General features: G+C 59.8%; 56 protein-coding genes and 1 pseudogene (2 of these 57 only partly in view). 31 read left to right on the top strand and 26 right to left on the bottom strand.

Annotation, left to right across the window (positions count from 1 at the left end; all coding sequences use genetic code 11):
• A protein-coding gene (locus FHT85_RS00855; protein ID WP_112398373.1) for a SixA phosphatase family protein crosses the window boundary here: on the bottom strand, window positions 1-216 show its beginning. It extends 276 nt beyond the left edge of the window; only the first 216 of its 492 coding nucleotides appear in the window; it begins with the start codon at window positions 214-216; its stop codon lies off the left edge, out of view.
• 281 nt (window positions 217-497) lie between these two features.
• Here FHT85_RS00855 and dksA point away from each other — a divergent pair, with 281 nt between their 5' ends.
• A complete protein-coding gene (gene dksA / locus FHT85_RS00850) occupies window positions 498-917 on the top strand; it encodes an RNA polymerase-binding protein DksA (protein ID WP_015340076.1) in 420 nt (139 codons plus the stop codon).
• A 97-nt stretch (window positions 918-1014) separates the two neighbouring features.
• On the opposite strand, the gene FHT85_RS00845 is transcribed toward dksA, so the two are convergent.
• The gene (locus FHT85_RS00845) at window positions 1015-1944 is read right to left on the bottom strand and encodes a flagellar biosynthetic protein FliO (RefSeq protein ID WP_112411909.1); all 930 of its coding nucleotides are present in this window, start codon (window positions 1942-1944) and stop codon (window positions 1015-1017) included.
• 393 nt (window positions 1945-2337) lie between these two features.
• Between FHT85_RS00845 and cckA the strand changes: the two genes are divergently transcribed.
• Complete coding sequence (gene cckA / locus FHT85_RS00840; RefSeq protein WP_112411910.1) at window positions 2338-4956, top strand: cell cycle histidine kinase CckA; 2619 nt, start codon at window positions 2338-2340, stop codon at window positions 4954-4956.
• 227 nt (window positions 4957-5183) lie between these two features.
• Window positions 5184-6203: a tryptophan--tRNA ligase gene (gene trpS / locus FHT85_RS00835; RefSeq protein WP_112411911.1), complete on the top strand. Its 1020-nt coding sequence runs from the start codon at window positions 5184-5186 to the stop codon at window positions 6201-6203.
• 58 nt (window positions 6204-6261) lie between these two features.
• On the opposite strand, the gene FHT85_RS00830 is transcribed toward trpS, so the two are convergent.
• Window positions 6262-7188: a pseudouridine-5'-phosphate glycosidase gene (locus FHT85_RS00830; RefSeq protein WP_112411912.1), complete on the bottom strand. Its 927-nt coding sequence runs from the start codon at window positions 7186-7188 to the stop codon at window positions 6262-6264.
• Window positions 7189-7234: 46 nt separating this feature from the next.
• Entirely contained in the window at window positions 7235-8179 is a 945-nt protein-coding gene (locus tag FHT85_RS00825; protein WP_112411913.1) for a carbohydrate kinase family protein, read from the bottom strand.
• A 239-nt stretch (window positions 8180-8418) separates the two neighbouring features.
• On the opposite strand from FHT85_RS00825, the gene recA reads away from it, so the two are divergent.
• The 3 genes from recA to FHT85_RS00810 all read left to right on the top strand — a co-directional run bounded on the left by recA (window position 8419) and on the right by FHT85_RS00810 (window position 13327).
• A complete protein-coding gene (gene recA, locus FHT85_RS00820) occupies window positions 8419-9504 on the top strand; it encodes a recombinase RecA (protein ID WP_112334727.1) in 1086 nt (361 codons plus the stop codon).
• A 174-nt stretch (window positions 9505-9678) separates the two neighbouring features.
• Window positions 9679-12339: an alanine--tRNA ligase gene (alaS, locus tag FHT85_RS00815; RefSeq protein ID WP_112411914.1), complete on the top strand. Its 2661-nt coding sequence runs from the start codon at window positions 9679-9681 to the stop codon at window positions 12337-12339.
• Between the two features lie 136 nt (window positions 12340-12475).
• The gene (locus FHT85_RS00810; RefSeq protein ID WP_112411915.1) at window positions 12476-13327 is read left to right on the top strand and encodes a GyrI-like domain-containing protein; all 852 of its coding nucleotides are present in this window, start codon (window positions 12476-12478) and stop codon (window positions 13325-13327) included.
• Between the two features lie 43 nt (window positions 13328-13370).
• On the opposite strand, the gene FHT85_RS00805 is transcribed toward FHT85_RS00810, so the two are convergent.
• Window positions 13371-14000 carry a glutathione S-transferase family protein gene (locus tag FHT85_RS00805; RefSeq protein ID WP_112334730.1) on the bottom strand — a complete coding sequence of 210 codons (630 nt, stop codon included), beginning with the start codon at window positions 13998-14000 and terminating at the stop codon, window positions 13371-13373.
• A 119-nt stretch (window positions 14001-14119) separates the two neighbouring features.
• Window positions 14120-15334, bottom strand: a complete 1215-nt coding sequence (locus FHT85_RS00800) for an NADP-dependent isocitrate dehydrogenase (RefSeq protein WP_112334731.1) — start codon at window positions 15332-15334, stop codon at window positions 14120-14122.
• Window positions 15335-15556: 222 nt separating this feature from the next.
• Here FHT85_RS00800 and FHT85_RS00795 point away from each other — a divergent pair, with 222 nt between their 5' ends.
• The 12 genes from FHT85_RS00795 to FHT85_RS00740 all read left to right on the top strand — a co-directional run bounded on the left by FHT85_RS00795 (window position 15557) and on the right by FHT85_RS00740 (window position 26794).
• Window positions 15557-16141 (top strand): hypothetical protein, encoded by a 585-nt coding sequence (locus tag FHT85_RS00795; protein ID WP_015340065.1) that lies wholly within the window; start codon window positions 15557-15559, stop codon window positions 16139-16141.
• 112 nt (window positions 16142-16253) lie between these two features.
• Window positions 16254-17096, top strand: a complete 843-nt coding sequence (locus FHT85_RS00790) for an RNA methyltransferase (RefSeq protein WP_112334732.1) — start codon at window positions 16254-16256, stop codon at window positions 17094-17096.
• Window positions 17077-17877, top strand: a complete 801-nt coding sequence (murI, locus tag FHT85_RS00785) for a glutamate racemase (protein ID WP_112411916.1) — start codon at window positions 17077-17079, stop codon at window positions 17875-17877. Before FHT85_RS00790 ends, murI begins: the two co-directional genes overlap by 20 nt.
• Before the next feature lie 2 nt (window positions 17878-17879).
• Window positions 17880-18344: a GNAT family N-acetyltransferase gene (locus tag FHT85_RS00780; RefSeq protein ID WP_112334734.1), complete on the top strand. Its 465-nt coding sequence runs from the start codon at window positions 17880-17882 to the stop codon at window positions 18342-18344.
• A gap of 73 nt (window positions 18345-18417) precedes the next feature.
• A complete protein-coding gene (locus FHT85_RS00775) occupies window positions 18418-19563 on the top strand; it encodes an alpha-hydroxy acid oxidase (RefSeq protein ID WP_112411917.1) in 1146 nt (381 codons plus the stop codon).
• 128 nt (window positions 19564-19691) lie between these two features.
• On the top strand, window positions 19692-21209 hold the full coding sequence (locus FHT85_RS00770; protein WP_112398342.1) for an ATP-binding protein: 1518 nt from the start codon (window positions 19692-19694) through the stop codon (window positions 21207-21209).
• A gap of 232 nt (window positions 21210-21441) precedes the next feature.
• Complete coding sequence (gene rpsD, locus FHT85_RS00765) at window positions 21442-22059, top strand: 30S ribosomal protein S4 (protein WP_015340058.1); 618 nt, start codon at window positions 21442-21444, stop codon at window positions 22057-22059.
• 71 nt (window positions 22060-22130) lie between these two features.
• The gene (locus FHT85_RS00760; protein ID WP_112334737.1) at window positions 22131-23060 is read left to right on the top strand and encodes a glutaminase; all 930 of its coding nucleotides are present in this window, start codon (window positions 22131-22133) and stop codon (window positions 23058-23060) included.
• Window positions 23061-23121: 61 nt separating this feature from the next.
• Entirely contained in the window at window positions 23122-24009 is an 888-nt protein-coding gene (gene ttcA, locus FHT85_RS00755) for a tRNA 2-thiocytidine(32) synthetase TtcA (RefSeq protein ID WP_112411918.1), read from the top strand.
• Between the two features lie 73 nt (window positions 24010-24082).
• Window positions 24083-24910: an inositol monophosphatase family protein gene (locus tag FHT85_RS00750; RefSeq protein ID WP_112411919.1), complete on the top strand. Its 828-nt coding sequence runs from the start codon at window positions 24083-24085 to the stop codon at window positions 24908-24910.
• A 16-nt stretch (window positions 24911-24926) separates the two neighbouring features.
• On the top strand, window positions 24927-25751 hold the full coding sequence (locus FHT85_RS00745; protein ID WP_112411920.1) for an inositol monophosphatase family protein: 825 nt from the start codon (window positions 24927-24929) through the stop codon (window positions 25749-25751).
• A gap of 113 nt (window positions 25752-25864) precedes the next feature.
• Window positions 25865-26794, top strand: a complete 930-nt coding sequence (locus tag FHT85_RS00740; RefSeq protein WP_112334741.1) for an adenylate/guanylate cyclase domain-containing protein — start codon at window positions 25865-25867, stop codon at window positions 26792-26794.
• Between the two features lie 19 nt (window positions 26795-26813).
• On the opposite strand, the gene FHT85_RS00735 is transcribed toward FHT85_RS00740, so the two are convergent.
• The 3 genes from FHT85_RS00735 to grxD form a co-directional block, all read right to left on the bottom strand.
• The gene (locus FHT85_RS00735) at window positions 26814-28109 is read right to left on the bottom strand and encodes a multidrug effflux MFS transporter (RefSeq protein WP_112411921.1); all 1296 of its coding nucleotides are present in this window, start codon (window positions 28107-28109) and stop codon (window positions 26814-26816) included.
• Window positions 28110-28122: 13 nt separating this feature from the next.
• A complete protein-coding gene (locus tag FHT85_RS00730; protein ID WP_112334743.1) occupies window positions 28123-29355 on the bottom strand; it encodes a multidrug effflux MFS transporter in 1233 nt (410 codons plus the stop codon).
• Window positions 29356-29494: 139 nt separating this feature from the next.
• Window positions 29495-29830 carry a Grx4 family monothiol glutaredoxin gene (grxD, locus tag FHT85_RS00725; RefSeq protein ID WP_112334744.1) on the bottom strand — a complete coding sequence of 112 codons (336 nt, stop codon included), beginning with the start codon at window positions 29828-29830 and terminating at the stop codon, window positions 29495-29497.
• 380 nt (window positions 29831-30210) lie between these two features.
• On the opposite strand from grxD, the gene FHT85_RS00720 reads away from it, so the two are divergent.
• Both FHT85_RS00720 and FHT85_RS00715 read left to right on the top strand, forming a co-directional pair.
• Window positions 30211-30513 (top strand): hypothetical protein, encoded by a 303-nt coding sequence (locus FHT85_RS00720; protein ID WP_112401223.1) that lies wholly within the window; start codon window positions 30211-30213, stop codon window positions 30511-30513.
• Between the two features lie 212 nt (window positions 30514-30725).
• A complete protein-coding gene (locus FHT85_RS00715; protein ID WP_112411963.1) occupies window positions 30726-31925 on the top strand; it encodes a hypothetical protein in 1200 nt (399 codons plus the stop codon).
• Here FHT85_RS00715 and FHT85_RS00710 read toward each other — a convergent pair.
• The 4 genes from FHT85_RS00710 to FHT85_RS00695 form a co-directional block, all read right to left on the bottom strand.
• Complete coding sequence (locus tag FHT85_RS00710) at window positions 31911-32144, bottom strand: BolA family protein (protein ID WP_004108912.1); 234 nt, start codon at window positions 32142-32144, stop codon at window positions 31911-31913. The two genes, FHT85_RS00715 and FHT85_RS00710, sit on opposite strands and share 15 nt — an antisense overlap.
• 14 nt (window positions 32145-32158) lie before the next feature.
• Window positions 32159-34390, bottom strand: a complete 2232-nt coding sequence (purL, locus tag FHT85_RS00705; protein WP_112411922.1) for a phosphoribosylformylglycinamidine synthase subunit PurL — start codon at window positions 34388-34390, stop codon at window positions 32159-32161.
• 171 nt (window positions 34391-34561) lie between these two features.
• Window positions 34562-35170 carry an acyloxyacyl hydrolase gene (locus FHT85_RS00700; protein WP_183773932.1) on the bottom strand — a complete coding sequence of 203 codons (609 nt, stop codon included), beginning with the start codon at window positions 35168-35170 and terminating at the stop codon, window positions 34562-34564.
• A 122-nt stretch (window positions 35171-35292) separates the two neighbouring features.
• Window positions 35293-36711 carry a PLP-dependent aminotransferase family protein gene (locus FHT85_RS00695; RefSeq protein ID WP_112411923.1) on the bottom strand — a complete coding sequence of 473 codons (1419 nt, stop codon included), beginning with the start codon at window positions 36709-36711 and terminating at the stop codon, window positions 35293-35295.
• 106 nt (window positions 36712-36817) lie between these two features.
• Between FHT85_RS00695 and FHT85_RS00690 the strand changes: the two genes are divergently transcribed.
• Complete coding sequence (locus FHT85_RS00690) at window positions 36818-37063, top strand: DUF1127 domain-containing protein (RefSeq protein ID WP_112400788.1); 246 nt, start codon at window positions 36818-36820, stop codon at window positions 37061-37063.
• A gap of 280 nt (window positions 37064-37343) precedes the next feature.
• Window positions 37344-38225 (top strand): GyrI-like domain-containing protein, encoded by an 882-nt coding sequence (locus FHT85_RS00685; protein WP_112411924.1) that lies wholly within the window; start codon window positions 37344-37346, stop codon window positions 38223-38225.
• 118 nt (window positions 38226-38343) lie between these two features.
• Here the strand turns inward: FHT85_RS00685 and FHT85_RS00680 are convergent, their stop codons facing one another.
• From FHT85_RS00680 to FHT85_RS00655, 6 genes are all read right to left on the bottom strand, one after another.
• A complete protein-coding gene (locus FHT85_RS00680) occupies window positions 38344-38877 on the bottom strand; it encodes an AAA family ATPase (protein ID WP_112411925.1) in 534 nt (177 codons plus the stop codon).
• Between the two features lie 74 nt (window positions 38878-38951).
• A complete protein-coding gene (locus FHT85_RS00675) occupies window positions 38952-39359 on the bottom strand; it encodes a hypothetical protein (protein WP_112411926.1) in 408 nt (135 codons plus the stop codon).
• A 110-nt stretch (window positions 39360-39469) separates the two neighbouring features.
• Window positions 39470-40141 (bottom strand): phosphoribosylformylglycinamidine synthase subunit PurQ, encoded by a 672-nt coding sequence (gene purQ, locus FHT85_RS00670; protein WP_112411927.1) that lies wholly within the window; start codon window positions 40139-40141, stop codon window positions 39470-39472.
• 103 nt (window positions 40142-40244) lie between these two features.
• Window positions 40245-40487, bottom strand: coding sequence for a phosphoribosylformylglycinamidine synthase subunit PurS (purS, locus tag FHT85_RS00665; protein ID WP_069613006.1), 243 nt, complete (start codon window positions 40485-40487; stop codon window positions 40245-40247).
• 17 nt (window positions 40488-40504) lie between these two features.
• Window positions 40505-41269, bottom strand: a complete 765-nt coding sequence (gene purC, locus FHT85_RS00660; protein WP_015340039.1) for a phosphoribosylaminoimidazolesuccinocarboxamide synthase — start codon at window positions 41267-41269, stop codon at window positions 40505-40507.
• Between the two features lie 266 nt (window positions 41270-41535).
• Window positions 41536-42090: an RBBP9/YdeN family alpha/beta hydrolase gene (locus tag FHT85_RS00655; protein ID WP_092716524.1), complete on the bottom strand. Its 555-nt coding sequence runs from the start codon at window positions 42088-42090 to the stop codon at window positions 41536-41538.
• Between the two features lie 168 nt (window positions 42091-42258).
• Here FHT85_RS00655 and FHT85_RS00650 point away from each other — a divergent pair, with 168 nt between their 5' ends.
• Window positions 42259-43074: a DUF2189 domain-containing protein gene (locus tag FHT85_RS00650; protein ID WP_112411928.1), complete on the top strand. Its 816-nt coding sequence runs from the start codon at window positions 42259-42261 to the stop codon at window positions 43072-43074.
• Between the two features lie 70 nt (window positions 43075-43144).
• Window positions 43145-43661: pseudogene (locus FHT85_RS00645) on the top strand (low affinity iron permease family protein).
• Here FHT85_RS00645 and purB read toward each other — a convergent pair.
• The 4 genes from purB to FHT85_RS00625 all read right to left on the bottom strand — a co-directional run bounded on the left by purB (window position 43642) and on the right by FHT85_RS00625 (window position 47402).
• Window positions 43642-44943 carry an adenylosuccinate lyase gene (gene purB, locus FHT85_RS00640; protein WP_112334840.1) on the bottom strand — a complete coding sequence of 434 codons (1302 nt, stop codon included), beginning with the start codon at window positions 44941-44943 and terminating at the stop codon, window positions 43642-43644. The pseudogene FHT85_RS00645 and the gene purB overlap by 20 nt on opposite strands.
• Before the next feature lie 102 nt (window positions 44944-45045).
• Window positions 45046-45498 carry a hypothetical protein gene (locus tag FHT85_RS00635; RefSeq protein ID WP_112411929.1) on the bottom strand — a complete coding sequence of 151 codons (453 nt, stop codon included), beginning with the start codon at window positions 45496-45498 and terminating at the stop codon, window positions 45046-45048.
• A gap of 55 nt (window positions 45499-45553) precedes the next feature.
• Window positions 45554-46240 carry a ribulose-phosphate 3-epimerase gene (gene rpe, locus FHT85_RS00630; RefSeq protein ID WP_112334753.1) on the bottom strand — a complete coding sequence of 229 codons (687 nt, stop codon included), beginning with the start codon at window positions 46238-46240 and terminating at the stop codon, window positions 45554-45556.
• 82 nt (window positions 46241-46322) lie between these two features.
• Window positions 46323-47402, bottom strand: a complete 1080-nt coding sequence (locus FHT85_RS00625; RefSeq protein ID WP_112411930.1) for an ABC transporter substrate-binding protein — start codon at window positions 47400-47402, stop codon at window positions 46323-46325.
• A gap of 187 nt (window positions 47403-47589) precedes the next feature.
• Here FHT85_RS00625 and FHT85_RS00620 point away from each other — a divergent pair, with 187 nt between their 5' ends.
• From FHT85_RS00620 to FHT85_RS00590, 7 genes are read left to right on the top strand one after another with little or no spacing between them, the layout of a single operon-like run.
• On the top strand, window positions 47590-48066 hold the full coding sequence (locus FHT85_RS00620) for a flavin reductase (RefSeq protein WP_183773981.1): 477 nt from the start codon (window positions 47590-47592) through the stop codon (window positions 48064-48066).
• Between the two features lie 19 nt (window positions 48067-48085).
• A complete protein-coding gene (locus FHT85_RS00615) occupies window positions 48086-49012 on the top strand; it encodes an AAA family ATPase (RefSeq protein WP_112411932.1) in 927 nt (308 codons plus the stop codon).
• Window positions 49013-49015: 3 nt separating this feature from the next.
• Window positions 49016-50263 carry a vWA domain-containing protein gene (locus FHT85_RS00610; protein ID WP_112411933.1) on the top strand — a complete coding sequence of 416 codons (1248 nt, stop codon included), beginning with the start codon at window positions 49016-49018 and terminating at the stop codon, window positions 50261-50263.
• A 7-nt stretch (window positions 50264-50270) separates the two neighbouring features.
• On the top strand, window positions 50271-50600 hold the full coding sequence (locus tag FHT85_RS00605; RefSeq protein WP_015340028.1) for an XdhC family protein: 330 nt from the start codon (window positions 50271-50273) through the stop codon (window positions 50598-50600).
• Window positions 50600-51307, top strand: coding sequence for an XdhC family protein (locus FHT85_RS00600; RefSeq protein ID WP_112411934.1), 708 nt, complete (start codon window positions 50600-50602; stop codon window positions 51305-51307). Before FHT85_RS00605 ends, FHT85_RS00600 begins: the two co-directional genes overlap by 1 nt.
• Window positions 51304-52938 carry an NTP transferase domain-containing protein gene (locus FHT85_RS00595; protein ID WP_112401186.1) on the top strand — a complete coding sequence of 545 codons (1635 nt, stop codon included), beginning with the start codon at window positions 51304-51306 and terminating at the stop codon, window positions 52936-52938. The genes FHT85_RS00600 and FHT85_RS00595 overlap by 4 nt, the downstream gene beginning before the upstream one ends.
• Before the next feature lie 8 nt (window positions 52939-52946).
• Window positions 52947-53267 carry a TfoX/Sxy family protein gene (locus FHT85_RS00590; protein ID WP_112334760.1) on the top strand — a complete coding sequence of 107 codons (321 nt, stop codon included), beginning with the start codon at window positions 52947-52949 and terminating at the stop codon, window positions 53265-53267.
• 3 nt (window positions 53268-53270) lie between these two features.
• Here FHT85_RS00590 and FHT85_RS00585 read toward each other — a convergent pair whose 3' ends face one another.
• The 3 genes from FHT85_RS00585 to FHT85_RS00575 form a co-directional block, all read right to left on the bottom strand.
• Window positions 53271-53693 (bottom strand): NUDIX domain-containing protein, encoded by a 423-nt coding sequence (locus tag FHT85_RS00585; RefSeq protein WP_112411935.1) that lies wholly within the window; start codon window positions 53691-53693, stop codon window positions 53271-53273.
• Window positions 53694-53760: 67 nt separating this feature from the next.
• Window positions 53761-55281, bottom strand: a complete 1521-nt coding sequence (locus FHT85_RS00580; protein ID WP_112334762.1) for a DEAD/DEAH box helicase — start codon at window positions 55279-55281, stop codon at window positions 53761-53763.
• Between the two features lie 197 nt (window positions 55282-55478).
• Window positions 55479-56198: the 3' portion of a peptidoglycan DD-metalloendopeptidase family protein gene (locus FHT85_RS00575; protein ID WP_112411936.1), read on the bottom strand. The gene runs 597 nt beyond the window's last position; only the last 720 of its 1317 coding nucleotides appear in the window; the start codon falls outside the window, past its right edge; it ends in the stop codon at window positions 55479-55481.

Here is a 56198-nt window from a genome sequence, read left to right as displayed (position 1 = left end):
AGCCTCGGCGGTCTGGCGGCAGCGCAGAGCGGTGGAGGAAATGACAAGGTCGGGCTTGTAGCCTTTATCAGCCGCCTCGTCGGCGACAATCTCGGCCGCGGCGTAGCCGTTGTCGCTCAAGGGACGGTCGAAATCTTTTTGGCCGGGTGCAGCCTGCATGGCCTCGGCGTGGCGTAGAAGATAGATCCGGGAGGGCGGCGGCGAAATGCTGATCATGGCAAGATCTCGAGGCTCGATTTCACTCATGAGGTAACGTCTCTTCATTGGTGCCGTCAACTGCTGCGCGATCTGTCAGAAGGCGAAATGCTCCATCATCACGGGAAGGTTACGAAAGACGCGAATCTGGCTCGATGAGAAGAAGTGATGAAAAAATAGACCCTTAGCTGAATTTTATGACAAATTTAAAAATCAGTTGACAGCATCTATTTGGCTTGAATCGGCACTATCGGTTGGGATATACAGCCCAGCCATATGAGATGTTCTTCAGGAGAATCGCGTTGAGTGAGAAGATCGATCTTAGCAATTATGTGCCCTCGGAAGACGAGGAGTTCATGAATCTGAATCAGCGAGCTTATTTTCGAGCGAAGCTGGTGGCATGGAAAAACGACATCCTTAGAGAAGCGCGCGAAACCCTGGATCATCTGGCGGAAGAAAGCGCAAATCATCCTGACCTGGCCGATCGTGCCTCTTCTGAAACAGATAGAGCCATCGAGCTTCGGGCTCGCGACCGCCAACGTAAACTCATTTCCAAGATCGATGCCGCATTGCAGCGCATTGAGGATGGCACATACGGCTATTGTGAAGAAACCGGCGAGCCGATCGGCCTGAAGCGTCTGGACGCTCGCCCGATCGCAACCTTGTCGATCGAGGCGCAGGAGCGTCACGAGCGCCGCGAAAAGGTTTACCGCGACGAGTAGTGACAGCATCGGTTTCGACCGGCTTAAATAAAACAAAGGCACGATGGAAATCTCCGTCGTGCCTTTTTCGATTCCGGCGTTTCCGAGAGGCCGCACCTTATTTGTCGCGGCTGACGCTCATTTCCCCAAAGATGCGAGCGACTTCCTTCTGAAGAGCGCTGTCCGCTCCGGTCAGCGGAGCGAGTTCGGGTTCGACGCGTTTTGCCGGGCTTGGGATCGTGGATGGTTCAGCATTCGGTTGCTGCTGCACCTGTCGCGGTGCCGGCGCGTTTGGAATGATCCGTTCGGCGGTCAGGTTCTTCGACATTTCCGCTTCCAAAATACGCTGGAAATCATTGCCGGGTTCGACCGATGGCGTCGGTGCGGGGGTAGGCTCGACTGTTGCCGGGCGTGGGGGAGCCGGTTGTTGCTGTGGCAGGACGACATGTCGGGCAGCGTCCAGTATGTCGGCGGCTTCCGTCTCGCTGATAGTCGGCACAGGCTGGGGCGCCGGTTGCTGCGGCTTGACGGCAGAGGGTTGCGGGTGTTCGGCCACCTGCGGTACTGGAGTTGGTTGCGCCGCAGGCTCAATGCGCGGCTCGTTGCGCAGATAGGCTTCGATCTTGTCCTCAGCGGTTTGCTGGCGCTGCGGAAGCGTTGCGGGAGGAGCTTCCACCGCAGCCGCCTTCTGCTGCTGCGACTGCCTCTCTTCAAATGCCATGGGGATATCGACCGGCGTTGCGGAGGTTCCAGCGCGTGTGGCATCGGAAATGCCCGATTCGATGACAATGTCCGTCGGGCCGCCGATCATGATCAGATGCTCGATCCCATCGCGTCGCACGAGCACGAGACGGCGGCGAGCATCGACGGCGGCGGCATCCAACACCTGCAGGCGAGGCTGACGGTTCTTGCCGCCGCGCACGAAGGGAGAAGGCGCTCGGTTGCGCATGATCCACAGAATGCCGATGAGCACGAGCAGGGCAATGCCAACTCCACCGGCTGCGAGAAAGAAACGGCTGCCATAGGCTCCGGCGATATCGTCCAACATGTCGAGATACTCCGTAATTGTCCCCGATGTTGCGGTTTACAGCGCCGCGCGTCACATGTGACGTGCAAAGGTCGTTGTAGTACTTTAAATCCACTGCATAATTTTATCCTTAAATTGAATCCTGTTTAAGGAACTATGCAGTAGACGCAACTGCCGCGGGTAATGCTTTGACCGTGACCCTTCTATACGGCGATCATATGAACAGGATTGCGCCGGAGACAAGATGCGATTGCAGGCTGTTGTCTTCTATTGCCTGTGAATTCAAGCCTTTCTGGCCCGGCAAAGCTTTTTGCCGATGACGCAACTTGATAAAGAAGATTCGAAAGGTCCGACTCCGGCGACCCCTAAACGTGTATGACATGTCGCGAGGAGAACGGCCGATACGAGGGGTTCATGACGAAGCAGCGTCCGTCCGACGAGTATAGCGTGCCGCTGGTGGATCGCGGGGTTCGTTCGGGAACCGTGCTGCGCATCATCCTGCTTGCGCTCGTTCTCGTGGCCGCGGCCGCGGCTTTCGTTGTCTTCAAGAACCAGCTGGACAACGAAGCGGTTCTCGGTGGCCTCGGCATTCTCGCCATGGTCGGCATCTTCTTCCTGGTTTCCTCGATCATCGGCTTTGTCGAGGTCATGCCGCAGCCTCAGTCCGACAGTCTGGCCCGGTCCTTCCTCAACAGTCATCCGGACGGAACGCTGATCACAGACGAGAAGGGGCGCATCGTCTATGCGAATGCCGCCTATGGCCGGCTGACCGGGGCGACGAAGGCGACGGAAGTGCAGTCGCTGGAGATGCTGCTGTCGCGAAATCGCGAATCCAACGAGGCTCTCTATCGTCTCGCCAATGGCCTGCGCGATGGCAAGGAAGGATCGGAGGAGTTCCGCCTGCTGAAGCCGCTCGGGCCTGTGGATGGAAGCGGCAATGGGGCGCATTGGTACCGGCTGAAGGCGCGCGTGCTGCCGGCCGAACAAGGCGCCAACAAGGCATTGCATATCTGGCAGATTACCGACATCACCTCCGAGCGTGACGATCAGGAACGTTTCTTCAAGGAACTGCAGAACGCGATCGACTATCTCGACCATGCGCCGGCCGGCTTCTTTTCCGCGGGGCGCAAGGGCGAGATCTTCTATCTCAATGCGACGCTCGCCGAATGGCTGGGCTTCGATCTAACGAAATTCGTGCCGGGCTCGATGACCATAGGCGATCTTGTGGCCGGCGAGGGGCTGGCGCTGATCCAATCGGTGCAGGCGGAACCGGGTCTCAAGAAGACGGTGACGCTCGATCTCGATCTGCGCCGCTCCAATGGCCAGAGCCTGCCAGTGCAGATCGTCCACAGCGTCACGTCGATGCGCGACGGCGCTCCCGGCGAGAGCCGCACCATCGTCCTGACCCGCCGGAACGGTGCGGATACCGAGCAATCTGCCTCCGCCGCCGCGATGCGCTTCAGCCGCTTCTTCAACAACACGCCTATGGCAATCGCGTCCGTTGACGGCAACGGCCGCATTCTGCGGACGAACGCGCCTTTCCTGAAGCTTTTCTCGGATCTGGTCTCGCGCGACGATATCGAGCGCGGTGCTGCCCTGGAGAGCGTCGTCAACGACAGCGACCGGCCGCAGCTGCAGCAAGCGCTGGCGGCCGCCAAGGACCGGCAGGGCGATATTCCGCCGATCGACTCCCGCAATCCGAAAGACGAAACGCGGCATTTCCGCTTCTACGTCAATGCCGTCATCGACCAGACCGACGAGGCGCCGGAAGAGGCTGCCATCGTCTATGCGGTCGAGGTGACCGAGCAGAAGGCGCTCGAGACCCAGATGGCGCAGACGCAGAAGCTCAATGCTGTCGGCACGCTCGCAGGCGGCATCGCGCATGACTTCAACAACGTTCTGACGGCGATCCTTCTGTCTTCCGACCATCTCCTGCTGCAGGCGCGGCCTTCCGATGCCAGCTTTGCGGATCTGATGGAAATCAAGCGCAATGCCAATCGTGCGGCCGTGTTGGTGCGGCAGTTGCTTGCCTTCTCGCGCAAGCAGACCATGCGGCCGACGATCCTGAACCTGACGGACGTGATCGGCGATCTGCGCATGCTGGTGGACCGGCTGCTATCGGGCACGCATGTCAAACTCGACGTCGATTACGGGCGCGATCTATGGCCCGTGAAAACCGATCTCTCACAGTTCGAGCAGGTGCTGATCAACCTCTGCGTCAATGCCCGCGATGCCATGCCGGGCGGCGGTACGCTGACGCTGCGCACCCGCAATCTGCGCGCGGCCGATGTCAGCGCCTTCAACTATCCATACCTTCCGCATGAGGACATGGTGCTCGTCGAGGTCAGCGATACCGGAACCGGTATCGCGCCTGAGATCATGGACAAGATTTTCGAGCCCTTCTTCACGACCAAGGAAGTGGGCAAGGGCACCGGCCTCGGCCTTGCCATGGTTTACGGCATCATCAAGCAATCCGGCGGCTACATCCAGCCGGAATCGGAAGTTGGCAAGGGAACGACCTTCCGCATTTTCCTGCCGCGGCACATCGTGGAAATGCCTTCGGTAACGGAAGCGAAAGTGTCGGAAAGCCGCGATATTACGGCCATGGACCAGGGTGCGGGTGTCGCCGCTTCTCCGGAAGAACCGGCCGATCTTACTGGCAAGTCCGCTGTCGTGCTGCTTGTCGAGGACGAAGAGGCGGTACGCCGCGGTGGCAAGCGCATGCTTGAGACGCGGGGTTATACCGTCCACGAGGCCGGCTCCGGCGTTGAGGCGCTCGACATCATGGAGGAGCTCGACGGACAGGTCGATGTCGTCGTTTCCGACGTCGTCATGCCCGAGATGGACGGGCCGACGCTGCTGCGCGAATTGCGCAAGAAATATCCGGATCTGAAGTTCATCTTCGTTTCGGGTTATGCCGAGGATGCCTTTGCCCGCAACCTGCCAGCGGACGCCCAATTCGGCTTCCTGCCGAAGCCATTTTCGCTGAAACAGCTTGCCGTCGTCGTGCGCGAGACGCTGGACAAGAATTAAGTGAGGGGCGTTTTTGCGCCTCTCCATGTTGCCGATTGAGGCGCAACGATGTAATCAACCGCCCATGATCGACCTCGCCAAGCCCGTTTTCCAAATGTGGTGGCGCTCCTTCTAGGAGCGGCAGTCGTCATGTCTTGAAATCGACCCTGCCGCCGTAATCCGGTAGGCATGGTCCATTTCCGTTTTTCCCTTCCCGATTGCGGCGGCTCCTTTTGCGGAGCAATGAAATGTTTTCCCCTACCGATAATCGTCCCGTCATCCTGACGGGCGACCGGACCACGGGTCCACTCCATCTCGGCCATTATGCCGGGTCGCTGAAAAGCCGCGTTGCACTTCAGCACAGCCATGAGCAATTCCTGCTCTTGGCGGATACGCAGGCACTGACGGACAATGCGCATGATCCCCAGAAAGTGCAGCGCAACGTCCTTGAAGTCGCCACGGACTATCTTGCGGTCGGCATCGATCCAGCGTTGACAACGATCTGTGTTCAATCCGCTTTACCCGCGCTCGCGGAATTGACACTACTCTATCTGAATTTCGTTACGGTCAGTCGCCTAGAGCGCAATCCGACGATCAAGACGGAGATCCAGCTGCGCGGTTTCGAACGCGATGTGCCGGCCGGCTTTCTCTGCTACCCGGTCGCGCAAGCCGCCGATATTACCGCCTTTAAGGCGACCGTCGTTCCCGTCGGCGAGGATCAGGCGCCGTTGATCGAGCAGACCAATGAGATCGTTCGCCGTTTCAACCGGCAGATCGGGCGAGACGTTCTGGTGGAGGCTACAGCGATGGTGCCGGCTATCGGCCGTCTGCCCGGCGTCGACGGCAAGGCGAAGATGAGCAAATCGCAGGGTAATGCGATCCCGCTTTCGGCATCGTCCGATGAGATCAGGGATGCGGTGCGGCGCATGTATACCGATCCGGATCACCTGCGCGTCAGCGATCCCGGCAAGGTCGAGGGAAACATCGTCTTCACCTATTTCGATGCCTTTTGCGAGGATCGGCAATTCGTCGAAGAGATGAAAGAGCATTATCGCCGCGGCGGACTTGGAGACGTCACCTTGAAGAGACATCTCGAGGATGTCCTGCAGGCGCTGCTCGCGCCGATCCGCGAACGCCGCGCGCTTTATGCCGCTGAACCGGACTATGTGATGGAAGTCTTGCGGGAGGGGACGCGAAAGGCGAGGGAGCGGACAGAGGCGACGCTTGCCGAATTAAGGTCTGCTCTGGGTCTGTTCTCTCTCACTTGAAAGAAAGAGAACGGCCGGGCGCTCGCACACCCGGCCGTTCCTGTGACGAGGGTCTTGATTAGTCCGCCAGAGCTACGGCGATTTCCGCGGCCAAACGCGCATTGTTTTCGACAAGCGCGATATTGGTCTTGAGGCTGCGGCCTTCGGTGATGTCGAAGATCGTGCTCAGCAGATAAGGCGTAACCGCCTTGCCGGTGATCTCGTCGCGCTCGGCGCTGTCGAGGGCGCGCTCGATATAGATTTCCATCTCCTCGCGCGGGATCTCGTCGGCTTCTGGAACCGGATTGGCGATCAGCATGCCGCCATCGATGCCGAGCTGCTCGCGGGTCGTCTGGAAGTTGGCGATCGCAGCCGGGCTGTTCAGCGTCAGCGGGCTCGCCAGGCCGGAGGAGCGCGACCAGAAGGCCGGGAACTCGGTGCTGTCGTAGGTGACGACCGGAACACCACGGGTTTCGAGCACTTCGAGCGTCTTCGGAATATCGAGGATCGCCTTGGCGCCGGCGCAGACAACGATGACGCCGGTGCGGGACAGCTCTTCAAGATCGGCCGAAATATCGAAACTTTCTTCGGCGCCGCGATGGACGCCGCCGATGCCGCCGGTGGCGAAAACCTTAATGCCGGCGCGGGCGGCCGCGATCATCGTGGCGGCAACGGTGGTCGCGCCTGTGCGGCGCTCGGCGATCGCAAAGGCGATGTCGGCGCGCGAAACCTTCATCGCGCCTTCCGTTTTGGCAAGGGCTTCCAGTTCTTCCGGCTCAAGGCCGATATGCAGCGTGCCGTGAATGACGGCGATAGTCGCCGGAACAGCGCCTTCCTGCCGGATGATCTCCTCGACACTACGAGCCATCTCGATATTGCCAGGATAGGGCATGCCGTGGGTGATGATCGTCGATTCCAGCGCAACGATCGGCGCACCGCGGAGCTTTGCGGCAGCGACTTCCTTCGAATAGGAGATCGGAAGCAGGGGCGAGATAGGCTGGGTCATTGTCGTTTCCAATTCACTGAAACAATATACGCGTTTTGAACAGGCTTCATGACAGAATATCGGCCTCGGGAACAAGGGCCAGCACTGTCTTTAGCAGCTCGGGAGAGAGATTTTCTGCCGTCGCATAGGGGGACTGGACGGTGATTGCCGCCGCTGCCGCGCCATGACGGACGGCTTCTGCGAGATCGTGGCCGGCCATCAGCGCCGAAAGAACGCCGGAGGCAAGCGAGTCTCCCGCACCGGTGACATCGGCGACATCTTCGACGATAGGCGGCTGTAAGCTGACCACGATATCACGCGAGAATGCGATCAGGGGGCGCTTGCCACGCGTGATCACGCCGTTGCGCAGGCCGAGCGCCCGCAAAGCGCTCACCCATTCGCGTGGGTCTTCCGGGCGCATTTCAGTCAACGCCGCGGCTTCGGCTTCGTTGAGGAACAAGTGGTCGATGCCGGCAAGGCTTGGCTTCAGCCGCACCACTTTTGCCGGCGAGATAGCGATAGCGGCGACCGGTTTGCCGCATAGGGCAGCTCTTGCCGCAATTGCGCCTAAGGTTTCGGCCGGCAGATTGGCGTCGCAGAGAATGAGGTCGGTTTCATCGAAGGCATCGCGAACGGCGCGAATCGCGAGGCGTCGCGGAACGAAGAGCTTGTAGAGCTCCATATCGGCAAGCGCGATGACCAGATTGCCGTCATTCTCGAGGATCGCGGTATAGCTCGGCGTCTTGCGATCGAGGAAGACAAAGGGCTTGTCGTCGATGCCGGCGTGGCTTGCAGCCTCGGCCACCATTTCGCCGGAGGGGTCGCCGCCGCGCGGCGAGATCAGCTTTACGTCGAAGCCGAGACGGGCGAGATTTCGCGCCGCATTGAAGCCGCCGCCGCCGGGCTCCTCGAACCATGCGCCGGGGTTGCTGGCGCCGGGCGCCGTCTCGCCGAAGATGCGGCCACGCCGGTCTATATGGGCGCCGCCGAGAACGAGAATCTTTTTCGCCATAGGGTTATCCTCAGCAGTCGAAAAGACGAATCGAGCGGGGCGGCGACATGCGTGAATTGGCCGCTCCATAACCGTAAGTATCTGGGAAGAAAGAAGAAAACAAAAGTAGAACGGAAATCATTTTATCTTTTTCTTTCAATTGCTTGTTGTGCTCTTGCGATAAGAGAACAAATAGAGTACAGAATTCTCATCGGCGGCGACATTGCTAGAGCGGCTTCAATAACCTAAAGGTGGATCGAATGTCTCAGAATTCTTTGCGGCTTGTAGAGGACAAATCGGTGGATAAAAGCAAGGCACTTGAAGCGGCACTCTCTCAAATTGAGCGGTCGTTCGGCAAGGGCTCGATCATGAAGCTCGGCTCCAACGAGAACGTGGTCGAAATCGAAACGGTTTCCACCGGCTCTCTGAGCCTCGATATCGCTCTCGGCATTGGCGGCTTGCCGAAGGGGCGCATCATCGAAATCTACGGGCCGGAAAGCTCGGGTAAGACGACTTTGGCCCTGCAGACCATTGCAGAGGCACAGAAAAAGGGTGGCATCTGCGCCTTCGTGGACGCGGAACATGCGCTCGATCCGGTCTATGCCCGCAAGCTCGGCGTCGACCTGCAGAACCTGTTGATCTCGCAGCCGGATACCGGCGAACAGGCGCTTGAAATCACCGATACACTGGTGCGCTCCGGCGCGATCGACGTCCTCGTCGTCGACTCCGTTGCGGCGTTGACGCCGCGCGCCGAAATCGAAGGCGAAATGGGCGACAGCCTGCCGGGCCTGCAGGCCCGCCTGATGAGCCAGGCGCTGCGCAAGCTCACGGCTTCCATCTCGAAGTCCAACACCATGGTGATCTTCATCAACCAGATCCGCATGAAGATCGGCGTCATGTTCGGCTCGCCGGAAACGACGACGGGCGGTAACGCGCTGAAGTTCTACGCCTCGGTTCGCCTCGATATCCGCCGCATTGGCGCTGTCAAGGAGCGCGAAGAGGTGATCGGCAACCAGACGCGCGTCAAGGTCGTCAAGAACAAGATGGCGCCTCCCTTCAAGCAGGTCGAGTTCGACATCATGTATGGCGAAGGCGTTTCCAAGACCGGCGAACTGGTCGATCTCGGCGTCAAGGCCGGCATCGTCGAAAAGTCCGGCGCCTGGTTTTCCTATAACAGCCAGCGTCTCGGCCAGGGCCGCGAGAACGCGAAAATCTTCCTGCGCGACAATCCGGATCTCTCGCGCGAAATCGAATTGTCGCTGCGCCAGAATGCCGGCCTGATCGCCGATCGCTTCCTGCAGAATGGCGGCCCCGATGCCGAGGATGGCGATACCTCTGGCGAATAAAGGCTTCGGGAAGCAATTCCCGACCTAAGATCGAGACCCAAAAGTCGAAACCGGCCGTATTGTCCAAGGGATGTGCGGCCGGTTTTGTTCGTGCGGCTGGACAGCGCCGGGAGCGGACGATAAAAGCCACTGACTTTGATGCAAGTTGCTGAGCGCAGGACTGAAGGGCCCCATATGAGCGGTGTGAATGAAATCCGGTCGACCTTCCTCGACTATTTTAAGAAAAACGGCCACGAGATCGTGCCGTCGAGCCCGCTGGTGCCGCGCAACGATCCGACATTGATGTTCACCAATGCCGGCATGGTGCAGTTCAAGAACGTGTTCACCGGCCTGGAGCAGCGTCCCTATACGACGGCGTCTACCGCGCAGAAATGCGTGCGCGCCGGCGGCAAGCATAACGACCTCGACAATGTCGGCTATACCGCCCGTCATCACACCTTCTTCGAGATGCTCGGCAATTTCTCCTTTGGCGACTATTTCAAGGAGCGCGCCATCGAGCTTGCCTGGAACCTGATCACCAAGGAATTCGGCCTCGATGCCAAGCGCCTGCTGGTCACGGTCTATCACACCGACGACGACGCGTTTAACCTGTGGAAGAAGATTGCCGGTCTTTCCGACGATCGGATCATCCGCATCGCCACCAGCGACAATTTCTGGGCGATGGGCGATACCGGTCCTTGTGGTCCCTGTTCAGAGATCTTCTACGATCACGGCGATCACATCTGGGGCGGCCCTCCCGGCTCTCCGGAAGAAGATGGCGACCGCTTCATCGAGATCTGGAATCTCGTCTTCATGCAGTTCGAGCAGATCACCAAAGAGCAGCGCGTCGACCTGCCGCGTCCGTCGATCGACACCGGCATGGGTCTCGAGCGCGTTGCCGCCGTACTGCAGGGCAAGCATGATAACTACGATATCGACCTGTTCCGCGCGCTGATCGAAGCCTCGGAAGAGGCAACGGGCGTCAAAGCCGAGGGCGAGCATCGCGCCAGCCATCGCGTCATCGCCGATCACCTGCGTTCCTCCGCCTTCCTGATCGCCGATGGCGTGCTGCCGTCGAATGAGGGCCGTGGCTACGTGCTTCGCCGCATCATGCGCCGCGCCATGCGCCACGCGCAACTGCTCGGCGCCAAGGAACCGTTGATGTGGAAGCTGCTGCCGGCGCTTATCCAGCAGATGGGTCGTGCCTATCCGGAGCTGGTGCGCGCCGAAGCGCTGACCTCCGAGACGCTGAAGCTCGAAGAAACCCGTTTCCGCAAAACGCTGGAACGCGGCCTCTCGCTGCTCAATGATGCCACTTCGGACCTTCATAAGGGCGACAGCCTGGACGGCGAGACCGCCTTCAAGCTCTACGACACATATGGCTTCCCGCTCGACCTGACGCAGGATGCGTTGCGCGCCCGCGGCATTGGTGTCGATATCTCAAGCTTTACCGATGCCATGGAGCGCCAGAAGGCCGAGGCGCGCTCGCATTGGACCGGCTCCGGCGACAAGGCGACCGAGACCATCTGGTTTGAGCTCAAGGAAAAGAACGGTGCGACCGAATTCTTGGGCTATGACACGGAATCTGCCGAAGGCGTCATCCAGGCGATCGTCAAGGACGGCGTCGCCGTCGATAGCGCTTCCGTCGGCGACAAGGTGCAGATCGTGGTCAACCAGACACCGTTTTACGGCGAGTCCGGTGGCCAGATGGGTGATACCGGCGTGATCTCCAGCGACCATGGCAAGCTTGTAGTCGGCGATACGCAGAAGAAGGGCGAGGGTCTCTTCGTTCACAGCTCCGAAGTTTCGGAAGGCAAGATCAAGGTAGGCGATGCCGTCGTCCTGACGGTCGATCACAACAGGCGCTCGCGCCTGCGCGCCAACCATTCCGCGACCCATCTGCTGCACGAGGCACTTCGCGAAGTGCTCGGCACCCATGTCGCGCAGAAGGGCTCGCTGGTCGCGCCCGAGCGGCTGCGTTTCGACGTCTCTCATCCGAAGCCGATGTCGGCTGAGGAGCTGAAGGTTGTCGAAGAGATGGCCAACGAGATCATCCTTCAGAATTCGCCCGTTACGACCCGTCTGATGAGCGTCGATGATGCCATTGCGGAAGGAGCGATGGCGCTGTTCGGTGAGAAGTATGGCGATGAAGTCCGCGTCGTGTCGATGGGGCAGGGTGTTCGCGGTGCAAAGTCCGGTAAGCCTTACTCGGTCGAGCTTTGCGGCGGTACGCATGTCTCCGCTACCGGCCAGATCGGTCTCGTGCGCATCCTCGGCGATAGTGCTGTCGGTGCTGGTGTGCGCCGTATTGAAGCTGTGACCGGCGAATCCGCGCTCAGCTATCTTGCCGAGCAGGACGAGCGCGTGAAGAACCTCGCCTCGACGCTGAAGGTACAGCCGGCCGATGTCATCTCGCGCGTCGAAGCGCTGATGGATGAACGCCGCAAGCTGGAACGTGAATTGGCTGATGCCAAGCGCAAGCTTGCCATGGGCGGCAGCCAAGGCGGCTCCGCCGATGCAGTCCGTGAAGTCAACGGCGTCAAGTTCCTCGGCAAACCGGTTTCCGGCGTCGACCCCAAGGATCTCAAGGGCATGGCGGATGAGGCTAAGGCAAGCCTCGGCTCCGGCGTCGTGACGCTGATCGGCGTTTCGGATGATGGCAAGGCCAGCGCCGTCGTCGCCGTCACAGAAGATCTGGTCGGCCGTTTCAGCGCCGTCGATCTCGTGCGCGTCGCGTCGGCAGCCCTCGGCGGCAAGGGCGGCGGCGGCCGTCCCGACATGGCCCAAGCTGGCGGTCCGGATGGTGCCAAGGCCGACGAAGCGATCGAGGCGATTGCTACGGCACTTGCTGGCTAAGACGCTGATTTCGTATTTCTAATTAAAATGGCGGATGCTTCGGTGTCCGCCATTTTTATTTGCACTTCCAACTCCGCAGGATTTGTCAAATCGGGTTATGCTCTTGTCGGGCCGATCGATTTGCAAGGGGTTTGACATGAGTGGTGGAACGGCGTGGACGCTTTATGAGACCCGGTTGCGGCGGGTTTCGGCCCATATCCATGAGCATCTGGATGACGAGCTCGATATGGAAAAGCTCGCCGAGATCGCCTGCATGTCCAGCTATCACTGGCACAGGATCTATCGGGCGATCTATGGCGAGACGGCGGCTGTAACCGTCAAGCGGCTTCGGCTGCATCGTGCCGCCGGCGATCTCGTCAACACCCGTCTATCCGTCAGCGACATTGCAAAGCGGTCGGGCTATCCCAACCTCCAGTCGTTCAACCGCATCTTCAGATCCGTCTACGGCATGCCGCCGGCGCGATATCGGAATGAGGGAAGCCATACGATTTTCGAACCCAGCACCCAAGGAAGGATCACGGTCATGTTCGACGTTACGCTTCGCACCATTTCCCCGATGTCACTGATCGGTGTCGCCCATCGCGGCTCCTATATGCAGATCGGCCAAGCTTTCGAAACACTTTTCGGTACTATCTTCGCCCGCGGCCTTGCAGGGCCGGACATGCGCATGATCGGTATCTATCTCGATGATCCGGATGTGGTGGAAGCGGACAAACTGCGCTCCTATGCCTGCGTCACCGCTGGCAAGGCCGTCGTTGCCAATGCTCCGCTGGAGCGGCGTTCGCTCGATGGCGGCGACTATGCCGTGCTGCGCCACAAAGGTCCCTATGCAAACATGCATAAGGCCTATCACTGGCTTTATGCGCAATGGCTGCCGGCTTCCGGTCGACAATTGCGCGATACCGTCATGTTCGAGGAATATATCAACAATCCGCGCGACGTGCCGCCGACGGAGCTGTTGACCGATATCCATATGCCGCTGCAATAGCGGTATATGAGCGCGATCGAGGATTTCCTCTTAATGCCTTGTATTATCGGGCATTAGCCGGCTTCGGCATGGCGGCATTATCGATCTCGTTGCCGCGGCGGTAAGCGTCGCGATCGCTGACCCGGCTCCAGTAGTCGATAAAGGCCGGCCGCTTTTCGATAGTGCCGAAGTTGAGGCCCCAGCCGACATGGGAACCGACATAGACGTCGGCGGCCGTAAAGCGGTCGCCGGCGATGAACGGCGAGGCGGTGACGGCCTGTTCCAGCGTGTCGAAGACATGGTCCAGGCTGCCGCAGCCCGCCATGCGCAGGCGCTCAGCGGGGATTTCGAAGCCGAGTGCGCGGTTGGTGACTGCCATTTCCATCGGGCCGGCAGCGAAAAACATCCAGCGGAAGTAGCGGCCACGCTCGGCCGCCGTCGGGGCAAGGCCTGCCTGTGGGAATGTTTCGGCCAGATAAGCGCAGATAGCCGCACCTTCGGTGACGACGGTGTCGCCGTGCTTGATAGCCGGCACCTTGCCCATGGGATTCACCGACAGATATTCAGGTGCCTTCATTGTCGTACCGAAATCGAGATACTCCGTGCGGTAAGGCTGACCGATCTCCTCGAGCATCCAGCGTGCGATGCGTCCGCGTGACATCGGATTGGTATAGAAAACGAGTTCTTCAGCCATCTGCCTCTCCCTTTTTGTTGCGCGCATTTTTGCCACTGCTAGGCCGCGGCGGCAAGATTCCGGGCAAAAGAAAACCCGGCATCAAGGCCGGGTTTTCCATATCCAGATGGCGGCAGGGCTTAGGCAGCCATGGCCTTCTTGAGGTTTTCGTCGATCTTGTCGAGGAAGGCGGTGGTCGAGAGCCATGGCTGGTCGGGGCCGATCAGCAGCGCCAGGTCCTTGGTCATGTAGCCGGCTTCGACGGTATCGACGCAGACCTTTTCGAGCGTGGACGCGAACTTGGCGAGTTCGGCATTGTCGTCGAGCTTGGCACGATGGGCGAGGCCGCGGGTCCAGGCGAAGATCGAAGCGATCGAGTTCGTCGAGGTTTCCTGGCCCTTCTGGTGCTGACGGTAGTGGCGGGTCACCGTGCCGTGTGCGGCTTCGGCTTCCACCGTCTTGCCGTCCGGCGTCAGGAGAACCGAGGTCATCAGGCCGAGCGAGCCGAAGCCCTGGGCAACGGTATCGGACTGGACGTCGCCGTCATAGTTCTTGCAGGCCCAGACGTAGCCGCCGGACCACTTCAGGGCCGAGGCGACCATGTCGTCGATCAGGCGGTGCTCGTAGGTGATGCCGACTTCGTCGAACTGTGCCTTGAATTCGTTCTGGTAGACTTCTTCGAAGATGTCCTTGAAGCGGCCGTCATAAGCCTTGAGGATCGTGTTCTTTGTGGAGAGGTAGACGGGCCACTTGCGCATCAGGCCGTACATCATCGAGGCGCGGGCGAATTCGCGGATCGACTCGTCGAGGTTGTACATGGCCATGGCAACACCGGCGCCCGGAGCGTTGAAGACTTCCTTTTCGATGACTTCGCCATCTTCGCCGACAAACTTGATGGTCAGCTTGCCCTTGCCGGGGAATTTGAAGTCGGTCGCGCGATACTGGTCTCCGAAGGCGTGACGGCCGACGACGATCGGCTTGGTCCAGCCGGGAACGAGGCGCGGAACGTTCTTGCAGATGATCGGCTCGCGGAAGATGACGCCGCCGAGGATGTTGCGGATGGTGCCGTTCGGGCTCTTCCACATCTGCTTCAGGTTGAATTCCTTGACGCGATCTTCATCCGGCGTGATCGTCGCGCACTTGATGCCGACACCATGCTTCTTGATGGCGTTGGCGGCGTCGATCGTGACCTGGTCGTTGGTCGCGTCGCGGTTTTCGACTGAGAGGTCGTAGTAGTCGATATCGATGTCGAGGTAGGGGTAGATCAGTTTATCTTTGATAAACTGCCAGATGATGCGAGTCATTTCATCGCCATCGAGATCGGCAACGGGATTTGCGACCTTGATCTTCTTCATACTTCTGCCTCGTTTAAGCTAGTGGGACCGGATGGTCCTGTGGGTAATGTGAAGTCCCGAGGGCTATAGCACCGCAAGCGCGGAACGCAAAGCCGATAGAGCCTTCCGCGTCGCGTTTTTGATCATTCGTGACATCCCGCGCATTTTGCGATCCGGCCATTGCCAAAGCGGTCGATGGGTCTAATGTCGCGCATGTTTTGCCTGTTGCAACGGAATCATATCATGCAGAAATTTGCCGCCTCCGCGATTGCCTTTACGCTTTTCCAGTTTTCATTTGGTGCGCATATGGCGCTTGCTGCCGATGCGACGACGCCGGTCAAGGCCATCATGGATGCGACCGTCTCGAACTGGGCAGGCGGCGACAGCGACTGGCAGGATATTTTCGGCGAGGACAAGCTCAAGGATATCTACAGCAAGGACTTTGGAGCGAAATACGAGGCGGCGGCGCAGTTTCCTGCCGCCGACGAGGATGGTATCTCGCCTTTCGACTACGATGTCATCGTCAATGCGCAGGACGCGTGTCCGCTGGAGGATGTTAAGATTGCAGCCCAGCCACCAAAGAACAATGTGACGGAAGTGCTGGCGACCTTCAAGAAATTAACCTGCATGGGCTCCGACGCCGATTATCAGAAGGTGACGACGGTTCGCTTCGAGGTCATCGAGGAGGGCGGACGGCCCGTGGTGGATGATATCGTCACCAACGACGACAACGGCAATCCGAGCTCGCTCAAGAGCGTGATGGTTGATCTCGTCAAACAGCAGCAACAACAGCCTTCCGATCAGCAGAAGTCGGCCAATCCGCAATAATCGGGAGGGCTCGTCGCGGCGCTGACACTCAAAAACCTTGCCGAGCGGCTGGTGTCTCGTTATTGCGACCGTGATTTGCGCGATTGAGTTCGCGCGCGGAGATTTAGGCATCATGGCAGGCACGAACAGCGAGCGTCAACTTCTGGCCGAAGGACCGGCCATCATTCTGGTCGAGCCGCAAATGGGCGAGAATATCGGCATGGTGGCACGTGCCATGGCGAATTTTGGCCTTGCCGAGTTGCGTCTCGTCAACCCTCGAGATGGCTGGCCGAACGAGAGGGCGCAGGCGACGGCCTCGAAGGCGGATCACATCATCGAGGCGACGAAGGTCTACGAGACCTTGGAGCAGGCGATATCAGATCTCAATTTCGTCTATGCGACGACCGCGCGAGAGCGGGATGGCTACAAGCCGGTACGCTCGCCTGTCATCGCGGCTGAAACTCTTCGTGCGAAGTTCAAGGCGGGCGAGGGCACCGGCATTCTCTTCGGGCGCGAGCGCTGGGGCCTGACGAACGAGGAAGTGGCGCTTGCCGACGAGATCGTCACCTTTCCCGTCAATCCTGCTTTCGCCTCGCTGAACATAGCCCAGGCCGTGCTCTTGATGTCCTATGAGTGGATGAAATCGGGCATGGAGGATCTGGGCGATGTGCCGTTCCAGGCGATCGAGCAGCGGCCTTCGACCAAGGAGCAGCTTTTCGGTCTGTTCGATCAGCTCGAAGAGGCGCTGGATGCGCGCAATTATTTCCATCCCGCCGGGAAAAAGCCGAAAATGGTCGACAATCTTCGGGCGGTCCTCTCGCGCCGGGCGTTCACCGAACAGGAAATCAGCGTCTTGCGCGGGGTGATCTCGTCTCTCGACCGTTTCTCGCGGAAATCCCCGCGCGGCAGCGGCTCGCATCCCAGATCCTCGAAAGCACCGAAGGAAGCCCCAAGCGATGACAGCAGCGGCGAATGAGCTGAAACCGGTCCTCGTTTTCGATTCAGGGATCGGCGGTTTGACCGTGCTGCGCGAGGCGCGCGTGCTGATGCCCGAGCGCGGTTTCATCTATATCGCCGATGATGCCGGTTTTCCCTACGGCAGTTGGGAAGAAGCGGCGCTGAAGGAGCGCATCGTCGATCTCTTCGCAAAGCTGCTTGCGCAATATGATCCGGAAGTCTGCATCATCGCCTGCAATACGGCGTTCACGCTGGCCGGCGCCGCTCTTCGTGCCGCCTTTCCGCAAATGACCTTCGTGGGCACGGTACCGGCGATCAAGCCGGCCGCCGAGCGGACCCGCTCCGGCCTTGTCTCGGTGCTCGCGACACCGGGCACCGTCAAGCGCGCCTATACGCGCGACCTGATCCAGTCTTTTGCCACGCAGTGCCATGTGCGGCTCGTCGGATCGCAGGACCTGGCACGCCTGGCGGAAGCCTATATTCGCGGCGATGTCGTCAGCGATGAGGCAGTCATGACCGAGATCGAGCAGTGCTTCGTCGAGATGGATGGCCGCAAGACCGATATCGTCGTACTTGCCTGCACGCATTATCCTTTCATGGCCAATATCTTCCGCAGGCTTGCGCCCTGGCCGGTCGACTGGCTCGATCCGGCTGAAGCCATCGCAAGGCGCGCGCGCAGTCTCGTGCCGCAGGTGGTCGATGCCGTCCATCCCGATGATTTTGATTTTGCGGTGTTTACCTCCGGTGCACCGGATTTTCCCACCCGCCGGCTGATGCAGGGTTTTGGACTCAAGGCTTGATCATGAAAGACAAAGTTTCGCTGCGTAAACTCGATCTCGCGGACATGCCGGCCGCTGCGGCCGTTCATCGCGCGTCCTTTAACGAGCGGCTGCCGACGCTTGCCGGGCTTCATACGCCGGAAGAGGATGTCGGTTTCTGGAGCGCTGTGGTCTTCAAAGACTGCCAGGTCTGGGGCGCGGAAGAGGGCGGTCGCCTGGTCGGCGTCATTGCCTTCCTCGAGGATTGGATCGACCAGCTCTACGTTCTGCCCGAGGCGCAAGGGCGTGGCATTGGTTGCCGCCTGCTCGATATCGCCAAGTCGACCTATCCGGCGCTGTCGCTCTGGACATTTCAAAGAAATAAGCCGGCGCGCCGCTTTTACGAAAAGCACGGCTTCTTCGTGGTTGACGAGTCTGACGGAGCAGGCAATGAGGAGAAGGAGCCGGATGTGCTTTACAAATGGGAAGCGCGCTTGCACCGGCTGTAATGCAGGATTTGACTGAGCGGCGGGATATTGGGGGGTATGTCATTGATGTCTTTTGAGAATGCCGAGGTCAGCCATGCGTCTGCGTGAGTGCCACAATTTCCATGATTTTCGTCTTCTTGCGAAAAAGCGTCTTCCCGGCCCGATCTTCAACTATATCGACGGCGCAGCTGACGACGAGGTGACGCTCCGGCGAAACACAACCAGCTTTGAAAGCTGCGATCTCGTGCCCAACGTTCTGCGTGGGGTCAGCGAGATCGACATGTCTGTCACCGTCATGGGACAAAAGCTTGCGACGCCCTTCTATTGCTCGCCGACGGCACTGCAGCGGCTGTTCCATCACCGGGGCGAGAATGCGGTGGCCGCCGCGGCTTCCTCGCTCGGCACCATGTTTGGCGTTTCCTCGCTCGGTACCGTCAGCCTTGAGGAAATTCGCAAGAAGCATTCCGGGCCGCAGGTCTACCAGTTCTATTTCCACAAAGACCGTGGCTTGAACCGTGCGATGATGGAGCGGGCAAAGGAAGCCGGTGTCAATGTGATGATGCTGACGGTGGACAGCATTACCGGCGGCAATCGTGAGCGCGATCTGCGCACCGGCTTTTCCATTCCGTTCAAGCTCAATCTGGCGGGGATCACCCAGTTCGCCATCAAGCCCGCTTGGGCGCTGAACTATCTCACCCATGAGAAATTCCGCCTGCCGCAACTCGACGAGCATGTGGACATGAGCGGCGGCGCGATGTCGATCGGCAAGTATTTTACCGAAATGCTCGATCCGTCGATGAACTGGAACGACGTTGCCGAGATGGTGAAGCACTGGAACGGGCAGTTCTGCCTGAAGGGCATCATGTCAGCCGAGGATGCCAAGCGTGCTGTCGACATCGGATGCACCGGCATCGTGCTGTCGAACCATGGAGGTCGGCAGCTGGACGGCTCACGCTCGGCATTCGATCAGCTGGCCGAGATCGTCGATGCCGTCGGCCACCGCATCGATGTGATGATGGATGGCGGTATCCAGCGCGGCACGCATGTGCTGAAGGCTCTGTCACTCGGCGCCAAGGCTGTTGGCCTCGGTCGTTTCTATCTCTATCCGCTCGCGGCTGCCGGTCAGGCTGGTGTGGAGCGGGCGCTGAGGCATCTGCGCACCGAAGTCGAGCGCGACATGAAACTGATGGGCTGCACCTCGGTCAGCGAACTGTCGCGGGCCAATCTGCGCTTCAGATAGGCCTCGCAATCGCCTGTGGGTTTTTCCAATCCGCGGGCGCAAAGCTTGGAAATCTTCTAGACGAAGGCGTGTCCTTTCAGAAAGATGGGGCGCATCCACATTTGATTCTTGCTCATAGGGGAAGTGCATTGCAGGTCGGCATCGACATGGGAACGGCGTCCGGCGGGACCAGCGCCCAGCTCGATATCGAGGAGCTGCTGGCAACGCGTCTCCTGGTGCAGGGCAATTCCGGTTCCGGAAAATCGCACCTTCTGCGGCGGCTGCTGGAGCAGTCGGCGCAATGGGTGCAGCAGGTCATCATCGATCCTGAAGGCGATTTCGTCACGCTGGCCGACAAGTTCGGTCACGTTGTCGTCGATGGCGAGCGCACGGAAGCTGAGCTTGCCGGCATCGCCAACCGCATCCGCCAGCATCGCGTTTCCTGCGTGCTGACGCTGGAGGGGCTTGATATCGAGCAGCAGATGCGCGCTGCCGCCGCCTTTCTGAACGGCATGTTCGATGCCGATCGCGAATTCTGGTATCCGGTGCTTGTCGTGGTCGACGAGGCACAGATGTTTGCGCCCTCGGTCGGTGGCGACGTTTCGGAAGATGCGCGCAAGATGTCGCTCGGGGCCATGACCAACCTGATGTGCCGCGGCCGAAAGCGCGGCCTTGCCGGCGTCATAGCGACGCAGCGCCTCGCAAAGCTTGCCAAGAACGTTGCAGCGGAAGCTTCCAATTTCCTGATGGGCCGCACCTTCCTCGATATCGACATGGCGCGTGCCGCCGACCTTCTCGGCATGGACCGCCGGCAGGCGGAAATGTTCCGCGACCTGAAGCGCGGCAATTTCGTAGCCCTCGGGCCGGCCCTTTCGCGTCGCCCGTTGCCGATCGCCATCGGCGCAGTGGAGACCTCGGCGCGCTCTTCCAGCCCGAAGCTGATGCCGCTGCCGGATGCGCCGCAGGACGTCGAGGATCTGATTTTCACGCCGGACCCGGAAGAGTTTGCGAGGCCCGTTGTCCGCCGCACCACGCCAGCGCCGCGCCCGACGACCGATATTCTGGCAGAGCTTTCCCGCTCCGTGCCGGCTGCAGGCCCGGCACCTTCCGAGCCGAAGGTCAGCCAACCGGAAATATCGAGCGAGGACCGCGAGGCGAGGGTGAGCGCCGTGCTGTCAGAAATCCTCGACGATCCAGCCTCGGGATTCCGTACTGATTCGGTGCTTTATCAGGAGTTTCTCGTTCGTTTGCGCATGCGCCGGGTTCCCGGTGCGCCCATGAGCCTCTCGGAATTCCGTCGCCGCGTGGCGATTGCGCGCTCCGGCGCCGACGAAGAGGTTATGGCAACGGATCAATGGGCAACCGCGCTTTCGCTGTCTACCAGCGTCACCGATGACCTGCAGGGCGTCTTTTTGATGTTGGCCAAGGCCGCCATCAGCGGTGAACCGTGCCCGTCCGACGCTCGCATCGCCCGTGCCTACGGCACACATTCGGCCAGGCGCGCGCGGCGACTGCTGAGCTATTTCGAAGAGCAGGGCAGCGTCGTCGTCCATACGGATTTCTCCGGCAAGCGGATCGTCGCTTTCCCGGATATGGGCTCACAGACCGCGCCCGGCGATGCCAATGCGCCCGATCTGGATGGTGGCGAGCAGGCGGCGGCCGAATAGCTGCCGTATTCTCGCTGAAGAGCGTTTGGCGCTGTTGACAATTCCATGACAACCCCTTACAGACCGCGCCAACGCCGGGCAGAAATGTCCGGTGTTTCATTTGACATGTCCCGTGGCTTCGTCCGTTCGCTAACGTGAGAAGCCTGTCAGAGCTCGAAAACGGAGTTCAGAGGAGGGCGTGTTTCCTTCGCGGTTCGGCAACGAGCCGCCATAACACTTGAAAGGAAATGCGATGAGCAAGCGCGAATCGTCCAAGTACAAAATTGACCGCCGTATGGGCGAGAACATCTGGGGTCGTCCGAAGTCCCCGGTTAACCGTCGCGAATACGGCCCGGGCCAGCACGGCCAGCGCCGCAAGGGCAAGCTTTCCGACTTCGGTGTGCAGCTGCGCGCCAAGCAGAAGCTGAAGGGCTACTACGGCGACCTGCGCGAGAAGCAGTTCCGCGCGATCTTCGCTGAAGCTGACCGCCGCAAGGGCGACACCTCGGAAAACCTGATCGGCCTGCTCGAATCGCGCCTCGACGCGATCGTCTACCGCGCCAAGTTCGTTCCGACCGTTTTCGCAGCCCGTCAGTTCGTCAACCATGGCCACGTCACCGTTAACGGCGTTCGCGTCAACATCGGTTCGTACCGCTGCAAGGCTGGCGACGTTATCGAAGTTCGTGAAAAGTCCAAGCAGCTCGTAACCGTTCTGGAATCGGTTGCTCTTGCTGAGCGCGACGTTCCGGACTACATCGAAGTCGATCACAACAAGATGGTTGCGACCTTCGCTCGTGTTCCGGCTCTCGGCGACGTACCGTACGCCGTCGTCATGGAACCGCATCTGGTCGTCGAATTCTATTCGCGTTAATAAGCGGATAACTTTCTTGATGAATGAAAAGCCGCTCGGTTCGAGCGGCTTTTTTGTCTTTGGAGCGCCTCATGACGGATTTGCAGGCTATTCTCGACGGCATTCATAACGAGCTTTCGCCGCGCATCGGCGAGGGCAAGGTTGCCGATTACATTCCGGAGCTGGCAAAGGTCGATCCGAAGCAGTTCGGAATGGCAATCGCAACTGTTGACGGCAAAGTCTACAGCATCGGTGATGCCGGCGTTCCTTTCTCCATCCAAAGTATCTCCAAAGTCTTCATGCTGACCTTGGCGCTCGGCAAGGTCGGCGAGAGCTTGTGGAATCGTGTAGGGCGCGAACCATCTGGCACGGCTTTCAACTCTATCGTCCAGTTAGAGCGGGAAGAGGGTATTCCCCGCAATCCCTTCGTCAATGCAGGTGCCATCGCTGTCAGCGATGTCGTACTCGCTGGGCACGAGCCGCGCGAGGCGATCGGCGAGCTGCTGCGCTTCGTCCGTTATGTGGCCGACGACGACACGGTCAGCATCGATGACAGGGTGGCGCGTTCGGAGACGCAGACGGGTTTCCGCAATTTCGCGCTCGCCAATTTCATGCGCGCGTATGGCAATATCCACCATCCGGTCGAGCATGTGCTCGGTGTCTATTTCCATCAATGTGCGCTTTCGATGAGCTGCCGGCAGCTTGCCAAGGCGGGGCTCTATCTCGCTGCGCGCGGCAGCAATCCGATCACCGGGCACTCCGTCGTCTCGCCGAAGCGGGCGCGGCGCATCAACGCGCTTATGCTGACCTGCGGGCATTATGATGGCTCAGGGGATTTCGCCTATCACGTCGGCCTGCCGGGCAAGAGCGGCGTCGGCGGCGGCATTCTGGCCGTAGCGCCGGGCATTGGCTCGATCGCCGTCTGGTCGCCGGGCCTGAACAAGGTTGGCAATTCCCAGCTGGGTGCCGTGGCATTGGAAATGCTGGCGGCGCACACCGGCTGGTCGGTGTTCGGTGATTGATACCCATGTCTTCTCGTCCCGCTTTCTGCTATCAGCGTGGCGAGATCCAAGGAATGACGGAATGAATATCGCGACCACGGTGAAAGACGACATCGATATCGAGGCTGAAGATGGCGGCTGTGCCGCGCATCCGATGTTTTCCGATGCGCCGCGCTCCGTTTCCTTCAACAAGCTTCGCAAACGCCTGTTGCGACAGGTGCGCCAGGCTATGGAAGACTTCCAGATGCTGAAGGGCCAGAAGCGCTGGCTGGTTGGCCTTTCCGGAGGCAAGGATTCCTACGGTCTGCTGGCGCTGTTGCTTGACCTGAAATGGCGCGGTTTGCTACCGGTGGAAATCATCGCCTGCAATCTCGATCAGGGCCAGCCGAATTTCCCGAAGCATATTCTGCCCGAATACCTCACGAAGATCGGCGTTGCGCATCGCATCGAGTATCGCGACACTTATTCGATCGTGAAGGAGAAGGTGCCGGAGGGAGCGACCTATTGCTCGCTCTGTTCGCGCCTACGCCGCGGCAATCTCTACCGCATCGCCCGCGAGGAGGGCTGCGATGCGCTGGTGCTGGGCCATCATCGCGAGGATATTCTCGAGACCTTCTTTATGAACTTCTTCCATGGCGGCCGGCTGGCCTCGATGCCGGCGAAGCTGCTCAATGACGAAGGCGACTTGATGCTTCTGCGTCCGCTAGCCTATGCCGCCGAGGACGATCTTGCCAAATTTGCTGCCGCCATGCAGTTTCCGATCATTCCCTGCGATCTTTGCGGCTCGCAGGATGGGCTGCAACGCAATGCCATGAAGGACATGCTCGCCGATATCGAACGCCGCATGCCTGGCCGCAAGGATGCGATGCTGCGTGCACTGGCGCATGTGAACCCGTCACACCTGCTCGACCCGAAACTGTTCGATTTCGCTGGGTTGATGACACAGGGGTCTTCCAGCGATCCAACGTAAATTCAGCGCTTTTGCCACACCGATGTCATCGAATCGGGCATAAGAGGAAGCCCTTTCAAAACAGAGGCTTCCTATGACTTTCTCCGATGCTGATTTCGACTATGTGATGACGATCGTTGCCGAAGCGGCGTCAAAGGAAATCATGCTGCGTTTCCGCAATCTGGACGCTGGCGACATATCGGAAAAGACCTCGGCCATCGACCTTGTGACCGAGGCTGATCTTCTGACTGAGCGGCACATCACCGCGGCGTTGAAGACACGGTTTCCAAAGGCCGTCATCGTGGGCGAAGAAGCCTATGAGGCCGACAAGTCCGTCGTGCCGGCGCTGGCGCATGCGGAATTGGCTTTCACCATCGACCCGGTGGACGGCACCTTCAATTTCGCGGCCGGACTGCCTGTCTTCGGGACGATTGTCGCCGTCATCGCCAATGGCGAGACGATCGCGAGCATCATCCACGATCCCGTGCTTGGCGACACCCTGACCGCCATGAAAGGCGGCGGCACTTTCCTGCGCCGGCAAACCGGGCAGGCGAGGCGGCTTGCCGTCGCCGCGCCGGCGCCTTTGAACGCGATGACGGGCGCCATATCCTGGGGGCATATGGATGAGCCCGAGCGGTCACGCATTTGTGGCAATCTATCGAAGATCCGTATGGCTTTCTCGCTCAATTGCTCGGCTTACGAATATTGGATGGTGGCGTCGGGCAAATGGCATTTCATCGGCCATTCCAAATTGATGCCATGGGATCATCTGGCCGGCGTGCTGGCGCATCAGGAAGCGGGCGGCTATACCGCCAAATTCGATGGTACGCCCTACAAGCCCGGCGAAACGACCGGCGGCATCATTTCTGCGCCTGACGAGGAAAGCTGGCGGATGATCCGCCGTGAGATCATCGGCGCCTGACGCGAAAGGAAAAAGCATGACATCGCTCGTTGACGTTACCACGCTTGCTCATGTGCTGCGCCGCGCGGCGCAGACGGAGATCCTGCCGCGTTTTCGCAGGCTCGGCAGCGACGATATCCGAGCCAAGAGCGAGGCAACCGACTTGGTAACGGAAGCCGACGAGCGGGCCGAGCGTATGATCAAGGCAGAGGTTTCGCGCCTCTGGCCCGAGGCGCTGTTCATCGGCGAAGAGTCGGTTGCGGCCGACCCGTCGCTACTGAAGAAGCTGCAGGATGCCGATCTCGCCATCATCGTCGATCCCGTCGACGGCACGTTCAATTTCGCCGCCGGCATTCCAGCCTTCGGCGTCATGGCCTCGGTCGTCTCGAAAGGTGAGACCGTTGCGGGCATCATTTTCGACCCGATGGGCGACGACTGGGTGTTGGCGGAGCGCGGCAGCGGCGCATGGCTGCGTCGGCCGGACGGCGAGACGCTGCGTCTCAACGTTGCTCCGTCCGTCCCGCTGGAAGAGCTGGTCGGCATGGCGGCCACCGGTTTTCTGCCCAAGGAAAAGCGCGCGGAGATCATGGGTAATCTCGCCAAGGTGCGCTACACGACCTGCTATCGCTGCGCGACACATGAGTACCGCACGCTCGCGGGCGGCTATGTACACTATCTCATGTACAACAAGCTGATGCCCTGGGATCATCTGGCGGGATCGCTGATCTCGGCCGAAGCCGGCGCCTATGTTCGGCGTTTCGACGGTTCGTCCTATTTGCCGCATCATCTCGATGGCGGACTGCTGGTTGCGGCGGACAAGGATACCTGGGAGCTGTTGCGGCGCGAAGTCTTCACTCTTTGAGGTGAGCCACGCCACGATAGCCGGTGTGGCCTCTTGGAAAGTAACGGTTGGAGGGCTATCTTTGCTCCAACAGGCAAGAGCCTTGGTCGGCGCTTGCCGCGGGGATGAGACAGATGTCCGAGACGAGCCGCAAGCTGACCACCATCTTCTGCGCCGATGTGCAGGATTATACGCGCCTCATGGGAAAGGACGAGGAGGGGACGCTTTCAACCCTTCGTCGTTACCGCGATGCGATGAAAAGGCTGATCGAAGCCCATGGCGGCCGGGTCATCAACACCTGGGGCGATGGCGTCTTCGCCGAGTTTCCAAGCGTCGTCGAGGCCGTGCGCGCTGCGATCGACACGCAGAACGAGCTTGCCGGCTACAATGCCGTAATCAATCCCGACAAGCAGATGCTCTTTCGTATCGGCCTCAATCTCGGTGATGTGATCGCCGATGGCGACGATCTCTATGGAGACGGCGTCAATATTGCAGCTCGGCTGCAGTCGCGCGCTGCTCCAGGTGGCATCGTCATTTCCAACACCGTCTATGATCAGGTCCGCAACAAGGTGGCGGTCGGTTTCGATTTTCTCGGGCAGCTCGAGGTCAAAAACATCGAAGGCGGCGTGCCGAGCTATGCGGTGCGGATCGGCGGTGTGCAGGTTGTCGATACCACATCTGACTATCACTCGGCTCCGAAGCCGGCTCCTGCGCGGGCGCCCGAGCCTGTAGCGCAGGAATCCGCGTTGCAAGACTGGCGCCGGAGCTACGCCGCGCCGCTTGTCGTCTGCATCGGGCTTGCCATACTCAACGGCCTGACTTGGCACGGTGAGTTCTGGGCAAAATGGCCCATACTCGCCATTCTATGGGTTGCGACGTTTCGCTACGTTCGCAGCAACAAGCAGATCGATATGGCGATTGCCGGCCTTGTCATTACCGGCATCGGCTTAGTGACGATCAATCTTTTCACCTGGCAGGGCACACCGTGGGCGATCTGGCCATTGTTCGGGCTCGCGATCGCCGCGGCACTGCGCTGGGTCCGCCGGCCGCGCAGCGGCATGTGAGCACGGCAGGCAACGTCGTTCAGACGTGCCCAATTCCAGGCTCCAGCGCCGGCGTATCGCCAGGATGGGTAAAGAGTTTGCCCTTTTCCGCCCATAGCGTCGCAACGATCGACAGCGCGCCAAATACCGTGAAGCCGGCAAGCAGCGGCTGTGCCGTGCCATCGAACATCTGGCCGACGACGCCGCCGAGCAGGACGCCGATTGTCGTGGAGATCGAGCTGGTGATGGCGGCTGCCGTTCCCGCCAGGTGTCCCATCGGCTCCAGGCTGATGGCCATGCAGTTGGTGGTGATGACGGCGAACATCATCAGCATGACCGAGATCAGTACATAAATGAAGATGAAGCTCGGTTGGCCGAACATGCCGACGATGTAGCCGATGGCGCCTAAAACGGTGAAAACGATCATGGCGGCATGGGAAATGCGGCGCATGCCGAAGCTGCGGACGAAATAGCCATTGGCAAATTGTGCGACGGCGGTGCCGGCTGCCGTTGCCGCAAAGGCGATCGGGAACGTGTCCCCAAGGCCGTAGACTTCGCCGAAGACCTGCTGCACGGAGACGATGTAGGCGCAGATAATGCCGGTATAGAGCGTCAGCCCGATCATGTAGCCGCAGGTGATGCGGTTGGTCAGTACGGTTTTGAAGCCCGAAAGAACCGACGAAACAGAAAGCGGCAGGCGCTCTTCAGCGGGCAGCGTCTCCTTCATACGGAAGAAAGCGACCAGGAAGAGGCCGGCGCTGACGATGCCGAGCAGGATGAAGATCCATTGCCAGTTCGAATAGGCAACGATCATCTGGCCGACGAAGGGCGCGACCATCGGCATGATCATGAATACGATCATGACATAGGACATGACGCGGGCCATTTCGCGACCGCCGAAGCAATCGCGGACGATGGCGAGCGTCGTGATGCGCACGGCCGCAGCGCCGACGCCCTGGGCAAAGCGCATGGCAAGCAAGGCAAACAGGCTGCCGCTCCAAGCGGCGGCAAACAGCGTCACCGTATAGAAGGCAAGACCGCCAAGCAGGATGTATCGTCGGCCATAGGTGTCCGACAGGCTGCCGAAGAAAAGCTGACAGACGCCGAATCCGAGGAAATAGACGCCTATGACGAGCTGGATGTCGTTCGGATTGGCGACATTGAGCGACTGGCCGATATTCGGCAGCGCCGGCAGCATGCTGTCGATGCCCATGGAGATGCTGGCAGTCATCAGGGCGATCGTGAGGATGAATTCCACGATGCCAAGACCGATGCGGCTGGAGCCGGACTGCACCGGCGGCTGAGCCGGCGACTGTGATTGAGGCGGGGTTGTCATTCGAATATGCCTGTCAATGTAAAGCGAGAGACTGATCGGCCGGAGGCGGCGCATTGTGCGGGCGGAAGAGGCGTCCCCTTTCGGCGATCACCACGAACACCAGACCGATCAGCGAAACGGTGAAGTAACCGATGACCATCGGCGTTGCCGTACCGTTGAAATACTGGCCGATACCGGCGCCAATCGAGGCGCCGCCGACCGTGCTCATGAAGCCGAGCACCGAGGAGGCGGTGCCGGCGACATGGCCGAGCGGCTCCATGGCGAGAGAATTGAAATTCGAGCCGATCCAGCCGAACTGGAACATTGCCAGCGCGAAAAACAGCATGAACAGTGGGAAGGGCATCGGTGCCGGGCCATAGAGCTGCACCAGCATCCAAATGAAGGTGATGAAGGAGAAGCCGAGCAATGCCGCATGGGAAAGCCGCCGCATGCCGAAGCGGCCGACGAGCTGTGAGTTTATGAAGGAGGACAGCGCCATGAAAAGCGCAACGCCGCCAAAGGCAACCGGCGTGTACACGCCCAACCCGTAAATGCCGCTATAGATCTGCTGCGCCGAATTGATGAAGCCGAACAGCGCTCCGAACAGGAACGTGCTGGCCAAGGTGTAACAGAGCGCTACACGGTTTGTCAGAACCATTCTGAAGCCGGAGGCTACCGATCTGATGGTCAGCGGACGGACGTTTTCGGGTTTCAATGTCTCCGGAAGCCGGAAATACATCCAGAGACCGACGAGCGTCGCCATGGTGCCGATGAAGACGAAGATCATGTGCCAGGTGCTTACGAGCATGATGATCTGACCGCTTCCTGGCGCGATGACCGGCACGATCATGAACACCATCATGATGAGCGACATCACTTCGGCCATCAGGCGGCCGCCGAAGACGTCACGGACGATGGAAATGGTGATGACGCGCGTCGCCGCCGATCCCAGGCCCTGGATGAAGCGGAGCGCGAGGAGGCCGGCAAAAGACGGGATAAGGGCAATGCCGAAAGCGGAGATGACGTAAACGGTCAGGCCGATCAGCAGGGGCAGGCGGCGGCCGAAGCGATCAGACAGAGGGCCGTAGATGAGCTGCGCGGAGCCGAAGCCGATCAGATAGGCCGTCACCACATATTGCCGATGATTCTCGTTCATCACGCCGAGGCTGGAGCCGATCTGCTGCAATGCGGGGAGCATGATGTCGATGGCAAGCGAATTGATCGCCATCAGAAAGGCCGCGAGTACGATGAACTCGCGTTTGCCCATGGGCAGCTGCCCCTGGGACATGGCCTGGGATAAAGTCGTCACGGTTTTATTCCCATAAACATGTCAAGGCGCCGCCCGGCGGCAGCGCCCAATTGATCAAATCTAACTATGGAAACCGGACGAGGAGCCCGGTGCCCGGTCAGGCGGCGCCGCGAACGCTGATGCCGTGTTCCTGAAGGTGTTGCTGCAACTCGCCCGCCTGGAACATCTCGCGCACGATATCGCAGCCGCCGATGAATTCGCCCTTCACGTAAAGCTGCGGAATGGTTGGCCAGTTGGAATAGTCCTTGATGCCCTGGCGAATCTCTGCATCGGCAAGGACATTGACGCCCTTATAGTCGACGCCGATATAGTCGAGAATCTGGACCACCTGGCCGGAGAAGCCACACTGCGGAAACTGGGGCGTGCCTTTCATGAAAAGAACGACGTCGTTGTTCTTAACTTCATTATCGATGAATTCGTGAATGCCGCTCATTGTCCAGTTCCTTTCACATGCGGGGTCAAGGCCCGCAGCGTTACATCTGTCCCTTAAATAGCAAGCAGCCGACAAGATTTCCAGCCGCAAAACATACGCATCGTTTTTTTCATCGCATGAATGAACTCGTGGTTTTGCGGTCTGAGACCGCAGTGAATATGACCTATTGAGGTGATTTTCTGAATAGTGCGTTTTGAAAACGACACTTCAACTCCGTGCCTGAACAACACACATGAATGTGAAGCAAGGGACGGTTAATAGTAGTCTGCTATCTAATTTACAAACGATCGGTATGTTTGTAAAAGTGTTTCGATTGATGCGATTTGGCGCGTATCGGTCCCTTGTGAATATTGCGGTCGCATTTTGAGGGAGCGGACACCATGAGCCACCACCATTATTCAGACGGGCAGGTTGGTGAAGAGCGCGAATTTTATAGCTCTGAAGACACCAGCGAAGGCGAGCGGGAATATTTCGAGCACGTGCGCACGCCAAGAGCATCGATCCTGAATAGCGCCGTGACCGTCAGTGCCATCGTCCTTATATTGAGCATCGCTTTCGGCTATCGTGCCGCGACCGCCCCGACACAGCAGCGGGTGGCGTCTCCTATTGCCGAAAAAATCATGATTGCTCCACCGGTAGACTCATGTGCCGAGGCTTCTCCATATCCTCGCCATGAATGCTGAGACAATGCTGTTGCCGCAGCATGACGCGATGGCGGCAGGATTTTTATGAGCAGATTCCTGTCCGCTTAAAGCCTTATTCGTCAACACTTATTCCACTGTTGCTATTTTCAACAGATCATGCTGCTCCGCCATGAAAAAGCCGACAGTCCATGATCATGGCCATCTGCAGTTCTTATCAGTACTATCAGCGCGCCTCGGGGACAGACTACAATATGAATCCTATCAAGAAGAGGGTGGTTCTCCACTTCCCTGGCTTCGAGCCGCTGGACGCTGCCGCACACCGGGCTCGTTACGAGCGTTCTGCGCGACAGAGCGCTACCGCTTGGGATTTCACCGCGTCGGTGGACGAAATGAAGAATTTCGGCCGTGCGCCGTATTTCGATGTCACGGCGACGGCTGCAGGCTGGCATACGCAAAGCCGCATTCATATCGTCGATCATAACGATCTGGTTGCCACGCTGAATGGGAGGCCATTCTTCACACGGTTGATGCAGGGCTACCTCGCTGCTGCAAAAGTTGCCGCTTCGGGCGGCATGACCGGCTATTTCCGTCATGCATGGCGCTTCGGCCTGTTCTTTATCTTTCCCTTTCTGCTGATGCTTGCGGGGCTGATTCTCAGCCTGTCGATCGCGTTTGCGCCGATCCTTTTCGGGCTGCCGGCCTGGAGCCATATCGGCAGCATCGCGCTCGCAATCGCCTTTTTCGTCTATGTTTTCCTGCCGCAAGCCGAAAAGCTGCATACTCTGCATCTCTTTTCCGATTGGGAGATGGCGGTCGCGATGGCGGGTTTGAACGGAATAGGCGCAGAACAGTGGCTGGAAGCCAGCGCCGTCAGCGTCCGGCAAGCCTTGGATGAGCCCGACGTCGAAGAGTTCGTCATCTCCTCGCATAGCATGGGCTCGTCCGTGGCAGCTCACGTGGTCGGCTTGTTGCTGGAGCGCGAGCCGGACCTGCTGCAAAGCAAGCGCGTGGTGTTTACGACCCTTGGCAGTGCCATCCTGCAATGTGCTCTCATGCGGCCGGCAAAGGTGTTGCGCTCACGCGTCGGATTGATCGCGCGCTGCAAGGACATCTTCTGGCTCGACGTTCACTGCCTGACCGATGCAATCCATTTTTATAAGGCGAAAGTCGCGGCTGTTTGCGGCCATGAGGATGTCCGGCAGGCTTCGATCCTCTTCGTGCGCTTCAAGCAGATGCTGTCGGAAAAGCATTACAGGAAGATCAAGCGGGATTTCCTGCGAGTTCACCGGCAATATGTGCTCGGTCCCGATCTCAGGGCCTTCTTCGATTTCACGCTGATGACGGCCGGTCCGTTGCCAGCTGCGGATTTCGCTGAATTCTCAGTGAAGAGATTGCCGGAGCTGAGCTTCAACTCCGGCGAAGCGGCGCAGGCGCTCTCAGTCGGGCGCTGACGTCTGCAGCGCGAGGGCGTGCAGAACACCGCCCATATTGCCCTTCAGGGCATCATAGACCATCTGGTGCTGCTGCACGCGGCTCTTGCCGCGGAAGGCTTCCGCGACAACTTCGGCTGCATAGTGATCGCCATCCCCGGCCAGGTCGCGAATCGTCACCTTGGCGCCGGGAATGCCCGCCTTGATCATATCTTCGATATCGCCGGGGTTCATTGGCATGAGTGGTACCTCGATTATTCAGCGGCGGCGAGAGCGCTGCCATCCATGAAGGCAGGAAACCACGATTCATGCGCCTCACGCAACTGTTCAACCGGAAGCGTTAACAACCCATCGATAACGAGTGCATCGCCGCCGATCGTTCCGAGACGGCGGAAGGGGATGCCGGCGCTTTCAGCATTGATGCAGACGAAATTCGCGACGTCGGCCGGAACGGCGATGACGTAGCGGGCCTGATCCTCACCGAAAAGTGCCGCATGCGGCAGGGTCTTATGTTCGGAGAGATCAATGTTCAGGCCCTTGCCGGATGCCATCGCCATTTCTGCGAGTGCCAACGCCAGTCCCCCGGACGATATGTCGTGGCAGGCCGAGACCTGGCCGTTGCGGATGGCGGAGCGGACGAAATCGCCATTGCGGCGCTCGGCAAAGAGATCGACTTCCGGAGCCGGGCCGTCGGTCGAGCCGAGGATGTCGCGGAGATAGATCGAGGAGCCGAGATGGCTGCCGTCGACACCGATCATCAAAACGTGGTCACCTTCCGAAGCGGAGCCGATGCGGGCCATGGCCTTCCAATCCGGCAGTAGGCCGACGCCCGCGATGGTCGGGGTCGGCAGGATCGCGATGCCATTGGTCTCGTTGTAGAGCGAGACATTGCCGGAGACGATAGGGAAATCCAGCGCGCGGCAGGCTTCGCCGATGCCTTTAATGGCGCCAACGAACTGGCCCATGATCTCGGGCTTTTCCGGATTGCCGAAGTTCAGATTGTCGGTCGCGGCCAGCGGCTCGGCACCGGTTGCGGTGATGTTGCGCCAGCATTCGGCGACGGCCTGCTTGCCGCCTTCTAAGGGATCGGCTTCGACATAGCGCGGCGTGACGTCGGAGGAGAAGGCGAGAGCCTTGGTCGCATGGCCTTCGACGCGGACAACGCCGGCGTCGCCGCCTGGGAGCTGCAGCGAGTTGCCTTGGATCAAGGTGTCGTACTGCTCGTAGACCCAGCGGCGGCTGGACTGGTTGGCGGAGCCCACCAGCTTCAGCAGAGCCTGACCATAATCTTCCGGCGCGGCAACCAGATCAGCGGGCAGGGCGGCGCGCTTGTCGGATTCGCGCCACGGACGGTCATATTCCGGAGCCTGGTCACCGAGATCCTTGATCGGCAGATTTGCAACTTCCTCGCCCTGATGGATGACCCGGAAACGCAGGTCGTCCGTCGTCTTGCCGACGATGGCGAAATCCAGGCCCCATTTGACGAAGATCGCCTTGGCGACGGCTTCCTTTTCTGGCTGCAGGACCATGAGCATGCGTTCCTGGCTTTCCGACAGCATCATTTCATAGGCCGTCATCTGCTCTTCGCGCACCGGCACCTTGTCGAGATCGAGCTCGATGCCGAGGTCGCCCTTGGCGCCCATTTCGACGGCGGAGCAGGTAAGGCCAGCCGCACCCATGTCCTGGATGGCGATAACGGCGCCCGTCTGCATCAGTTCCAGGCAGGCTTCCAGCAGGCACTTTTCGGTGAAGGGGTCGCCGACTTGAACGGTCGGGCGCTTTTCCTCGATCGATTCGTCAAATTCGGCAGACGCCATGGTCGCGCCGCCGACGCCATCACGGCCGGTCTTGGCGCCGAGATAGACGACCGGCAGGCCGACGCCCTTGGCTTCCGAAAGGAAGATCGCATTGGACTTGGCAAGACCGGCCGCAAAGGCGTTGACCAGGATATTGCCGTTGTAGCGCGCATCGAACTCGACTTCGCCGCCAACAGTCGGAACGCCGAAGGAATTGCCATAGCCGCCAACGCCGGCAACGACGCCGGAGACGAGGTGGCGGGTCTTCGGGTGATCCGGTTCGCCGAAGCGCAAGGCATTCATGGCAGCGACCGGGCGAGCACCCATGGTGAAGACGTCGCGCAAGATGCCGCCGACGCCTGTGGCAGCACCCTGATACGGCTCGATGTAGGATGGGTGGTTGTGGCTCTCCATCTTGAAGACGACGCAATCGCCGTCATCGATGTCAACAACGCCGGCATTCTCGCCTGGCCCCTGAATGACGCGCGGTCCCTTGGTCGGCAGGGTGCGGAGCCATTTCTTGGAGGACTTGTACGAGCAATGCTCGTTCCACATGGCCGAAAAGATGCCGAGCTCGGTGAAGGAAGGCTCGCGGCCGATCAGATCCAGAATGCGCTGATATTCATCCGGCTTCAGGCCGTGGGCGGCAATCAGTTCGGGGGTGATCTGGATCGTATTGGAAATGGTCATGGGCGCTCGAGTGTCCTTGCCTGTAAAGGGTTTGAAGACCGGTCAGGGATCGGGGTCTCTTTAGCGCAACTCTCCCTGTCGTGCGACAGGAAAATCACCGGCGTTCACAACACACCGGCGTAGATGCAGCGAAAATCAAGCGTGCGGCCATGGGCGGCCGTTTTCGCAAGGTCAGAATTTATAACCGACCATGATGCCGGCACGCGTCATGCCGCCATTAGGTCCATCGCAAAGATTGGCATGCGACGAGTGCGCGATCTGCGCCATTACGTTCCAATGATTATCGAAATTGTAGCCGAGGCCGGCATATTCGTGGAAGAGCAGGCGGCAGCCGAGCATCGGACCGTGCTCTCGCCAGTCATCCAGGTTGCCGGTGTGCACCGTGCCGCCGAAGCCGAGTTCGGTGAAGATGCCGTTGCTATTCGTGAGCGTCCAGGAAAGGCCGCCATAGACCTGCGTCGCAGAGCCCGATGTGCCGATCGACGTGCCTACATGGATACGAGGATGGGTCAGCTGATCCTTCCAGTCGGCGGTCGGATTGTAGCCGAACGGATTGAAGAGAACCTGGACATCCGGGAAGACGCCGCTTTCGTGCTCGTTGCCGCTCTGGACGGAGCCGCTTGCGCCAAAACGCAGTTCGTCGAAAATCTTGACTTGAGGGGCGGGTGCGGCCGCCACGGTGTCGGCGGCGATTGCGGTCGAGTGACCCGCAACGAATATCGAACTGACTGTCAGAAAACTCAAAACTAAACGCTTGCTGAAAAAGCCTGCAATAGCCATGCGCTCCCCCTAGTGTAGCGGGCGAATCCTCACTTTCATTGATAGAATGGTAGCGTGCTAAGTGTCGAGGCGACGAACGCACATTTGCGCAAGATGTCTGTCGATAAATTGATAAGGCTTGCTTAAATGTGACTATCGTAACCCGATGAGCCGTTTTCCAACAACCTGCGTAATGTCATGAACCCGGCGGCAACATCTTTTCGCTGTGGTGGTGACGAAAAGGCGACGCGGACGCGATGATAGACCCTATCGATTCGGGCGGCCTTGAATTCATCCTCGTCATCGATGAGCACTCCTTCGGAGAGGGCTGCATTCTTGAAGGTACCCGAAAGCCAGGGTTCCGGCAGCTTCAGCCACAGGAATGGCAGATGCGGATGCGAATTGAACTCGAAGCCCGATAGTGCCTCACGTGCCAATTGCTCACGGGCCTTGATCTCTTCGACCGATTTGCGGCGCAGTTCCAGGGCATGACCGCCGAGTACGAGCCGGGCGCAGGTTTCGGCCAATATGAAAGGCAAGCCGCCCGTCGTCATCTTGTGCGTAACCTTGATGCGCTGGGCGAAATGCGGCGGGCAAGCGACCCAGCCGCCGCGCACGCCGGCTGTCACTGATTTAGACAAGCTGCTGACGACGAACGTCCGCTCCGGCGCAATGGCCGCCATCAGCGGGTTCTGGTCGCCGGTCATGCCGCCGTAGAGGTCGTCCTCGATCAGCCATACGCTGTGGCGGCGGGCAATGGCGGCAATCGCCCGGCGTCTTGCCTCCGGCATCGTCACCAGCGTGGGATTATGGGCTGTCGGCATCAAAAAGGCGAGGCGCGGATGCTGCTGCTGGCAGAGACGTTCGAAATCTTCCGGGATCATCCCGTGCTCGTCCGAATCCACGAGGATCGAGCGCCTTCCGAGCAGGCGCGCGGCGCGGCTGATCTGCGTATAGGTGAGGTTCTCGAAGACGATCTTGTCGCCCGGCGAGGTGACGGCGGAAATGACTGCTATGGCGGCTGCGTGCGCGCCGAGCGTCGGCACGATCGTTTCGATTGCCGGCTTCCAGCCGTTTCGGGCGAGCCATATCTGCCCGGCCTCAAACCAGTTTGCCGGGAAGTTCCTTGAATAGGAAGAGATCTCGGATTGATGATCGCTGCTGATGTCGGCGAAAAGCTTGCCGATGATCGTACCCTGGCCGATGTCGGGAGCGGCCGTCGTGTCGAAGCGGATCTTGGCGTCGGGCGTATTCAGACCGCGGGTACCGGCAAGCGCCTGCGTGATCGGATCGACAAGCTCGATCTGCTTGCCGTTCGAACGCTCGAGAACATAGGTGCCGCGGCCGACTTCGCCAGCGACGAGGCCGCGTTCATGCACAAGGGCATAGGCCCGGCTGACCGTGCCGATGGTAACGCCGATATCATAGGCGAGATTGCGCTGCGGCGGCAGCTTCGTGCCCGGAGGCAAGACGCCATGCGTGATCGCATTTTCGATGCTGTCAGCGACGCGGATGTAAACCGGGCCGGTTCCGCTTGAAATGTCAGGTAGCCAATTTGTCATAATGACAATTTCCTAGATTGTCCCTGTTGTTGAGTCAAGAGTATGAGTCAATTTGTGCCGTTTGGCTCGGTACATTAAAATTGTCATCATCATCTGGAAATGAAAAATGAGCACAATGGGTACAATCTGTTCGACCGAGGCGGGAGGCGCTCGTTCGGTGAACATGGAGTGTGCGGCGGCGAAGCCAAGGCCGCAGGTAGTGCGTCGGCTCTGGGCACTTTACCTGCATTGGCGGGAGAAGCGCGAAGGACGGCGGGTTCTGAGGGATCTGACGGATGACCAGTTGCTCGACATCGGCCTGACGCGCCGCCAGGCGGTCAAAGAGGTCAACAAGTCGTTCTTTTGGGATTGAGAAGGGTTGGCGTCAACTCATAGACGTGCAACCACAGCCATGACGAGACGAGCGGGATCGGAAAGCCCAGGGCGTCGACGACGACTTGGATCTTGGTCGTGAGTCCGTGTCGTGGTCGATCGAGACAATGATCTGCCTCTCGTATGCCGTTTGTCCACAAATGGGGCGCGCTCCGTAAACGGTCCTTGGCGATATTCTGCAAAGCATGACAGAACAGCAAGATCGGTCGAGCGCGCCATGCCTGCGTATGCCTAATTGATGTGGCCACGCAGGAGGGACGATGAAGACGGCGTTTCACAATTATCGGGCACGGATGCTGCGAGTGCTGGACCACATCGACCGGCATCTTGACAGTGATCTGGACTTGGAAACGGTGAGCGATATTGCGGCCTTTTCGAAGTTCCATTTCCATCGGCAGTTTACGGCGACCTTCGGGTTGTCCGCACATCGCTATATCCAGCTTGCCCGCCTGAAACGGGCGTCGCACCGGTTGGCCTACACGGGCGACCAAAGCGTCACGGACATAGCGATGGATGCCGGCTATGACGCACCGGACGCCTTCGCCCGCGCCTTTCGGCGAAGGTTCGGGCAATCGCCTTCGTCGTTCCGGAAGTCTCCGGACTGGGAGCCGTGGCTTGCGGCCTTAGGGCCTTTCGACAACGCAAGGAGCAAGCTCATGCAGAAGACCTTTACCTTTGACGACGTAACAATCCGCGAGGTACCGGTGACGCCGGTAGCGATCATGGAGCATCGGGGCGACCCTACGACAATCGGCGCCACCATCCAGCGGTTCATCGCGTGGCGTAAGGCCGCTGGCCTGCATCCGAAGACAAATCCGACCTTCAATGTCTGGCGTTCCGAGCGGCGCCCCGCGTCGCCAGCGGACTATAGCATGGACCTTTGTGTCGGGACCGACCAGCCGATCGAGACGAACGGCGAGGAGATCACCGTCGGTGAGATCCCTGGCGGGCGCTGCGCGGTCCTGCGTGTGGTCGGCAACACCGACAATCTGGAGCCAGCCGCGCTCTATCTTTATCGCGACTGGCTTCCGGCCAGCGGCGAGGAAGTTCGTGACTTCCCGATCTATTGCCAGCGGCTTGCCTTCTTCCCGGAGGTTCCGGAGCACGAAGCGGTCGCGGAACTGTTTTTGCCGCTGAAATGACGACCTCCGACGATGACCTATCCCTCCCGATAACAGGGGGCAGTCCCTATACAACCGATCCCGGTCTTGATGGGTTCATCGCCAGGTAGGCCCGCCCGATAATAACGCAGTTTGCCGCCTAGCTAAGTCCGAGAACCGAAAGAACGAAGTCGGCACGTTCCTCGACGCTGACCTTTGGCAAAACGTGGGTCTCATAGCCGAGTGTCGGGTAGGCGGCAGTCAGCCGCTCATATTCCTCGACGGCGGCCGAGAAATCGTGCCTCCGTTCCCGGTCGCCGACATTGATCTCCGGCCAGGGCGGCGTCAGGAAGACATGTTTATTGTAGCGGTGCAGTTGGCCCAGCAACGCCAAGGCGGGCTCGCCCGTCATATGTTCGAGCGCCGATGCCGCGTCGATCAATCCCCGGTCGAAGAAGACAGAACCGGGGAATGCCGCTGCTTCTTCACGATCCATCAGCGACGTGGCGATTTCCCTGCGCGCAAATGCCGGTGCATCGACCCAAGGCAGGGCAGATCCGTCGCCTTTCAGTTCCTTAACGACGATGCGCCGCCCCGGCTCTTCGACGGTATGATAACCGCGGCGCTTGAGCGCTTCCAGCAACGTCGATTTGCCGCCGCCGGAGCAGCCCGAAAGGATGATAAACCTGTCCATGACAATGTTCCCTGGGTAAAGGGCACGTCATGTGCTGGCCGCGGGATAGTGTTGAAGCGGATAAGGCTTGCGGCTTAGCTGCAGGCCTTCGATCCCCCAGCCCAGCGATTGACGTCACCCGTAATGCGGCCGCCGGAAGCGCCTGACATCATCGGCCCGAAGGCCTGCAATTGCGCAGGGTTGCCTTCCGCTTGCACGACGAGCGAAGGCCGGCCGGTCGGATGTTTCTTGTCGACCACGAGGATGCGTGGGCGACCGGTAAAGGAATTGAGCTCGGGAGCGAGCTGATAGCTGGCAAACGCAGGGTCCGAAGACTTGAACCAGCAGACATTGGCATTGAGCATGATGCGTTCCATCGTCGACAGGGCGCTGTGATCGGTCGCGATGATGCTCGGCGGACGCGGGCCGCAAGAGGTGATCAATAGCCCAAGCATCGCGATAGCGGCGGCGGAGTAAAGTCCTGTCAGGAGGCGAGGGCGCATCAATCTCTTTCCAATGAGGCGGTTAGGGCTGGTCTGCCGGGTCGCATTCCGGCGCCCTGCTGTTCGATCCAAAAACGCCGATTTTATGGTTCTGACGGCAGGCTGGCCTATCAGGCCGCGATCACGCCAAGCGCGGACGCAAACAGACCGCGACCGTCGCTGCCGCCATGAGCCGCCTCGATCAGATTTTCTGGATGCGGCATCATGCCGAGCACGTTGCCCTTGGCGTTCATGACCCCGGCGATGTCGTTGACCGAGCCGTTGGGGTTGGTGCCTTCGGCGTAGCGGAAGACCACCTGGCCATTATCCTCGATAGCCTTCAGCGTTTCGGCATCCGCGAAATAATTGCCGTCGTGATGTGCGACTGGGCTGCGGATGACCTGGCCTTTGGCATAGGCGGACGTGAAGTCCGTTTCGGCATTGACGACTTCCAGCTTCACTTCGCGGCAGACGAATTTCAGCGAAGCGTTGCGCATCAACGCGCCCGGCAGCATGCCGGCTTCGAGCAGAATCTGGAAACCGTTGCAGACGCCCAAGACCTTGACGCCCTTGTCGGCCTTGTCCTTGATCGCCTGCACGATCGGCATGCGGGCGGCGATCGCGCCGCAGCGCAGATAATCGCCATAGGAGAAGCCGCCGGGAATGACGATCAGGTCGACATCCGGAATCTCGGTCTCCGTCTGCCAGACCGTCATGGGCGCATGGCCGGAAATCTTGGTCAGCGCCGCGATCATGTCGCGATCGCGATTGAGGCCGGGGAGTTGGACGACTGCTGATTTCATGATGCTGTTCCCGCAATAGGCAAAGGGATAATCGCTGGAAGTGCTTCGTGAGCCATACTCCATTGCCTCGGGCAAAGGAAGAATGGCTCACGAAAGAGGACAATCAGTCGATCGAAATGCTGAAGTTCTCGATGACCGTATTGGCGAGAAGCTTCTCGCACATGGCCTTCAGATCGGCTTCGGCCTTGTTCTTGTCGGTGCCTTCAAGCTCGAGATCGAAGACCTTGCCTTGGCGGACCTGATGGACGCCGTCAAAGCCGAGTGCGCCAAGCGCGCCTTCGATTGCCTTGCCCTGCGGATCGAGAACGCCGTTCTTCAGCGTGACGGTTACACGAGCCTTGATCACGATTGTCCTTTCTGAACTTACTTGACGAGAACCGGGCCCGTGCCGCGCACGGGTTCGTTTTCATTGATGATGCCGAGGCGGCGAGCCACTTCCGAATAGGCTTCGAGCAGGCCGCCCATGTCGCGACGGAAGCGGTCCTTGTCCATCTTCTCGTGGGTTTCGATGTCCCAGAGACGGCAAGAGTCCGGCGAGATTTCGTCGGCGAGGATGATGCGCATCATGTCGCCTTCGAACAGGCGGCCGCATTCGATCTTGAAATCGACGAGCTGGATGCCGACGCCGAGAAAAAGGCCGGTCATGAAGTCGTTTACGCGGATGGCGAGCGCCATGATGTCATCGAGCTCGGCCGGATTGGCCCAGCCGAAGGCGGTGATGTGCTCTTCGGAGACCATCGGATCTTCGAGCGCATCGGACTTATAGTAGAATTCGATGATCGAGCGGGGCAGGACCACGCCTTCCTCGATGCCGAGGCGCTTGGCGAGCGAGCCGGCGGCGACGTTGCGCACGACGATCTCGAGCGGAATCATCTCCACTTCCTTGATCAGCTGCTCGCGCATGTTGAGGCGGCGGATGAAATGGGTGGGAATGCCGATCTTGTTCAGATGGCTGAAGATATACTCGCAGATGCGATTGTTCAGAACACCCTTGCCATCGATGACTTCGTGCTTCTTCTTGTTGAAGGCGGTGGCGTCGTCCTTGAAGAACTGGATCAGCGTGCCCGGCTCAGGCCCCTCGTAAAGGATCTTGGCCTTGCCCTCGTAAATACGGCGGCGACGGTTCATTGGTATTCTTCTCTGTCTTTGGCGCTCATGGGACAGCGCAAGTGGATCGTATGTGGGCGTCCCCATAACGGATAAGAAGCGAATTCACAATCCGCCTGCGCCTCCTTCCTCGGAATTCCGGCCTCGGCGGGGTGCCAATGCCAGATTCGGGGTCCAGTCATGACCTGTTTTACAGGTTTTTATCTGACGATGGAATGAAGGTGCCGGGTACTTCACAGGCTAGTGAGGCGAGGCATGCCTCTATTCATCGTCACGCTGCGATAATACTACGGCTTCAGCTGGCTGAGAAACTTCGAAAAGACCATTGTGCCTTCCGGCCAGGGGCCGTGACCGGATTCGGTATTGATATGACCGGATTCGCCGGCATCGATCAGGAGCGAGCCCCAGCTGTTGGCAATATCGTCGGCGTGCTCATAGGTGCCGAAGGGATCGTTGCGGCTGGCAATCGTGATCGACGGGAACGGCAGGGGATCGCGCGGGTAGGGACCGAACGTCATCAGATGCTTGGGCCGGATGCCAGGATTGGCGACATCCGGCGGCGCGACCAGGAAGGCGCCTGCGACCTTGTTGCGGAAATGCGGGATTGCATGGATCACCGAGGGAACGCCGAGGGAATGCGCGACCAGCACGACGGGCTTGTCCGAGGCATTCACTTCTTCCGCAATGCGGGCCACCCAATCGTCGCGCACGGGCTTCGACCATTCAGCCTGTTCCACGCGCCGCGCGGTCGAGAGCTTCTGCTCCCAGCGGGTCTGCCAGTGGTCGGGGCCGGAATTCGTATAGCCGGGGATGATGAGGATGTTTGCGTCGGAGGCTTTCATGATTTCGCCGATGTGGAAAAGGGGAGCTCAACTGTCAAGGGAAAAGGCGACAATTGCGACAAAATTTGCTATGATTACTGCTGCCGGTAGCGAATGACGATGTCGGCGACCCGTTTTGCCGCCATCTTGCACCGCCAACCGAGCACCACGGTTGAGGAGGAGAGCATTATGACGGCCTTTCACGTCATGGCTGGAGCAGACCACACTTTTACGCGTCCCGCCATCCGTAAGATCGCTATCGCCGATCTCGTCGATGCCCTGAAAATGGGACTTGACGATTTCAGCGAAAAGCCATCGCATTATGTCTTCTTGTGCCTGATGTATCCGATTGCCGGCATTGCGCTTGCGATATGGAGCACTGACCAGAATCTACTGCCATTGCTGTTTCCGCTGATGTCCGGTTTCGCTCTGCTCGGACCCTTGGCCGCGATCGGTCTCTACGAGATCAGCCGACGGCGTGAAAAGGGGCAAGATACGTCGTGGAGCCATGCGTTCGACGTGCGCTTTTCACCGGCGCTGCCGTCGATTATCGTTGCCGGCCTCATGCTGTTCGGCCTGTTCATTGTCTGGCTCTTCGTGGCGCGGAATATCTATTTCATCTACTTCGGCGATGGTGTCCCTCCAACGCTTTCATCCTTCGTCTCGAGCGTGCTGACGACGCGGGAAGGCATGGCGATGATGCTTTGGGGCGACCTGATCGGCTTCGTCTTTGCGCTCGTGGCCCTGGCGACCACGGTCGTTACGTTCCAGCTGCTACTTGACCGTGACGTCGGTGTCGTCGCCGCGATCGATGCGAGTATCCGGGCGACGCTGACCAATCCGGTGCCGATCGCCGTCTGGGGCTTGATCGTGGCGGCGCTGCTCGTTGTCGGCACCATCCCGATCTTTGTCGGGCTGGCAGTCGTCATGCCGATCCTCGGCCATGCGTCCTGGCATCTCTATCGCAAGCTGATTGTGACTGAGAGCCGGACGAAGCCGGCATAGGCCGAAGCCGTCATCATTGGAACCGCGGGGCGGTTTTCACGTTGATCCGCATCACAAGGAGATGCGGATCATGGCGCGACTTACCCATATTTTCACCCGTTTCGCAGTCGTGGTTTCGGAATGGACTGGCAAGCCGGTCATTTTCGTGCTGGCGCTGCTTTCGGTGGTTCTTTTGGGGAGCCACCGGGCCAATCTTCGGTTACTCCGACACATGGCAGCTGGTCATCAACACCAGCACGACGATCGTCACCTTCCTGATGGTTTTTCTGCTGCAGAATGCACAGATGCGCGATACGCGGGCCATCCAGGCCAAGCTCAACGAACTCATCCTGACGAGCGCGGCCGAGAACCGCTTTGTCGGGATCGAGAATCTTGACGAAGAGGATTTGAAGCACCTCGACCGGCTGGTCGAAAAGGCGGCAAAGCGCGAACCTGAACAACATCAGGACAAGGCTGGCGAGAGCATCGAGCATGACCGCGCTATCGCGGCCACATCCGCCAACAACAGAAAGAGGCGGCGCGTCAGCCGCACCGCCTCAAGCAAAGCAAAATCAGAAACGGAAAACTCTAGCCGAAAACCCGCTTGAAGATCGTGTCGACATGCTTGGTGTGGTAGCCAAGGTCGAATTTTTCGCGGATATCTGCTTCCGAGAGAGCCGCACGCACTTCCTGGTCGGCCAGCAATTCCTCGAGGAAGTCCTTGCCTTCCTCCCAAACCTTCATGGCGTTGCGCTGGACCAGGCGATAGGAATCTTCGCGGGAGACGCCGGCCTGGGTTAGCGCCAGCAGCACGCGCTGCGAATGAACAAGCCCGCGGAACTTGTTCAGATTCTTCACCATATTGTCCGGATAGACGAGCAGTTTGTCGATGACGCTGGTGATGCGGGCCAGCGCGAAATCGAGCGTGACGGTCGCGTCCGGGCCGATCATGCGTTCGACGGAGGAGTGCGAGATATCGCGCTCATGCCAGAGAGCGACATTTTCCATGGCCGGGATCGAATAGGAGCGGACCATGCGGGCGAGGCCCGTCAGGTTTTCCGTCAGGACCGGATTGCGCTTGTGCGGCATGGCGGAGGAGCCCTTCTGGCCCGGCGAGAAATATTCTTCGGCTTCCAGAACTTCGGTGCGCTGCAGATGGCGGATTTCGGTGGCGAGACGCTCGATCGAGGAGGCGACGACGCCGAGTGTCGCGAAGAACATCGCATGACGGTCGCGCGGGATGACCTGGGTCGAAACCGGCTCCGGCTTCAGCCCGAGCGCGGCTGCGACATGCTCCTCGACGCGCGGGTCGATGTTGGCGAAGGTGCCGACGGCGCCGGAGATCGCGCAGGTTGCGACTTCCTCGCGGGCGGCGATCAGGCGCTGCTTGCAGCGTTCGAATTCGGCATAGGCGAGCGCCAGCTTGACGCCGAAGGTCGTGGGTTCGGCATGGATGCCGTGCGAGCGGCCGATGGTGACGGTGTCCTTATGCTCGAAGGCACGACGCTTCAGGGCTTCCAGCAGCTTGTCGATATCGGCGAGCAGCAGGTCGCTGGCGCGCACGAGCTGGACGTTGAAGCACGTATCGAGAACGTCGGAGGAGGTCATGCCCTGGTGCACGAAACGGGCGTCCGGCCCGACGATTTCGGCCAGATGCGTCAGGAAGGCGATGACGTCGTGCTTGGTCACTGCTTCGATCTCGTCGATGCGGGCGACGTCGAACGTGGCCTTGCCGCCCTTTTCCCAGATGGTATCCGCTGCCGACTTCGGAATGACGCCGAGCGCGGCCAGTGCGTCACAGGCATGGGCCTCGATCTCGAACCAGATACGGAACTTGGTTTCAGGAGACCAGATGGCGACCATTTCCGGTCGGGAGTAGCGCGGGATCATAGGCTCAAAGCTTTCTTGGCTGACGGAAAGGGAGAACTCGGCGCCCCCATAACAAAGACGGGCGGCAATCACAATGTTTCATGGGCACAATGTTTCAGGGCCTCAATCTCTCTGCCGCGCAAGATAGGCCGAAACAACGATCAGGCATAGGAGGCCGAGCGGCAAAAACAGAGCGAGGCCGAGGACGGCGAACTGGTAGACGGCGCTGGCGCCGGTAAACAGGAACTGGAAGATCCAGATAAGCGAACCGAATGGTGCATGCCAGCGCGAGTAGAACCAGCGATAGTCCATGGCGAAAAGGAAGGCCGTCATCGCTGCGGTGCCGATAGAGAGGGCCAGAAAGAAGGCGGCAAAACGCGCGCTGGTCGGCCGCTGACGGGCAAAACGCCGGGTGGGCGGCACAAGGATGGACCAGGCGAGGGCGCCGCCGAAGAAGTAGATGAGTGTGAGGGCGGTGATGTGGCTGGTCAGAAGGCCATTGCGAAAATAGAGGGTGACAAGTGCCGAGGCGGCCGTGGCCGCGCCCCAACCGATCGCGCCAACGAACACTTCCAAGCAATGCGAGGCGACGGTCCGTGCCCGGCCCGTCGCTATTAGAACGTTGGTTGGATTAGTTTGATCCAACGCGGCCTCGTTCGGCGGCCGCCCTGAGATCGCCTACCGTCTGACGGTAGGCGTCGACCGATTCGCCCTTGAAGATCGCCGAGCCGGCAACGAGCACATTGGCACCGGAAGCGGTGATCAGAGGGGCTGTTTCAACCGAGACGCCGCCATCGACTTCCAATTCGATCGGGCGGTCACCGATCAGGGACTTGGCGCTGCGGATTTTATCAGCCATGGCAGGGATGAACTTCTGGCCGCCAAAGCCGGGATTAACCGACATGATCAGGATCAGGTCGATATCGTCGAGGACGTTTTCCAGCACGGAAAGCGGCGTTGCCGGATTGAGGGTGACGCCGACCTTCTTGCCGAGATGGCGGATCGTCTGCAGCGAGCGGTGCAGATGCACGCCGGCTTCGGCATGGACCGTGATACGGTCGCAACCAGCCTTGGCGAAGGCTTCCAGATAGGGATCGGCCGGCGAAATCATCAGATGGCAGTCGAAGGTAGCGGTCGTGTACGGACGCAATGCCTTGATGACATCGGCGCCGAAGGAGATGTTCGGCACGAAATGGCCGTCCATGACATCGAGATGGATCCAGTCGGCGCCGGCTTCGGTCACATCCTTGACTTCCTGCCCGAGCTTAGCGAAGTCGGCGGCGAGAATGGAAGGGGCAATACGGATCGGCAAGGTCATGGGTGGCTGAGCTCCAACTGATTATTTCGCGCCTGGATTACCACCGCTGCAACGGGCAAACAACCGCCAGAGCGGCTTGCCATCAGTTCGATGGCGTCACCGGCACGAAGGCATTGCCCCGCCATTCCAGCAGGCGATAGGGGTTTTCGGTCAATTCGTGGTTTTGTCCAAATGAGATCGGGCCGATCATTGTCTGGAAAACCGTTCCGACGAGCTTTTCGGCAATGGGTTTACTGTCCGTCTTGGCGCCGTCGGCTGCCTGGCTGGCAATCTGAGCCGCAGCCGCAGCCGGTAGGGTATATCCATCAGGTTCGATGCCACCTGCGCGCATCGCCTGCACAGTGGGCTGGGCTGCCGGCAGGCTGGCATAGTCGGGCAGCGCAATTGCCTGCACACCCTCCAGCAGGGGCAGGGGCTGATCTGCGGCGCGCATGGCGTCGCCGCCCATCAGGACCAGCGGGATGTTCTCGCTTTTCGCGTCGCGGGCGATCACGGCGACATCGCTGCGATCGCCGCCGACGAAGACGCGTGCTGCGCCTGCCTTCTTCAGTCGTCGCACGAGGGCGATCTGCTGGTCCTGGCCGGGACGGTACGTATCGGTGAAAACGGGCTTCAGACCTTTTTCCTCTAGCGCGTTGCGGATCGCGCCGACGAGTTCGCGGCCGTGTATCGTGCCGTCATCGATCAGTGCCATCGGCTCTGCAGCCCAATTCTTCAGAATGGTATCGATGGCCACGGCCGCCTCGGCGCTATCGACCGGCGCGAGGCGAAACAGGGACCAGCTATTCTTCAACGCATCTTCCATGAGAATGCGCGAGCGAACGGAAACGGTGATGACGGGAATGCCGGCATCCTTGAGACGCGGCAGCGCGCCCTCCAGGGTCTCCGTGCAGAGAAAGCCGATTGCGACTTGTGCATTGGCAGCCACCAGCGCTTCAGCGGCGGCTCGGCCGCCATCCTCCGTACAAGGCTCGTTGACGACAGTTGCCGTATCCTTTTGCGCCTGGATCTGGAAATTTGCGCCGGCTATTATCTCTGCCCCGAGCGCCGCGAAATTACCCTCCTGCGGTGCCACGACGCCGATGTGAATTCCTGCGGCATAGCTGCTGCCGGCTGCCGAAAGCAGCGCAAACAGGAGCGGAAGGCGGCGCAGAACGTTCATCGATGGAGTATCCCGGACAATTTTCCTGCCCTATTTATCCGTCTGCAGGGCATCGTCAAAGAAAAAGCAGCAAAATCACTCTGTTTTCAATAATGCTATTGTAGAAAAGCTAACATCTGATCGTCATATTGAATGGTAGGCAAGCACGCCTCAACAAAGGGAGACGGTGGTGCTAGACAGGCAACGTATGGACCCGGCGCTTTATCGCGATGCCATGAGCCGTTTTGCGGGGCATGTGCAACTGGTGACGACGGCGCTCGGTGCGGAGCGACGTGGCGTGACGATCACAGCCGCGTGCTCGGTGTCGGATAGCCCGGCGACGGTTCTGATCTGCCTCAACAACAGCAACGCCAAGAACGAGATCTTTTTCAAAAGTGGCATCTTCGCCATGAATACGCTCGGCGCGGATCATCAAGCCCTGGCCGACGCCTTTTCCGGCAAGACACCACTGACCGTCGATGAACGCTTCGCTGCCGGCAGGTTCGAGACGCTGGTCACGGGCGCGCCGGTGCTTGCCGATGCGCTCGCGGCCTTCGATTGCCGCGTGCTCGAGATCAAGCAGGCCTCCACGCACAACATCATCTTCGGCGAAGTGATGGCCATACGCTACAGCGAACCGAAGCCGGCACTCCTCTATATGAACCGGGGCTATCACACGCTATAACCCCTGCAAGGGAGTTATCATGGCGGATCAGACATTACCTTCGCTGCCGAGTTCGATCGATGAGACGATGGCGTTGCTCGGCGCTCATGACTATCTGGCCGGACGCGCGCTCGGCACCGTTTTGTTTCTCGCATTGAAGATGAAGCGGCCGCTCTTTCTGGAGGGCGAGGCCGGCGTCGGCAAAACCGAGATCGCCAAGGTTCTGGCGAAGGCGCTCGACCGGCCGCTCATCCGGCTGCAATGCTATGAAGGACTGGATGTTTCCTCGGCCGTCTATGAATGGAACTATCCGGCGCAGATGCTGGAAATTCGCCTCGCTGAAGCGTCCGGCCTTACCGACCGGGACCGTATCGAGGCCGATATCTTTTCCGAGCGCTATCTGATCCGCCGGCCGGTATTGCAGGCACTGTCCGGTGTCGGCGGTCGGGCGCCAGTCTTCCTGATCGACGAGCTTGATCGCACCGACGAGGCTTTCGAGGCCTTCCTGCTGGAAGTGCTGTCCGATTTTCAGGTGACGGTGCCGGAGCTCGGGACCATCCGGGCGGCCGAACCGCCCATCGTCATCATCACCACTAACCGGACGCGCGAAGTCCATGACGCCTTGAAACGGCGCTGTCTCTATCATTGGGTCGATTATCCTGAGGCCGAGCAGGAGCTTGAGATCATCCGCCGTAAGGTGCCCGGCTGCAATGAAGCGCTGTCGCGCCAGATCGTCGCCTATGTGCAGAGGCTGCGCACGCTCGACCTTTTCAAGAACCCGGGCGTCGCCGAGACGATCGACTGGGCGACGGCCCTGACTGAACTTGATCGGCTGGCGCTCGATCCGGAAACCGTTTCGGATACGCTGGGCACCCTGCTGAAATATCAGGACGATATCGCTCGCATTCAGGGCGCCGAGGGCAAGCGTGTGTTGGATGAAGTCAAATCCGAACTGCTGGCGGGATGAGCCATGGAGCCGGGTGCGCAGGAGGGCATTATTGTTGCGTCGTCACCACCCGGTGACGGGCGTCTTGCCGATAATATCGTGCTGTTCGGCCGGGCGTTGCGCAAGGCCGGGCTAAAGATCGGACCGGGGGCGATTGCTGACGCCATAGAAGCGGTCAAGGCTATCGGCATCGGTTCCCGCGAGGAATTTCACGCCGCCCTGTGTTCGATCTTCGTCAAGCGCCATGAGGATCTTGCGGTATTTGACGAGGCATTCCGTCTGTTCTGGCGCTCGCGCGATCTCGTCGCCAAGATGATTGCGATGATGTCGCCCGTTGCACCCGACCACCGGCAGAAGGAAAAACCGAAGCCGGGCGAGAGCCGGGCAAGCGATGCCTTGCTCAGTGACCGTGACGAACGACGTCCGCAGCGTGAGGCGCCTGATATCGAAATAGATTCGCGATTTACCAGCTCCGGCAGTGAGGTACTGCGCCATCTGGATTTCGCCCAGATGTCGGCGGCGGAGATTGCCGTCGCCAAGAAGGAGCTGGGGAAGTTGCAACTGCCGCTGGACCGCGTGCGCACGCGCCGTTTCGCACCGTCACGCACAGCGGCCAAGGTCGATCCACGCGCGACGATGCGCTTGGCGCTACGGACGGGCGGAGCGTTGATCCTGCCACGCTTTCGACGGCCGAAGGAAATTCAGCCGCCACTGGTCGTGCTGGCCGATATCTCCGGCTCGATGAGCCAGTACACGCGTATCTTCCTGCATTTCCTGCACGTGCTGACTGAGCGGCGGCGGCGTGTTCATACATTCCTGTTCGGAACGCGCCTGACCAACGTGACACGGGCAATGCGCCACAAGGACCCGGATCAGGCACTGGACGAATGTGCGGTGGCGGTGCGCGACTGGTCGGGTGGAACGCGGATCGGCGAGACGCTGAAGGAGTTCAACAGGCTATGGGCGCGCCGGGTGCTCGGGCAGGGCGCGATCGTGCTGTTGATCACCGATGGGCTGGAGCGCGAAGGCGTGGAATTGCTCAGTGCGGAGATGGATCGCCTGCATCGCTCCTGTCGGCGGCTGATCTGGCTCAATCCGCTTCTGCGCTTCGAGGGTTTCGAGGCTCGGGCCCGCGGTGTAAAAGCAATGCTGCCGCATGTTGACGAATTCCGTCCCGTTCACAATCTATTATCTCTGGCCGATCTCGTATCGGCTCTCACCGCCGGCCGCTCGGACACTTATGATCCCAGGCGGTTTCTCGGCAAGCAATGAGGCTCCGATGTCAGATATATCCGAAAGTCTGGATCCGCTCGTGATTGCGGAGGAATGGGTGTCGGCAGGCCGCAACGTGGCCATGGCGACCGTTGTCGATACCTGGGGTTCGGCGCCACGCCCATCCGGTAGCCATCTCGTGATCGATGGGGAGGGAAATTTCCATGGGTCGGTTTCCGGCGGCTGCGTCGAAGGTGCCGTCATCACCGAGGCGCTCGACGTCATCGAAACGGGCAAGTCGCGCATGCTGGAATTCGGCGTCGCCGATGAGACGGCTTGGCGGGTCGGCCTTTCCTGCGGCGGCCGCATCCGCGTCTATGTCGAAAGGCTCGGCTGATGGACCGGCAGATACTGGCGCGGCTGAACGAGATGCGGCGCAAGCGGCACGCGGCGATCCTCGTCACCGATCTCTCCGGAGGCCCCGATCGGCTTATCGTCGAAGGTGATGCGCTGGACGGCGTGCTCGCCGATGCCGCTGCAGCAGCATTCCGTTCCGGCAAGTCCGCGGCACTCGATCTCGGCGGCCAGAGCCTGTTCTTCAACGTACATCTGCCACCACCGCGCATCGTTATCATCGGCGCCGTGCATATCAGCCAGATTCTCGCGCGGATGGGGGCGCTTGCCGACTTCGATGTGACGATCATTGATCCGCGCACCGCCTTTGCCACGCCGGAGCGCTTCGAAGGCATCGATCTCATCGCCGACTGGCCCGTGGATGCGCTGAAAGAGCGGCCGCTCGACAGCTATATGGCGCTGGTGGCGGTAACCCATGATCCGAAGATCGATGACGAGCCGATTATTCAGGCGTTGAAGACGAACTGTTTTTATATTGGCGCGCTCGGCAGTCGCAAGACGCACGCCGGCCGCCTGGAACGCTTGAGGCGGGAAGGCTTGAGCGACGCCGAGCTCGCCCGCATCCATGCGCCGATCGGGCGTGCCATCGGCGCTGCCAGCCCGGCCGAAATTGCGGTTGCCATCCTGGCGGAGATCATCGGCTCGCTTCGTGGGCGCGATGTCTCGTCGCCAAAGGGCGTTGCGCCATGATCTTCGGTGAGTTCTTGACGGCGGAGGCGGAGGGCGCGGTTCTCGCGCATTCAATCCGGCTGACCAATGGTAGTTTTTCCAAGGGACATCGGCTTGGCGGCGAAGATATAGAGCAACTCGCCGCTGCCGGAATTGACCGCGTTATCGCTGCGCGCATCGAACCGGGCGATCTCATGGAAGACGAGGCAGCCGAGCAATTGGCCCGAGCTGTCGCGCCCGATCATCTGACGTTCTCTGAAGCGGCGACAGGGCGGGTGAATGTTTACAGCGCCGTTGACGGTCTGTTCGTTGCAGATCGCATGGCGGTCGATCGGATCAACAGTCTCGACCCGGCGATCACCCTTGCCTGTCTTGCAGACCATGTACCTGTGCGAGCCGGCGACATGGTGGCGACCTTCAAGATCATTCCGCTCGCCGTTTCCGGAGCCAAAATCGCTGCTGGTGTCGAAATTCTCCGGCGGATGCCAGCTTTCGAGGTCAAGCCCTTCTTGCCGCATGCCGTTTCGCTTGTCGCCACGGAGCTGCCGTCGCTGAAGGCCTCGGTCATGGACAAGACGGCCCGCATCCTTTCGCAGCGGCTGCAGCCTTCGGGCAGCGTGCTGCAGCGGGAAGAGCGTGTTGCCCATAGAGCGGCCGATGTTGCCGGCGCGATCCGTCGCGCTCTCGCCGCGCAGGACAGGCTTGCGAAACTGGTAATCGTTTTCGGGGCGTCGGCGGTCATCGACGCGGGCGACGTCATTCCGGCGGCAATCCGGCTTGCCGGCGGCGAGGTCATTCAGGTCGGCATGCCCGTCGATCCGGGCAATCTGTTGGTGATGGGCAGGGTGGGCGACGTCTATGTCGTCGGGGCGCCGGGATGCGCGCGCAGCCCGAAGGAGAATGGCTTCGACTGGGTGCTGGATCGTATATTAGCCGGAGAACGACCGACGCCGCAGGATATCACCGGCATGGGCGTTGGAGGGCTGCTCATGGAAATTCAATCACGGCCACGGCCGCGCGACATTGCCGCTAAGCCGGCGGCTGAAATATCGGTCGCCGTCGTCCTGCTGGCTGCCGGCAAGGCGAGCCGAATGGGCAAGGGTGGTTCGCACAAGCTACTGGCGGAATTCGATGGCGTGCCTCTGGTACGCCGTTCGGCATCCATCGCCATCGCAAGCGGCGTATCGGATATCGTTGCCGTCACCGGGCACCGGTGCGATGAGATCGAAACCGCACTAAGTGGTCTCGCCGTCGAGGTCGTACTCAATCCGGATTATGCGTCGGGCATGGCCAGTTCGCTGGTTGCAGGCGTCGGTACCCGGGCAGCCCAAAGGGCCGATGGTGTTCTCATCATGCTGGCCGATATGCCCGGTGTCACAAGCGAGGATCTGAAAGCCTTGATATCAGCCTTTCGTCAGGCGAACGGCCAGGCGATCGTGCGGGCGGTATCGGGCGGCAAGCGCGGCAATCCCGTTATACTTCCCCGCTCCGTTTTGAACGCCGTAATGCGGCTGGAGGGCGATGTAGGCGCTCGCCATATTATCGAGACATCGGGTCTTCCGGTCATTGATGTCGAGATCGGCGAGGCGGCACATCTCGATGTCGATACGCCTGAGGCCGTTGTCGCGGCCGGCGGAGTTTTGAAGGGGTAGGGTAGAGAATGGACAATATCGATATCGAGGAGATGTTTCAGTCGCTCGGGCCGATCACCATCAAACGGATGTTCGGCGGCAAGGGCATCTACCATATGGGTCGGATCCTGGCGCTGGAGGTGGGTGACGAAATCCTTCTGAAGGCGGACGATACCAGTGCTTCCGAATTCGAAGCGGCAGGTGCGCGGCGCTGGGCCTACGAGGGCAAGAAAGGCAAGGCCGTCAACATGCCCTATTGGTCGATACCCGACGATGCGTTCGACGATCCGGATGAAATGGCGCGTTGGGTGCGACTTGCCTATGAGGCCGCGCTTCGCTCGGAGAAGTAGGTCTTAGCGAAAGTCTTCTTCGCTCAAATGGGCGATGGTTGCCTTGGCGAACTCGGAAAGCTGCACCGGCAATTCGTTTCGGCCGAACCATCCGAAATCGGAGAGCTTATCCGGTTCCATCAGCCGTGGTTCGCCGGAAAAGTCCCGGCAGATATAGATGAGCGAGATCCAGTGCTGCCGATCGGCCTCAATGATGACTTCCTCAGTGCAGAGATAATCGATTTCACCGATGGAGAGGCCGCTTTCCTCTTCGGCTTCGCGAACGGCGGCGCTGGCCGCCGGTTCCATATGATCCACCTTGCCGCCGACGATACTCCAGCATCCGGCTTCCGGAGCCTTGAGGCGCCGGTAGAGCAAAAGCTTGCCGTCCCGCAAGATTGCGAGACCGGTTCCTAGTCCTGGGAAATCGATGCCGGGCTTGCCCAATATTCAAATCCCGAGATTGGACGCAACATCCGGCAAGCCGATCTGCTGCGTATCTGAACTGGATATATCAGGCCTTGGCGTTTGCCACGATGAGCATGAAAGCGGGAATATCGTCGCCAAAGCCAACCGGAGTCGGGCCATCATCCTGATCGCGATAACGGTTGCGGCGCTCGCGATGATCGTCATTGGCAGCGGGGAAAGGCCGGTGGCTGTTGCGAGAACCGTTATGGGACCTGTTATTGTTGTTCTCAGACTTGCGCTCGTTCTTCACGCTTTCGGCCTTTGTTGGTGCTGCTTCGATCGCTACGACGTCATTATCCTCGACGTCGATATCAGATTTATGACTCGAGGCGCTGCGGCCTCCACGGCTGCGATCACGATCGCGGCCCTTGCTCTTTTGATCACGGCGGCGGGAAGACCGATTGTCGTCTGCGCTCTCGTCTGCAGGCGGCAGAGCCGAAAGATCGCCGTTCAGCCATTGGACATCTTCGCCGATCAGCTTCTCGATGGCATCGACATGCTTGGTGTCGCGCTTCGTCACGAGAGTGAATGCAGCGCCGGAACGACCGGCGCGACCGGTGCGGCCGATGCGATGGACATAGTCTTCCGAATGGATCGGAACATCGAAATTGAAGACGTGACCGACATCGGGAAGATCGAGACCCCGAGCTGCGACGTCGGAGGCGACGAGAAGCTGGATCTGTCCGTCCCGGAAGTTCTGCAACATCGTCGTGCGCGAACGCTGATCCATGTCGCCGTGCAGCGCGCCGACAGAAAAGCCGTGGCGTTCGAGCGAGCGGAAGAGATCGGCCACATCCTTCTTGCGATTGCAGAAGATGATCGCGTTCTTCAGATCCGTCTGTGCGCGGATAAGATCGCGCAGGGTAGCGCGCTTCTCGTAATCCTTACCGTGCGAGGCAACGAAGCGCTGCGTCACGGTCTTGGCGGTAGATGCCGGCTTGGCGACTTCGACGCGCTCCGGGTTCTGCAGGAAGCGATCGGCCAGCTTCTGGATTTCCGGCGGCATGGTTGCCGAGAAGAAGAGCGTCTGACGTGTGAAGGGGATGAGCTTGGCAATGCGCTCGATGTCCGGGATGAAACCCATGTCGAGCATGCGGTCGGCTTCGTCGATGACGAAGATCTCGACGGCGCTCATCAGCAGCTTGCCGCGTTCGAAATGATCCAGCAGGCGGCCGGGCGTACAGATTAGCACATCGGCGCCACGCTCGAGCTTGCGGTCCTGCTCTTCGAAGGAAACGCCGCCGATCAGAAGGGCGATGTTCAGGCGGTGGTTCTTGCCGTACTTCTCGAAGTTTTCGGCGACCTGCGCGGCGAGTTCGCGCGTCGGCTCCAGAATGAGCGTGCGCGGCATACGAGCGCGAGCGCGTCCCTTTTCGAGCAGCGTCAGCATCGGCAGCACGAAGGACGCGGTCTTGCCGGTCCCTGTCTGGGCAATGCCGCAGATGTCGCGGCGCTGAAGCGCAAAGGGGATTGCACCGGCCTGGATAGGAGTCGGTGTGGTGTAGCCCGCGTCAGTCACCGCGGAAAGGACTTTTTGGCTCAGGCCAAGGTCAGCAAATGTTGTCAAAGGGAAATCTAATTCCGTCTTGGTTCAGTCGAACACCATGAGTCGACACACAGGAGCGTGCCGCAATGCAGCGCGACATAGAACCAAATACCCGTGAAGTCAAGGAAAGCAGGCGCTTCAACAGGCCTGAAGTTCATTCATAACGCAATTTTTGGATTAGTGCCATCTTTGTTGCGCGTTTGTCACAATTCCAGCAGCTAAATTGCGCCCAATCCGCTGATGTAACTTGCGAGTTTCGTACCAGCACCGATGAAATACATCGGGTCTATGGCATGTCCGTTCTCGCGCACTTCATAATGCAGATGCGTTCCCGTCGAGCGCCCGGTGCTGCCGGCAAGACCGATCGCATCGCCGGCGCTGACCTTGTCGCCGACTTTGACGAGCACCTGTTCCATATGTCCATAACGGGTGGAGATGCCGTCGCCGTGGTCGATCTCTACCATGTTGCCGTAGCCGCCAGTCCAGCCCGCCGAAACCACCTTGCCGGGGGCGGTGGCCTTGACCTTCTCACCGGGGCTGAAATGGAAGTCGGTACCGGTATGGAGAGCCAGCATGCCGAAGAAGGGATCCTTGCGGTTGCCAAAAGGGCTGGTGATAAGCTTGCCCGGCGCCGGGTTGCGGAAAGGCAGGCTTTCGGCTGCGCCCCGCACTGTTTCCAGACGTGTCAAGGCGGTATCGAGCTCCGCCATGGATCGCTCGAACTGGTCGATATTCTCAGGCGGCACATAAGGGCCGCCCACACCGCTATCCGTATCTTCACGCGCAATGCCCGCGATCTCGTTCGGCACCTTGATGCCGACATTCTGCATGATCAACTGGATCGAAGTCGCGGTTTCGGATGCATCGGCGGTGAGATTGCGGATGCGGGACAATTGATCCTGTTCGATATGCTTCAGCGACAGCGTCACCTTGGAGAA

This window comes from Rhizobium sp. BK312 (assembly GCF_014193605.1).
GTDB lineage: Bacteria > Pseudomonadota > Alphaproteobacteria > Rhizobiales > Rhizobiaceae > Rhizobium.
The sequence above is the reverse complement of the archived record's forward strand: the minus strand, read 5'-3'. Positions and strand labels throughout refer to the sequence as shown.

Excerpts from the sequence above, each read along its gene's own strand:
- trpS (WP_112411911.1), top strand. The coding sequence starts at position 5,184 with ATGTTTTCCCCTACCGATAATCGTCCCGTCATCCTGACGGGCGACCGG.
- FHT85_RS00730 (WP_112334743.1), bottom strand. The coding sequence starts at position 29,355 with ATGGGCAAACGCGAGTTCATCGTACTCGCGGCCTTTCTGATGGCGATC.
- FHT85_RS00790 (WP_112334732.1), top strand. The coding sequence starts at position 16,254 with ATGGCAGGCACGAACAGCGAGCGTCAACTTCTGGCCGAAGGACCGGCC.
- FHT85_RS00830 (WP_112411912.1), bottom strand. The coding sequence starts at position 7,188 with ATGACCCAGCCTATCTCGCCCCTGCTTCCGATCTCCTATTCGAAGGAA.
- FHT85_RS00825 (WP_112411913.1), bottom strand. The coding sequence starts at position 8,179 with ATGGCGAAAAAGATTCTCGTTCTCGGCGGCGCCCATATAGACCGGCGT.
- rpsD (WP_015340058.1), top strand. The coding sequence starts at position 21,442 with ATGAGCAAGCGCGAATCGTCCAAGTACAAAATTGACCGCCGTATGGGC.
- FHT85_RS00680 (WP_112411925.1), bottom strand. The coding sequence starts at position 38,877 with ATGGACAGGTTTATCATCCTTTCGGGCTGCTCCGGCGGCGGCAAATCG.
- grxD (WP_112334744.1), bottom strand. The coding sequence starts at position 29,830 with ATGAGCGGCATTCACGAATTCATCGATAATGAAGTTAAGAACAACGAC.
- FHT85_RS00655 (WP_092716524.1), bottom strand. The coding sequence starts at position 42,090 with ATGAAAGCCTCCGACGCAAACATCCTCATCATCCCCGGCTATACGAAT.
- FHT85_RS00795 (WP_015340065.1), top strand. The coding sequence starts at position 15,557 with ATGCAGAAATTTGCCGCCTCCGCGATTGCCTTTACGCTTTTCCAGTTT.
- FHT85_RS00740 (WP_112334741.1), top strand. The coding sequence starts at position 25,865 with ATGTCCGAGACGAGCCGCAAGCTGACCACCATCTTCTGCGCCGATGTG.
- FHT85_RS00805 (WP_112334730.1), bottom strand. The coding sequence starts at position 14,000 with ATGGCTGAAGAACTCGTTTTCTATACCAATCCGATGTCACGCGGACGC.
- alaS (WP_112411914.1), top strand. The coding sequence starts at position 9,679 with ATGAGCGGTGTGAATGAAATCCGGTCGACCTTCCTCGACTATTTTAAG.
- purB (WP_112334840.1), bottom strand. The coding sequence starts at position 44,943 with ATGATCCCGCGCTACTCCCGACCGGAAATGGTCGCCATCTGGTCTCCT.
- FHT85_RS00620 (WP_183773981.1), top strand. The coding sequence starts at position 47,590 with ATGGACCCGGCGCTTTATCGCGATGCCATGAGCCGTTTTGCGGGGCAT.
- FHT85_RS00675 (WP_112411926.1), bottom strand. The coding sequence starts at position 39,359 with ATGCGCCCTCGCCTCCTGACAGGACTTTACTCCGCCGCCGCTATCGCG.
- FHT85_RS00625 (WP_112411930.1), bottom strand. The coding sequence starts at position 47,402 with ATGAACGTTCTGCGCCGCCTTCCGCTCCTGTTTGCGCTGCTTTCGGCA.
- FHT85_RS00750 (WP_112411919.1), top strand. The coding sequence starts at position 24,083 with ATGACTTTCTCCGATGCTGATTTCGACTATGTGATGACGATCGTTGCC.
- FHT85_RS00595 (WP_112401186.1), top strand. The coding sequence starts at position 51,304 with ATGATCTTCGGTGAGTTCTTGACGGCGGAGGCGGAGGGCGCGGTTCTC.
- FHT85_RS00690 (WP_112400788.1), top strand. The coding sequence starts at position 36,818 with ATGAGCACAATGGGTACAATCTGTTCGACCGAGGCGGGAGGCGCTCGT.
- FHT85_RS00735 (WP_112411921.1), bottom strand. The coding sequence starts at position 28,109 with ATGACAACCCCGCCTCAATCACAGTCGCCGGCTCAGCCGCCGGTGCAG.
- FHT85_RS00810 (WP_112411915.1), top strand. The coding sequence starts at position 12,476 with ATGAGTGGTGGAACGGCGTGGACGCTTTATGAGACCCGGTTGCGGCGG.
- FHT85_RS00775 (WP_112411917.1), top strand. The coding sequence starts at position 18,418 with ATGCGTCTGCGTGAGTGCCACAATTTCCATGATTTTCGTCTTCTTGCG.
- FHT85_RS00685 (WP_112411924.1), top strand. The coding sequence starts at position 37,344 with ATGAAGACGGCGTTTCACAATTATCGGGCACGGATGCTGCGAGTGCTG.
- rpe (WP_112334753.1), bottom strand. The coding sequence starts at position 46,240 with ATGACCTTGCCGATCCGTATTGCCCCTTCCATTCTCGCCGCCGACTTC.
- FHT85_RS00780 (WP_112334734.1), top strand. The coding sequence starts at position 17,880 with ATGAAAGACAAAGTTTCGCTGCGTAAACTCGATCTCGCGGACATGCCG.
- FHT85_RS00600 (WP_112411934.1), top strand. The coding sequence starts at position 50,600 with ATGGACCGGCAGATACTGGCGCGGCTGAACGAGATGCGGCGCAAGCGG.
- purQ (WP_112411927.1), bottom strand. The coding sequence starts at position 40,141 with ATGAAATCAGCAGTCGTCCAACTCCCCGGCCTCAATCGCGATCGCGAC.
- recA (WP_112334727.1), top strand. The coding sequence starts at position 8,419 with ATGTCTCAGAATTCTTTGCGGCTTGTAGAGGACAAATCGGTGGATAAA.
- FHT85_RS00845 (WP_112411909.1), bottom strand. The coding sequence starts at position 1,944 with ATGTTGGACGATATCGCCGGAGCCTATGGCAGCCGTTTCTTTCTCGCA.
- ttcA (WP_112411918.1), top strand. The coding sequence starts at position 23,122 with ATGAATATCGCGACCACGGTGAAAGACGACATCGATATCGAGGCTGAA.
- FHT85_RS00650 (WP_112411928.1), top strand. The coding sequence starts at position 42,259 with ATGACGGCCTTTCACGTCATGGCTGGAGCAGACCACACTTTTACGCGT.
- FHT85_RS00605 (WP_015340028.1), top strand. The coding sequence starts at position 50,271 with ATGTCAGATATATCCGAAAGTCTGGATCCGCTCGTGATTGCGGAGGAA.
- FHT85_RS00695 (WP_112411923.1), bottom strand. The coding sequence starts at position 36,711 with ATGACAAATTGGCTACCTGACATTTCAAGCGGAACCGGCCCGGTTTAC.
- FHT85_RS00700 (WP_183773932.1), bottom strand. The coding sequence starts at position 35,170 with ATGGCTATTGCAGGCTTTTTCAGCAAGCGTTTAGTTTTGAGTTTTCTG.
- purL (WP_112411922.1), bottom strand. The coding sequence starts at position 34,390 with ATGACCATTTCCAATACGATCCAGATCACCCCCGAACTGATTGCCGCC.
- FHT85_RS00760 (WP_112334737.1), top strand. The coding sequence starts at position 22,131 with ATGACGGATTTGCAGGCTATTCTCGACGGCATTCATAACGAGCTTTCG.
- FHT85_RS00710 (WP_004108912.1), bottom strand. The coding sequence starts at position 32,144 with ATGCCAATGAACCCCGGCGATATCGAAGATATGATCAAGGCGGGCATT.
- FHT85_RS00715 (WP_112411963.1), top strand. The coding sequence starts at position 30,726 with ATGAATCCTATCAAGAAGAGGGTGGTTCTCCACTTCCCTGGCTTCGAG.
- FHT85_RS00590 (WP_112334760.1), top strand. The coding sequence starts at position 52,947 with ATGGACAATATCGATATCGAGGAGATGTTTCAGTCGCTCGGGCCGATC.
- FHT85_RS00720 (WP_112401223.1), top strand. The coding sequence starts at position 30,211 with ATGAGCCACCACCATTATTCAGACGGGCAGGTTGGTGAAGAGCGCGAA.
- cckA (WP_112411910.1), top strand. The coding sequence starts at position 2,338 with ATGACGAAGCAGCGTCCGTCCGACGAGTATAGCGTGCCGCTGGTGGAT.
- FHT85_RS00745 (WP_112411920.1), top strand. The coding sequence starts at position 24,927 with ATGACATCGCTCGTTGACGTTACCACGCTTGCTCATGTGCTGCGCCGC.
- FHT85_RS00610 (WP_112411933.1), top strand. The coding sequence starts at position 49,016 with ATGGAGCCGGGTGCGCAGGAGGGCATTATTGTTGCGTCGTCACCACCC.
- FHT85_RS00800 (WP_112334731.1), bottom strand. The coding sequence starts at position 15,334 with ATGAAGAAGATCAAGGTCGCAAATCCCGTTGCCGATCTCGATGGCGAT.
- FHT85_RS00615 (WP_112411932.1), top strand. The coding sequence starts at position 48,086 with ATGGCGGATCAGACATTACCTTCGCTGCCGAGTTCGATCGATGAGACG.
- murI (WP_112411916.1), top strand. The coding sequence starts at position 17,077 with ATGACAGCAGCGGCGAATGAGCTGAAACCGGTCCTCGTTTTCGATTCA.
- purC (WP_015340039.1), bottom strand. The coding sequence starts at position 41,269 with ATGAACCGTCGCCGCCGTATTTACGAGGGCAAGGCCAAGATCCTTTAC.